49 protein-coding genes and 1 other RNA gene (2 of these 50 cut by a window edge) are annotated in these 57671 nt (G+C 31.6%); 22 read left to right on the top strand and 28 right to left on the bottom strand.

What is annotated here, in order from left to right:
* Positions 1-666, top strand: partial view of a type IX secretion system protein PorQ gene (gene porQ, locus EV196_RS13700; protein WP_132218339.1) — the 3' portion only. 354 nt of this gene lie to the left of the window's left edge; only the last 666 of its 1020 coding nucleotides appear in the window; the start codon falls outside the window, past its left edge; the stop codon is at positions 664-666.
* Between the two features lie 120 nt (positions 667-786).
* Positions 787-1485: a (d)CMP kinase gene (gene cmk, locus EV196_RS13695; RefSeq protein WP_132218338.1), complete on the top strand. Its 699-nt coding sequence runs from the start codon at positions 787-789 to the stop codon at positions 1483-1485.
* 126 nt (positions 1486-1611) lie between these two features.
* On the opposite strand, the gene EV196_RS13690 is transcribed toward cmk, so the two are convergent.
* On the bottom strand, positions 1612-1992 hold the full coding sequence (locus EV196_RS13690) for a LysM peptidoglycan-binding domain-containing protein (protein ID WP_132218337.1): 381 nt from the start codon (positions 1990-1992) through the stop codon (positions 1612-1614).
* A 338-nt stretch (positions 1993-2330) separates the two neighbouring features.
* Between EV196_RS13690 and rpsA the strand changes: the two genes are divergently transcribed.
* The 5 genes from rpsA to EV196_RS13665 all read left to right on the top strand — a co-directional run bounded on the left by rpsA (position 2331) and on the right by EV196_RS13665 (position 7397).
* Positions 2331-4178: a 30S ribosomal protein S1 gene (rpsA, locus tag EV196_RS13685; RefSeq protein ID WP_132218336.1), complete on the top strand. Its 1848-nt coding sequence runs from the start codon at positions 2331-2333 to the stop codon at positions 4176-4178.
* A 287-nt stretch (positions 4179-4465) separates the two neighbouring features.
* Entirely contained in the window at positions 4466-5005 is a 540-nt protein-coding gene (gene pyrR / locus EV196_RS13680) for a bifunctional pyr operon transcriptional regulator/uracil phosphoribosyltransferase PyrR (RefSeq protein WP_132218335.1), read from the top strand.
* Positions 5006-5101: 96 nt separating this feature from the next.
* Complete coding sequence (locus EV196_RS13675) at positions 5102-6031, top strand: aspartate carbamoyltransferase catalytic subunit (RefSeq protein ID WP_132218334.1); 930 nt, start codon at positions 5102-5104, stop codon at positions 6029-6031.
* Positions 6032-6034: 3 nt separating this feature from the next.
* Positions 6035-6367, top strand: coding sequence for a ribonuclease Z (locus tag EV196_RS13670; protein WP_132218333.1), 333 nt, complete (start codon positions 6035-6037; stop codon positions 6365-6367).
* 124 nt (positions 6368-6491) lie between these two features.
* Positions 6492-7397: a ribonuclease Z gene (locus EV196_RS13665; RefSeq protein WP_132218332.1), complete on the top strand. Its 906-nt coding sequence runs from the start codon at positions 6492-6494 to the stop codon at positions 7395-7397.
* A gap of 4 nt (positions 7398-7401) precedes the next feature.
* Here the strand turns inward: EV196_RS13665 and EV196_RS13660 are convergent, their stop codons facing one another.
* Together EV196_RS13660 and EV196_RS13655 are read right to left on the bottom strand one after the other, a co-directional pair.
* Complete coding sequence (locus EV196_RS13660) at positions 7402-7803, bottom strand: hypothetical protein (RefSeq protein ID WP_132218331.1); 402 nt, start codon at positions 7801-7803, stop codon at positions 7402-7404.
* A gap of 142 nt (positions 7804-7945) precedes the next feature.
* Positions 7946-8362: a hypothetical protein gene (locus EV196_RS13655; protein ID WP_132218330.1), complete on the bottom strand. Its 417-nt coding sequence runs from the start codon at positions 8360-8362 to the stop codon at positions 7946-7948.
* A gap of 87 nt (positions 8363-8449) precedes the next feature.
* Between EV196_RS13655 and pdxH the strand changes: the two genes are divergently transcribed.
* Together pdxH and EV196_RS13645 are read left to right on the top strand one after the other, a co-directional pair.
* Positions 8450-9097 (top strand): pyridoxamine 5'-phosphate oxidase, encoded by a 648-nt coding sequence (gene pdxH, locus EV196_RS13650; RefSeq protein ID WP_132218329.1) that lies wholly within the window; start codon positions 8450-8452, stop codon positions 9095-9097.
* Positions 9098-9248: 151 nt separating this feature from the next.
* Positions 9249-9743 (top strand): CAP domain-containing protein, encoded by a 495-nt coding sequence (locus EV196_RS13645; RefSeq protein ID WP_132218328.1) that lies wholly within the window; start codon positions 9249-9251, stop codon positions 9741-9743.
* Between the two features lie 180 nt (positions 9744-9923).
* On the opposite strand, the gene EV196_RS13640 is transcribed toward EV196_RS13645, so the two are convergent.
* From EV196_RS13640 to EV196_RS13620, 5 genes are all read right to left on the bottom strand, one after another.
* Positions 9924-11843 (bottom strand): OmpA family protein, encoded by a 1920-nt coding sequence (locus EV196_RS13640; RefSeq protein ID WP_132218327.1) that lies wholly within the window; start codon positions 11841-11843, stop codon positions 9924-9926.
* Between the two features lie 68 nt (positions 11844-11911).
* Positions 11912-13828 (bottom strand): OmpA family protein, encoded by a 1917-nt coding sequence (locus EV196_RS13635; RefSeq protein WP_243652242.1) that lies wholly within the window; start codon positions 13826-13828, stop codon positions 11912-11914.
* Positions 13829-13932: 104 nt separating this feature from the next.
* Positions 13933-14853, bottom strand: coding sequence for a PorP/SprF family type IX secretion system membrane protein (locus EV196_RS13630; RefSeq protein WP_132218326.1), 921 nt, complete (start codon positions 14851-14853; stop codon positions 13933-13935).
* Between the two features lie 10 nt (positions 14854-14863).
* Complete coding sequence (locus EV196_RS13625) at positions 14864-20128, bottom strand: gliding motility-associated C-terminal domain-containing protein (RefSeq protein WP_132218325.1); 5265 nt, start codon at positions 20126-20128, stop codon at positions 14864-14866.
* 36 nt (positions 20129-20164) lie between these two features.
* Positions 20165-20689, bottom strand: a complete 525-nt coding sequence (locus EV196_RS13620; protein ID WP_132218324.1) for a hypothetical protein — start codon at positions 20687-20689, stop codon at positions 20165-20167.
* A 469-nt stretch (positions 20690-21158) separates the two neighbouring features.
* On the opposite strand from EV196_RS13620, the gene EV196_RS13615 reads away from it, so the two are divergent.
* The 4 genes from EV196_RS13615 to EV196_RS13600 all read left to right on the top strand — a co-directional run bounded on the left by EV196_RS13615 (position 21159) and on the right by EV196_RS13600 (position 25457).
* Positions 21159-21644 (top strand): SixA phosphatase family protein, encoded by a 486-nt coding sequence (locus EV196_RS13615; RefSeq protein WP_132218323.1) that lies wholly within the window; start codon positions 21159-21161, stop codon positions 21642-21644.
* A gap of 141 nt (positions 21645-21785) precedes the next feature.
* Complete coding sequence (ppk1, locus tag EV196_RS13610; protein ID WP_132218322.1) at positions 21786-23849, top strand: polyphosphate kinase 1; 2064 nt, start codon at positions 21786-21788, stop codon at positions 23847-23849.
* Position 23850: 1 nt separating this feature from the next.
* Complete coding sequence (locus tag EV196_RS13605) at positions 23851-24756, top strand: Ppx/GppA phosphatase family protein (RefSeq protein WP_132218321.1); 906 nt, start codon at positions 23851-23853, stop codon at positions 24754-24756.
* 176 nt (positions 24757-24932) lie between these two features.
* Positions 24933-25457 carry a porin family protein gene (locus EV196_RS13600; protein ID WP_132218320.1) on the top strand — a complete coding sequence of 175 codons (525 nt, stop codon included), beginning with the start codon at positions 24933-24935 and terminating at the stop codon, positions 25455-25457.
* Here EV196_RS13600 and miaE read toward each other — a convergent pair.
* Genes miaE through dnaX form a run of 3 tightly spaced genes read right to left on the bottom strand, consistent with a single transcriptional unit; the run spans position 25454 to position 28342 of the window.
* Positions 25454-26035, bottom strand: coding sequence for a tRNA-(ms[2]io[6]A)-hydroxylase (miaE, locus tag EV196_RS13595; RefSeq protein WP_132218319.1), 582 nt, complete (start codon positions 26033-26035; stop codon positions 25454-25456). The genes EV196_RS13600 and miaE overlap by 4 nt on opposite strands.
* Before the next feature lie 5 nt (positions 26036-26040).
* Positions 26041-26607 (bottom strand): hypothetical protein, encoded by a 567-nt coding sequence (locus tag EV196_RS13590; protein WP_132218318.1) that lies wholly within the window; start codon positions 26605-26607, stop codon positions 26041-26043.
* Between the two features lie 10 nt (positions 26608-26617).
* Positions 26618-28342, bottom strand: a complete 1725-nt coding sequence (gene dnaX, locus EV196_RS13585) for a DNA polymerase III subunit gamma/tau (protein WP_132218317.1) — start codon at positions 28340-28342, stop codon at positions 26618-26620.
* Between the two features lie 264 nt (positions 28343-28606).
* Here dnaX and EV196_RS13580 point away from each other — a divergent pair, with 264 nt between their 5' ends.
* Together EV196_RS13580 and rnpB are read left to right on the top strand one after the other, a co-directional pair.
* A complete protein-coding gene (locus tag EV196_RS13580) occupies positions 28607-30268 on the top strand; it encodes a Shedu anti-phage system protein SduA domain-containing protein (protein WP_132218316.1) in 1662 nt (553 codons plus the stop codon).
* 462 nt (positions 30269-30730) lie between these two features.
* An RNA gene (gene rnpB / locus EV196_RS13575) (RNase P RNA component class A) lies at positions 30731-31041 on the top strand.
* Between the two features lie 36 nt (positions 31042-31077).
* Here rnpB and EV196_RS13570 read toward each other — a convergent pair.
* The 3 genes from EV196_RS13570 to EV196_RS13560 are packed head-to-tail and all read right to left on the bottom strand — an operon-like array spanning position 31078 to position 33165.
* Positions 31078-31623 carry an RsmD family RNA methyltransferase gene (locus EV196_RS13570; protein ID WP_132218315.1) on the bottom strand — a complete coding sequence of 182 codons (546 nt, stop codon included), beginning with the start codon at positions 31621-31623 and terminating at the stop codon, positions 31078-31080.
* Positions 31623-32444 carry a DUF3822 family protein gene (locus EV196_RS13565; RefSeq protein ID WP_132218314.1) on the bottom strand — a complete coding sequence of 274 codons (822 nt, stop codon included), beginning with the start codon at positions 32442-32444 and terminating at the stop codon, positions 31623-31625. The genes EV196_RS13570 and EV196_RS13565 overlap by 1 nt, the downstream gene beginning before the upstream one ends.
* Entirely contained in the window at positions 32428-33165 is a 738-nt protein-coding gene (locus EV196_RS13560) for a hypothetical protein (RefSeq protein ID WP_132218313.1), read from the bottom strand. The genes EV196_RS13565 and EV196_RS13560 overlap by 17 nt, the downstream gene beginning before the upstream one ends.
* Before the next feature lie 128 nt (positions 33166-33293).
* Between EV196_RS13560 and EV196_RS13555 the strand changes: the two genes are divergently transcribed.
* The 7 genes from EV196_RS13555 (at position 33294) to EV196_RS13525 (ending at position 38937) form a co-directional block, all read left to right on the top strand.
* Entirely contained in the window at positions 33294-34721 is a 1428-nt protein-coding gene (locus EV196_RS13555) for an ATP-dependent DNA helicase (protein ID WP_132218312.1), read from the top strand.
* Positions 34722-34804: 83 nt separating this feature from the next.
* A complete protein-coding gene (locus EV196_RS13550) occupies positions 34805-35380 on the top strand; it encodes a DUF4126 domain-containing protein (RefSeq protein ID WP_132218311.1) in 576 nt (191 codons plus the stop codon).
* 35 nt (positions 35381-35415) lie between these two features.
* A complete protein-coding gene (kdsB, locus tag EV196_RS13545; protein WP_132218310.1) occupies positions 35416-36144 on the top strand; it encodes a 3-deoxy-manno-octulosonate cytidylyltransferase in 729 nt (242 codons plus the stop codon).
* The gene (locus EV196_RS13540) at positions 36135-36839 is read left to right on the top strand and encodes an HAD family hydrolase (RefSeq protein ID WP_132218309.1); all 705 of its coding nucleotides are present in this window, start codon (positions 36135-36137) and stop codon (positions 36837-36839) included. The genes kdsB and EV196_RS13540 overlap by 10 nt, the downstream gene beginning before the upstream one ends.
* A 71-nt stretch (positions 36840-36910) precedes the next feature.
* Positions 36911-37993 carry an iron-containing alcohol dehydrogenase family protein gene (locus tag EV196_RS13535; protein WP_132218308.1) on the top strand — a complete coding sequence of 361 codons (1083 nt, stop codon included), beginning with the start codon at positions 36911-36913 and terminating at the stop codon, positions 37991-37993.
* Between the two features lies 1 nt (position 37994).
* Positions 37995-38543, top strand: coding sequence for a 1-acyl-sn-glycerol-3-phosphate acyltransferase (locus EV196_RS13530; protein WP_132218307.1), 549 nt, complete (start codon positions 37995-37997; stop codon positions 38541-38543).
* 190 nt (positions 38544-38733) lie between these two features.
* The gene (locus EV196_RS13525; RefSeq protein ID WP_132218306.1) at positions 38734-38937 is read left to right on the top strand and encodes a lipopolysaccharide assembly protein LapA domain-containing protein; all 204 of its coding nucleotides are present in this window, start codon (positions 38734-38736) and stop codon (positions 38935-38937) included.
* A gap of 35 nt (positions 38938-38972) precedes the next feature.
* On the opposite strand, the gene EV196_RS13520 is transcribed toward EV196_RS13525, so the two are convergent.
* From EV196_RS13520 to EV196_RS13455, 14 genes are all read right to left on the bottom strand, one after another.
* Positions 38973-41207 (bottom strand): APC family permease, encoded by a 2235-nt coding sequence (locus tag EV196_RS13520; RefSeq protein ID WP_132218305.1) that lies wholly within the window; start codon positions 41205-41207, stop codon positions 38973-38975.
* A gap of 252 nt (positions 41208-41459) precedes the next feature.
* Positions 41460-44048 (bottom strand): zinc-dependent metalloprotease, encoded by a 2589-nt coding sequence (locus EV196_RS13515; RefSeq protein ID WP_132218304.1) that lies wholly within the window; start codon positions 44046-44048, stop codon positions 41460-41462.
* A gap of 152 nt (positions 44049-44200) precedes the next feature.
* Entirely contained in the window at positions 44201-45184 is a 984-nt protein-coding gene (locus tag EV196_RS13510) for a Gfo/Idh/MocA family protein (RefSeq protein WP_132218303.1), read from the bottom strand.
* Positions 45185-45361: 177 nt separating this feature from the next.
* A complete protein-coding gene (locus EV196_RS13505) occupies positions 45362-46039 on the bottom strand; it encodes a hypothetical protein (RefSeq protein ID WP_132218302.1) in 678 nt (225 codons plus the stop codon).
* A gap of 90 nt (positions 46040-46129) precedes the next feature.
* Positions 46130-47278 (bottom strand): GNAT family N-acetyltransferase, encoded by a 1149-nt coding sequence (locus EV196_RS13500; RefSeq protein WP_207902864.1) that lies wholly within the window; start codon positions 47276-47278, stop codon positions 46130-46132.
* A 51-nt stretch (positions 47279-47329) separates the two neighbouring features.
* Positions 47330-48517, bottom strand: coding sequence for a GNAT family N-acetyltransferase (locus tag EV196_RS13495; protein ID WP_132218300.1), 1188 nt, complete (start codon positions 48515-48517; stop codon positions 47330-47332).
* Positions 48518-48519: 2 nt separating this feature from the next.
* Positions 48520-49689: a GNAT family N-acetyltransferase gene (locus EV196_RS13490; RefSeq protein ID WP_132218299.1), complete on the bottom strand. Its 1170-nt coding sequence runs from the start codon at positions 49687-49689 to the stop codon at positions 48520-48522.
* A 5-nt stretch (positions 49690-49694) separates the two neighbouring features.
* Complete coding sequence (locus EV196_RS13485; RefSeq protein ID WP_132218298.1) at positions 49695-50879, bottom strand: GNAT family N-acetyltransferase; 1185 nt, start codon at positions 50877-50879, stop codon at positions 49695-49697.
* A 1-nt stretch (position 50880) separates the two neighbouring features.
* Positions 50881-52050: a GNAT family N-acetyltransferase gene (locus EV196_RS13480; RefSeq protein WP_132218297.1), complete on the bottom strand. Its 1170-nt coding sequence runs from the start codon at positions 52048-52050 to the stop codon at positions 50881-50883.
* A gap of 219 nt (positions 52051-52269) precedes the next feature.
* On the bottom strand, positions 52270-53529 hold the full coding sequence (locus EV196_RS13475; protein WP_132218296.1) for a GNAT family N-acetyltransferase: 1260 nt from the start codon (positions 53527-53529) through the stop codon (positions 52270-52272).
* Positions 53526-55292 carry a NeuD/PglB/VioB family sugar acetyltransferase gene (locus EV196_RS13470; RefSeq protein ID WP_243652241.1) on the bottom strand — a complete coding sequence of 589 codons (1767 nt, stop codon included), beginning with the start codon at positions 55290-55292 and terminating at the stop codon, positions 53526-53528. The genes EV196_RS13475 and EV196_RS13470 overlap by 4 nt, the downstream gene beginning before the upstream one ends.
* A gap of 8 nt (positions 55293-55300) precedes the next feature.
* Positions 55301-55906, bottom strand: coding sequence for a sugar transferase (locus tag EV196_RS13465; protein WP_132218295.1), 606 nt, complete (start codon positions 55904-55906; stop codon positions 55301-55303).
* Positions 55907-55958: 52 nt separating this feature from the next.
* Positions 55959-57134 (bottom strand): glycosyltransferase family 4 protein, encoded by a 1176-nt coding sequence (locus EV196_RS13460; RefSeq protein ID WP_132218294.1) that lies wholly within the window; start codon positions 57132-57134, stop codon positions 55959-55961.
* A 226-nt stretch (positions 57135-57360) separates the two neighbouring features.
* Positions 57361-57671, bottom strand: the final stretch of a protein-coding gene (locus tag EV196_RS13455) for a hypothetical protein (RefSeq protein ID WP_132218293.1). Its footprint extends 439 nt past the window's final position; only the last 311 of its 750 coding nucleotides appear in the window; its start codon lies off the right edge, out of view; it ends in the stop codon at positions 57361-57363.

Genomic DNA, 57671 nt, shown 5'->3' with positions numbered 1-57671 from the left:
GGAAATTCAACAGGTACCTTTACAGGAAATGAAGCGTCTTTATCTTTTGGTTATGCAACTCAAATTGGATATTCCGATTTTTATCTGGGTGCAAATGCAAAATTAATTACTTCTAACTTAGAACAATATAATTCACTTGGTGCAGCTGTAGATATCGGTTTACTTTACATTAATGAATATTTAGATTTTCATGCAGCTTTAGCAATTCGAAATTTCGGAACTCAAATTACAACCTATGCAGGTTTAAATGAAAAATTGCCTTTTGAAGTCGATTTTGGTATGTCGCAAAGTTTAGAAAATGTACCCATTCGTTGGCATATTACTTTAGAAAATTTACAGGAATGGCCCATTGCACGACCAAATCCAGCGAGAACAACTAGCGATTTAAGTGGCAATCAAACAGATGAAAAAATTGGTTTTTTAGGTCAGGTAATGCGTCACAGTATTTTTGGTGCTGAGATTTTTCCTGAAGGCGGATTCAACATCCGACTAGGATATAATTTTAGAAGAGCCGAAGAATTAAGAATTGTAGACCAACGAAATTTTTCAGGCTTATCAGCTGGTTTTTCAATAAAAATGAATAAAATGCGATTTAGTTATACGCATGCTAAATATACAAGTGCCGCCAATTCAAACTTTTTTGGTTTGCAAATAGATTTGCAGTAAAAAAGTTTATGAGTTTATGAGTTTATCAGTTTATCAGTTCATCAGTTTATCAGTTTATCAGTTCATCAGTTTAAAAGTGCCAAATTAATATCGAATATAACATCATAACCCTACATCAAAATGAAAAACATCACTATCGCCATAGACGGGTTTTCTTCCACAGGAAAAAGTACAGTAGCCAAACAAATAGCAAAACATTTAGGCTATGTTTATGTAGATTCTGGGGCGATGTACAGAGCAGTTACTTACTATGCCATGCAAAATGGATTTATTGACGACAAACATTTTAACGTAGAAGGTTTAGTTGCTAAGTTAAACACCATCAATATTAGTTTCAAGTTTAATAATGCAATGGGTTTTGCAGAAGTATATTTGAATGGTGTTAATATTGAAAACGACGTTCGCACGTTAGAAGTATCAGGCTTTGTTAGTAAAGTGGCCGAAATATCTGAAGTTCGCCAAAAATTAGTAGAAAAACAACAGCAATTAGGAAAAGATGGGGGCGTGGTTATGGACGGTCGAGATATTGGAACCGTTGTGTTTACTGATGCTGAACTTAAATTATTTATGACTGCTTCTGCAGAAACCAGAGCACAAAGACGTTATTCAGAATTAATTGAAAGGGGTGATGATGTTACTTATGAAGCAGTTTTAAAAAACGTTCAAGAACGTGATTATATTGATACAAACCGAGAAGATTCACCTTTAAGAAAAGCCAAAGACGCTATTCAAATTGATAATTCAAATATGAGTTTGCAAGAGCAGTTTGATAAAATATTAAAGCTAGCAAAAACAACATTAGAAAGTTCAGTAAAATAATAAATTACATGAGCCACGAATACACCAATGTTTTTTGTTGAATCATCTAATCAATATTCGTCAATTCGTGGCAAAAAAAAAGACGAACCTTTCGATTCGTCTTTCTAAATAATTTTATTGTAATTCTTATATATTAGGAATCACTAATTCTTGCCCTGGGTGAATTAAATCTGGGTTTTTCAAAATACTAGTATTTGCTTCAAAAATAGCATTGTATTTTGAGGCGTTATCATAATATTGTTTTGCAATTTTTCCTAAAGTTTCACCACTTTTTACAGTGTGTTTTGCATAAATGCTTTCATCAGCAACTGTAATGTTCGCTTTAATATCGCTTGGGTTTTCACCACCTATTTCTTTTATTTTATCCCAAATTATGTTTTTTTCATAAGGTGTGTTTGCCGTTCCTTTTACTTTTAAAACGCCGTTTTCTTCTGTTACATCACCATTTTGAATGTTTAGTTTTTCTCCTAAATCTAAAACCGATTGGTATTTTGCTTTTACTGCCATAATTATAAATATTTTAATAGTTTATTCTGTTTAAATATACTGAATTATTCAGCCATATTTTATTAATTTAAAGTTAACTTTTGTGCTTTGATATTTAGACACTAAAAGGAAACAAAAGTCACATTAATTTCATTCACTCATTTTTAGGTAATTACCCTAATAATATGTATTTTTGCACTCCTTTTAGCAAATCGTCGGAAAGATAAAAGGAACGAGAAACAAAAAACAATAACACTTCTGTGTGTAAATTGCTTAAATCTTCCGAAGCATACAGAATACAAAACAAATGTAGCTAGGACCATAATAGAATGATTCCTAGCACATTTCAAATTATTTAAATGGCTGAAAAAGCAAATCAAGTTGAAGTTGAAGCAACTAACGCTCCAACAGTAGAGGCTCCAGTAGTATCTGAAGCTAAAGCAAATCCTGAAAAATTCTTAAAAGACTTTAACTGGCACAATTACCAAGAAGGTATTGATGAAGTTGATGAAAAACAATTACAAGAATTTGAAAAATTAGTAGCAGAAAATTTCGTTGACACATTAAACGATGAAGTTGTTGAAGGTACTGTAGTTCACATTTCTGATAGAGATGCGATTATTGATATCAATGCAAAATCTGAAGGTGTTATTTCTTTAAACGAATTTCGTTACAACCCAAGTTTAGCAGTTGGTGACAAAGTAGAAGTATTAATTGATGTTCGTGAAGATGCAACTGGACAATTAGTATTATCTCACAGAAAAGCTCGTGTAATCAAAGCATGGGATCGCGTTATTAAAGCTAATGAAACTGGCGAAATCGTTAATGGTTTTGTTAAATGTAGAACTAAAGGTGGTATGATTGTAGATGTATTCGGTATCGAAGCATTCTTACCAGGTTCTCAAATTGACGTTAAACCAATTAGAGATTACGATCAGTACGTAAATAAAACTATGGAATTTAAAGTTGTGAAAATCAACCACGAATTCAAAAACGTAGTAGTATCTCATAAAGCGCTTATTGAAGCTGATATTGAAGTACAGAAAAAAGAAATTATTGGTCAATTAGAAAAAGGTCAAGTATTAGAAGGTATTGTTAAAAATATTACTTCTTACGGTGTATTCATCGATCTTGGTGGTGTAGATGGTTTAATCCACATTACCGATTTATCTTGGTCTCGTATCAATCATCCAAACGAGATTGTAGAATTAGATCAAAAACTTAACGTGGTAATCCTTGATTTTGATGAAAACAAATCAAGAATCCAATTAGGTCTTAAACAATTATCTAAACACCCATGGGAAGCATTAGCTGATACGGTTGCTGTTGGAGATAAAGTTAAAGGTAAAGTAGTTGTTATTGCCGATTACGGTGCATTTATTGAAGTTGCAGATGGTGTTGAAGGTTTAATCCACGTTTCTGAAATGTCTTGGTCTACACACTTACGTTCGGCTCAAGATTTCGTAAATGTTGGTGATGAAGTTGAAGCAGTTATCTTAACTTTAGATAGAGAAGATCGCAAAATGTCTTTAGGTATTAAACAATTAACTTCAGATCCTTGGACAGATATTACAACTAAATACCCATTAGGTTCTAAACACACAGGTATCGTTCGTAACTTTACAAACTTTGGTGTTTTCGTTGAATTAGAAGAAGGTATCGATGGATTAATTTACATCTCAGATTTATCTTGGACTAAGAAAATCAAACACCCATCTGAATTCTGTGCAGCTGGAGATAAATTAGAAGTTATCGTATTAGAGTTAGATGTTGAAGGACGTAAATTATCTTTAGGTCACAAACAAACAACTGTAAATCCTTGGGATGCTTACGAAACTGATTTCGCTTTAGAAACTGTTCACTCAGGAACTATTTCAGAAATCGTTGATAAAGGAGCTACTGTAGAATTTAACGAAGATATCGTTGCATTCATTCCTACACGTCACCTTGAAAAAGAAGATGGTAAGAAATTAGCAAAAGGAGAAACTGCTGAATTCAAAATTATTGAATTTAATAAAGAGTTTAAACGTGTTGTAGCATCTCACACTGCTATTTTTAAAGCAGAAGAAATTGCAAACGTAAAAGCTGCTGCTAAGAAAATAGAAGCACAAGCTGCCGAAGCAAAACCAACTTTAGGTGATGCTAACGAAGCTTTACAAGCTCTTAAAGATAAAATGGATGGTAAAGCAGCAAAAAGCAAAAAATAATTTGCGGTTTTAAGCTAAAAATTCATTTATAAAATTAAAGCCTTCAAGAAATTGGAGGCTTTTTTTTATTTAAATATTTTGGGCGTGCCCCTAAAGGGTCGGGCTATCCGTTGCAATCTTTTTATTCGTGCCTCATAAAAAGGATTTTCACTGCTATCCCTCACGCACTATCCAAAGAACAGTCATTATTTATTAAGGTTATAAAACTTTCACAAGTATCAATTATTTATATTTCAATTTCTAATATTTTACATTACATTTGTAACCCGAATACGTTTGGATAGCATATGAGTCAAAAAGTTTTACTTAACGAAAAAGAGGTAAACATCATTCTTCACCGATTGGCTTGTCAACTTATTGAAAAACATAACGACTTCTCTAACACCGTTCTTATTGGTTTACAGCCACGTGGCGTGTTTTTAGCCGATAGAATAGCTAAAATATTACGAGAAGATTATAAAGTTAAAAACATTCAATTAGGACATTTAGATATCACTTTTTTTAGAGACGATTTTCGAAGAGGCGAAAAGCCACTAGAAGCCAACGCCACTCAAATTAATTTTTTAGTTGAAGATAAAAACGTTGTTTTTATTGATGATGTATTGTATACCGGAAGAAGTATTCGTGCTGCATTAACGGCCATTCAATCGTTTGGTAGACCCAATGAAATTGAACTTTTAACGCTTATTGATAGGCGTTTTAGCAGGCATTTACCCATTCAGCCAAATTACAGAGGCAGACAAGTAGATGTTATAAATAATGAAAAGGTAAAAGTAAACTGGAAAGAATATGATAATGAAGATTCCGTTTACTTAATAGAAAAATAGAAATCAATTGATAATGATAAGTTTCAGTTTAAAAAATGCACTTGCAACTTTATAAACTTATAAACTTTTAAACTTATAAACTTTTAAACTAAGAGAATGAGCGAATTAAGTGTCAATCACTTATTAGGAATCAAATATCTAAATAAACAAGATATTCAACTTATTTTTGAAACTGCCGATCATTTTAAAGAAGTGATTAACCGTCCCATTAAAAAAGTGCCTTCGCTTCGAGATATTACTATTGCCAATCTTTTTTTCGAAAATTCAACCAGAACAAAACTCTCTTTTGAGTTAGCTGAAAAACGATTATCTGCCGATGTACTTAATTTTTCATCCTCACAATCTTCAGTAAAAAAAGGAGAAACATTAATAGATACCGTGAATAACATTTTATCTATGAAAGTAGATATGGTTGTTATGAGGCACCCAAACCCAGGTGCAGGCGTATTCTTATCAAAACACGTAAAAGCAAGTATTATTAATGCTGGAGATGGCGCACATGAACACCCAACACAAGCTTTATTAGATTCCTATTCTATAAGAGAAAAACTGGGTGATGTTGCAGGCAAAAAGGTAGTTATAGTTGGTGATATTTTACACAGTAGGGTAGCACTTTCCAATATATTTGCACTACAATTACAAGGCGCTCAAGTCATGGTCTGTGGGCCAAAAACATTATTACCAAAATTCATAGATTCTCTTGGAGTTAAAGTTGAAACAGACTTACGCAAAGCATTAAATTGGTGTGATGTAGCAAATATGTTAAGGGTGCAAAATGAACGTATGGATATTAGTTATTTTCCATCAACAAGAGAATATACACAACAATTTGGAGTAAATAAAGAGTTACTAGATTCATTAAATAAAGAAATAACCATCATGCATCCGGGACCCATAAACAGAGGTGTTGAGATTACAAGTGATGTAGCAGATTCTAAGCAATCCATCATATTGGATCAAGTACAAAATGGTGTTGCCATTAGGATGGCCGTTATTTATTTATTAGCTTCAAAAATAAAACAGTAAATCATGATTATAGATCAAGACGGAACTATTTCAATCATCACTCAGGAAAAAGCGACGATTGTTGAATTAGTAAAAAAAATACAGGCTTTATATCCTAAGTTCAAAAACAATAATATTATTGTAGCATTATCTTCCTTAAATAAATTGGGCTTACAAGATATTGTTGAATTTTTAGAGCTATCAAACACACATCGAGCTACAAAACATTCTTTTGTAATAGTTTCAGATAAAATAGATTTAAGCATCGTTCCAGATGAAATAGTCGTTGTACCAACCTCTCAAGAAGCGTACGATATTATAGAAATGGAAGAAATGGAACGCGATTTAGGCTTTTAAAAAAATGTTTATGAGTTTATATGTTTATGAGTTTATATGCTTAAGGTTTATGAGTTTATTTTTTAATTGACATATAACCTCATAATCTTATAACCTTTCTCATAAACCTATAAACTAATATTAAATGAAATTAACCATATTAGGTTGTTATAGTGCCACACCAAGAGCTTTAACAAATACCACATCGCAAGTATTAGAAATAAACAATCATATGTTTTTAATAGATTGTGGTGAAGGTACTCAGGTGGAACTACGCAAACATAAAATTAAGTTTAACCGCATCAAACATATTTTTATTTCACACTTACATGGTGATCATTTTTTTGGTTTAGTTGGCTTAATTTCAACATTCAGATTGCTTACACGCGAAACAGAATTACATGTTTATGGCCCCAAAGGCATTAAAGAAATAGTAACGCTTCAAATGAAATTGGCAGATTCTTGGACCAACTATCAGCTTATTTTTCATGAGTTAACTTCAAATGATTCTGAATTAATTTTTGAAGATGAAGAAGTCGAAGTTTACACCATTCCGTTAAACCATCGAATTTATACCAACGGCTATTTTTTTAAGGAAAAAGAAGGCAATCGCAAATTAGATATCAATTTGGTTGAAGAAGCCAATATTAACGTTGCTTATTATAGAAAATTGGCTCAAGGTTTTGATGTTGAAAATGAAGATGGAGTTCTTATAAAAAACGAAACCGTAACATTACCAGGTGCTAAACCAAAAAGTTATGCTTTTTGTAGCGATACTATGTATAAGGAAGATATTGTTCCTGTTATAAAAAACGCCGATGTGCTATACCACGAATCTACTTTTTTGGAGAAGCATGCGCATTTAGCACTAAAAACAAAGCATTCTACGGCAAAAGAAGCTGCAAGTATTGCGAAACAAGCCAATGTGGGGACTTTATTGCTTGGGCATTATTCTATACGTTACGACAGCTTAAATCCCTTTAGAGAAGAAGCTCAAGAGATTTTTGAAAACGTAGAACTATGTGATGACGGTAAAACGTTTAATTTTTAATTTCTTAAGAATTTAGAATATATAGAACAGCTTCGTCTAAAGTTTCGCAAAGTTTAACACTGTTTTTTAAAAACATTTTTTCTAAAGTTGCACTCATAAAACCAGCGTCGTTGTACCAAACGATGGCTGCGGCTTCAATAAAATCGTACTCTTTACTAAATGTTACCCAAACATATGGATCTATAGAATACGAATTTACTTTATTGGAAATAAACCCAATTTTTTTTGAATAACCATATTGTTCAATAATCATGTTTGCAATTTTTTGAATTATTGACCAATCAACATGTATTTCATGGTTCAATTCGGCTACCACAAAATGGTCACAAATAAAAAACTTCCCAAACGAAAGTTGTATTTTTTTATGACTAAATTCTGAAAGGTTTATGTACTCTTCAAATCTCATTATCTAGTAATAATACAACTTTTTTTTAAAAGTGAAAAGACCTTTTAGGTTAAGTATATATTATTTAAGTAGTTTTTATGGTTAAAAACAGACTTTAAAGATGTATTTTGAAATCAAAAAAAAATTACTTAAAAAGCTTAATTTATTCATTTTTAGATTCTTTCAAATCTAAAATACAATCTATAGCTTCTGCTAAAGTAAAGCATCGTTTTATTTTGGTTTTCGCTATTCTTTTCTCTAGAGTAGCATTCAAATAAATCATTTTATTATAAGTAACAATGGCCCCAGCTATAATAATATTATACTTTTTTTGAACTTTGTTCCATGCTTGGGGATTTGTAGAATAAGAATTCACTCGGTTAGAAATATAGCCTAATTTAGCATCGGTACCATAAAACTCTACAACATGTACCATGACTTCCTGAATCATTTCCCAATCGAAGTGTATTCCTTCGTTTATTTCAGAAATAATGAAGGTTTTAAAAAAATAAAAATTGCCAAATGGCATTTCTAATTTGTTGTGTTTCAGTTTAAAAAACTCAGAATTTTCAAACTTCATATATGTTAGTTAGGTATATACTAATTTATAAAGTTTATCGATACAATTATTCAAAATAGAAAAATAAATTTTTGTTATTTTGTAACTATGGAACAAGATTTAAGTAATTATAGAAAATCATACGAAAAAAGTGAACTTCTATTAGAGAATGCACCAGAAAACCCAATTGAATTATTTCAAAAATGGTTTTATGAGGTTGATAAGTTTTTTAGTGATGATGAAACTAATGCCATGACTGTTAGCACGATTGGTTTAGATGGATTTCCTAAAAGTAGGGTCGTTCTCTTAAAACGTTTTACATACGAAGGCTTTATTTTTTACACCAATTATGATAGTGAAAAAGGAAAAGCTATAGCACAAAATCCAAATGTATGTTTATCTTTTTTTTGGCATGGTGCCGAACGTCAAATAATTATAAAAGGTAAAGCTGAAAAAATTGCTGAAAATTTAAGCGATGGTTATTTTGAATCGAGACCTCGTGGTAGCCAATTAGGAGCTTTAGTTTCACACCAAAGTGAAGTTGTACCTGATAGAGCTTTTTTGGAACAAAAGTTATCAGATTTAGAGAAAGAATTTGAAGGAAAAGAAATACCAAGACCCGATTATTGGGGAGGCTATATTGTGATACCTTTAGAGATGGAATTTTGGCAAGGGCGACCTAATAGGTTACATGATAGAATACATTATAAATTACAAGCAGATTACAATTGGTCAATAAATAGATTGTCTCCTTAATGCATTAGGTTTATTTTTACAAAAAAATACAGTTCAACGATTAAACACATTATATATCGACAAACGACTTGTTTTTAAACGATTTTAACATTTTATTAACGTTTTTTTGAGCATATGAAGGGTAATTTTATAAAACCTAAATTACCTACTTATGAATTTTTTAACAAAATTGCCATTAGTGGCCATAGTTGCTTTTTTTTGCTTTTCCTGTACAACAGAAAGCAATGATTATGAAGTTAACGACATCGAATTAAGCCTTACCACTCCTGAAACCAAAACCATTGAAGTAGAAATACTTGATCTTATTAATAACCATCGTTTAGATATGGGTTTAAATGCCCTTTCTGATATGACTTTGGTAAAATCGGTTGCATTTACTCATACCGATTATATGGTGGATAACAATGTAGTGTCTCATGCTAATTTTTATAAAAGAAGCGATTACTTAAAAGCCAATGCAGGTGCCACTAAAGTAACTGAAAATGTGGCTTATGGTTACAGTTCTGCAGAATCGGTTGTAAAAGCTTGGTTAAAAAGTGATGCACACCGTGCGAACATGGAAGGAGACTTTACTAACTTTGATTTGGCTGCAGAGCAAAATGCCGAAGGTAAATGGTATTACACCAATATTTTTATAAAAAAATAAGGTTTATTATATTCTTTAAAAGTAATACTATAAGATAGCCATATTGATGATTGTATATTAACAATCGATAATTAGTTTGCTTTTAGTACTTTGATGTTATTACAACAATTTATTTCATTAAAAAACCACCAAAAGGAATTTCCTATTGGTGGTTTTTTTAATATTATGAATAAAGATTAATTATTCCATTCTAATAACAATAAACTGTGTACGTCTATTTAACTGGTGTTGTGCTTCTGTGCAAGGTATGGTACCATCGCATTGGTTTGTTAATTTTTGTTCACCAAAACCTTTATATTCACTTATTCTAGAAGCATCTATGCCTTTATTTATTAAATAGTCATAAGTTGCTTTTGCTCTTTCTTCTGATAAAATATCGTTGTATTTTTTAGTACCTCTAGAATCGGTATGCGATTCAATTTTAATAACCATATCTGGATGCGTGGTATTCATTAAGTTTACAATACGATCTAATTCAAGTGTGCTATCTTTTCTAATAGCGTATCTATCAAAGTCGAAATAAATAGTTTGAAGTTCTGCAATAATAGGTGTTTTACTTCTATCAGGATTTAATGCGATGTTTGCATTAATACTTGTTACGCTTCTATTAATACCTTTTGAGGTTATCGCTATAGTGTTGTCTAAATACGCATCGTTTTTAACTTGAATGTAGTAATCGGTATCTCTATCTATATTAATGTCAAAATATCCATTTTCATCTGTTTTTAATGTTGCAATAGGGTTACTGTTACTGTCCAGCAACGTTACAGTAGCATTTGCGATAGGAGTATTTGTTTCAGCATCAGTAACTGTGCCTTCAATTTTTAATGGAGGTACTCTATCGAAAGCATAAATATCATCACTGCCAACACCGCCATCCCTATTTGAAGCAAAGTATCCTGACAAGCCATCTTCACTCATAAAGAACGAGAAATCGTCTTTGCTGGAATTTACGGGTGTTCCCAGATTGATAACGCTAATAATGTTATTATTTTCATCTGAAACTGTTCCAAAAACATCAAGTAATCCTAATCCAGGATGTCCATCGGAAGCTAAAAACAAATTGCCTTCATTGTTTATAAAAGGAAAACTTTCATTTTTATTGGTATTTACTGTACTTCCTAAATTTTTTGGTGTGCCATATCCATTACTGTCTATATCTACATAATAAATATCTGTACCACCAATACCTCCAGGCATGTCGGATGTGAAATATAGTTTCGTTTCATCACTATTTAAGGCTGGGTGCGCAATAGAGTAGGTGTTGCTATTAAAAGGTAATTCTTCAATGTTTGTCCATTTACCATCAACCAAAACAGCTTTGTAAATTTTAAGATTTGTAATGCCTTCATCTGTTTTTCCTAAAACCTGTTTATTGAAATTGTTTCTAGAAAAATACATGGTTTTACCATCTTTTGACATGGTTAAAGGCCCTTCGTGGTACATTGTATTTACAGCACCTTGTAATTTAAATTTGTTATTTACAATACTGTCTTTACTAGATGTAGCTTTTACATAGACATCTAAAAAAGGCTCTTCATTCCAACCATATATATGTTTTGATGATACGCCTTCATCTCTTGAAGAAGCAAAATAAAGACTTCCATCTTTTTCATAAGCACCAAAATCGCTATACTTAGAATTGAAATTAACATCTTTTAGAAAATACTGTGGTTTTGCATTAAAGATACTATTTATAAAATCACTATCTTTTAGGAAGTTAGCTTCATTAATTTCTCCACCTTCATCTTTATAACGCTTTAACCAAACCCGAGATTCTTTATAATCTTTAACACCACGTAATGCTTGAGCATAATTATAGTAATATTGATTTGGTACATTAGGTTGTTCTATGACTTTTTTATAGTAAACCACCGCACTATCTGGATTGCGCATATAGGCATAACAATCTGATAATTGTCTGGTAGCGTAATCGGTATTGTAGTTTTTTGAGATAAGTTCTTTATACACATGGGCTGCATCAACAAATGAAAACTTATTGAATAAATTATCTGCTTTTTTTTGCAAACCAGATTGTGAAAAAACAGCCATGTTTATCACCAAGACCATACTGGTTATTATGTGGTTTTTTAATCTCATGGTTCATATTTTTAATTAAAAAATCTGATAAAAGAATTTCTATTTATTAAAGCATATTGGGCAATACGTTATTCCATTTTAATAACTATAAATTGTGTACGTCTGTTTAATTGATGATCTGCTTCTTCACATTTTGCACCATCTTCGCAACCATTGGTTAATCTGCGTTCACCATACCCTTTATGTTCTGTAATCCTTGAAGGATCAATGCCTTTAGAAATTAAATAATCGTAGGTTGAATTGGCTCTGTCTATAGACAATTTATCGTTGTATGAAAGAGCTCCTCTAGAATCGGTATGCGACTCAATGCGAATGACCATTTCTGGGTAATCGTTGGTCATTAAATTAACTATTTTGTCTAACTCTAAAGCGGCATCTTTACGAATGTTGTGCTTGTCATAATCAAAATAAATGGTATTTAATTCAGCAAGTTTTATAACATCTGGCTTTGGATTTAATAGTAAATTTGCATTAACAGCAGTAAGTTCTGTTTGAATATGTTTAGATGAAAAATTTCTGTAATCATCAATATACTTGTCCTGACTTGCTACAATTTTATAATCTTTATCTCTATCGATATTTATTTGATAAAAACCATTTTCATCAGTTTCCATATAAGCTATTTGATTTCCCTTATCATCATATAGCGTAATTTTTGCTCCAGGTATAGGCTTTGTATTAATAGCATCGGTTACAACACCTTCAACTTGTAATGTTGGCACTCTATGGAAGGCATATATATCATCACTACCGCGACCTCCATTTCTGTTAGAAGCAAAGTATCCTGTTATCCCATCTTGGTTCATGGTGAATGAAAAATCATCATTATTGGAATTCACAGGAACCCCTAAGTTTATAACATCAACAATCTCTTCATTTTCATTTTTAATAGTTCCGAAAATATCTAATAAGCCTAAACCGGTATGCCCATCGGAAGAAAAGAAGAGCGTGCCTTCATTATTTATAAAAGGAAAGCCTTCTGCACTTTCGGTATTTACAACATCACCCATATTTTGAAGGTTTGAAAGGCTGCCATCAGGACTGATGTCAACCACCCAAATATCAGAACCACCACGACCCCCAGGTCTATCAGAAGAAAAATATAATTTAGTGTCATCGCTATTTAAAGCAGCATGTTGTGTTGAAAATTCATCTGAGTTTATGCTTAGGTCTTCAACATTTGTCCATATACTATCTGTTAAAGTTGCCCTGTAAATTTTCATGTTGGTAAGTCCTTTTTTGTCCTTTACCTCAATTTGATCTTTGAAGTTATTTCTTGAGAAATACATGGTTTGACCATTTTTTGTTATAATCACGGGGCCATCATGATAAATAGAATTTATATCGCCTTTAATTTTGGAAGAATGATCTACATTTCTTTTCGTTTTAGCATCGGTAACATAGACATCTAAAAAAGGTTGTTCATTCCATCCATATAATCGTTTTATGGCAACACCTTCATCTCTAGACGATGTAAAATATACTTTTCCATTTTGTTCAAAAGCGCCAAAATCGCTAAATTTAGTATTGAAATAGACCTTGTCTAAAAAGTATTGTTGTTTTGCACCAAAAACACTTGTAATAAAGTTGATGTCTTTTGAAAAATCGTTGGCATTTACAACACCTCCCGAATCTTTATAGCGTTGTAACCACTCTTGGGAATCGTCATATTTTTTTATACCTCTAAGCGATTGTGCATATTTATAGTAATATTCTATAGGTACATTTTCTTGTTTAACAACGCTTTTATAATACCTAGATGCATTGTTTGGATCTCTTAATAAGGCATAACAATCTGCAAGTTGCCTTGTTGCATAATCTCTATTGTAATTATTTGCTATAAGTTCTCTGTAAACTTCGGCAGCTTTAACAAATGAGAATTTATTAAATAAGGTGTCTGCACGCTTTTGTTTACCTTGTTGAGAAAACATGGTTATGCTTAACATTAATGCGATACAAACTAATATGTAGTTTTTAATTTTCATATGAAAAAATATTTGTTCTAGAGGTCATTCGGTATCGCTTTAATCTTCATAGATGTTTATTTGGAAAAAACATTTTGTTAATAGCGATTTCATAAAAAATAGTATTAGAAATATCTAGGTGATTTTAATTTAGAACTTAAGAATTTAAACTCATACATCAACAATATCTCATGAGTACCCGTTGTGTAACGGTTAATTTCTGAAATAGGTTTTTCATAAGCATATCCAACACGTAGTTGTCTGGATACTTGAAAATCTACCAGTCCACCTATGGCAGCTGTTTGTTCATTTATTCTATAAGAGCCACCTAGCCATAATTTTTCATTGTAGAGAAAGTTAGCCGTTAGGTCATAAGAAAGAGGAGCTCCATTAGTAGCTTTCACTAAAAACGCTGGTTTAAATTTGAAGCTTTTACTTAAATCTACAACTACACCTCCCGTAAAATAATAACTCAATCTGTCCAAAGCTTCGAAGCCTTCTTCTGTATTTTTATCTGTGTTTAAAACTCTAGGAGTAGACAAACCTAAATAAACCCTATCTGTGCTCCAATATAGACCAAGGCCAACGTTAGGAGTCCATCGGTCTTCAATACCATAAATTGATGGGTCCAAACTTTCATCTTCACGAAAATCGGGGTCTAAGCTATATTGAGTAAACCCAGCTTTAATACCAAATGCCAGTTTTCCTGTTCTTCCTGTTGGAATACTGTATGAAAAATCTCCATATAAATATGTGAAGTTTTCAGGACCTAAATCATCTTCAATAAAAGATAAACCCAAACCAATACGATCGTTTCTTAAAGGAGTATGTATAGACAGCGTTTGTGTTATGGGACCACCTTTAAAACCAACCCATTGGCTTCGGTGCAATCCAACAATGCTTAAAGCTTCTCTACTACCTGCATATGCGGGGTTTATAGAAATGGTATTGTACATATACTGTGTGAATTGCGGTAATTGTTGTGCAACTCCAACCGTACAACTTAACAGTGCAATAGCGATTATGTTATGTTTTATAAATTTCATAGGTTGCGTTTTATTTGGTTCCTAAGTAAACAGGTCCTGTAAATGGTGCCAATCCACTATCTTTTAAAGTTACTATATAATAATAAGTTCCATTAGGTACTTTTCCAGCAGCACCCACAGAGTTTTTACTTGCGTTACCCGTCCAAGCATAGGCTGGTGGTGTTGATCTCGTTTCTAATTCAGTAACTGAAGGGTAGCTGTCTGACTCAAAAATTAAAGCTCCCCATCTATTAAATATTTTCACTTCTGCAACAAAACCACATAAGTCAATTCCCGTTATATAAAAGAAATCATTAATGAAGTCGCCATTAGGTGTTACGGCTTTAGATATTATAACATCGTTTTCACCACAAGGTAGTACCTTACAATCTGCATTTATATTCATGGTTAAATTTACAATTTTAATACAACCATTATCTGTGGTAGTATATTTGAACATATAATCTATACCGCCATCATCTGGAAGGAAATCTTCGCTAAGTTCTAATAGTGTGGGGTTAAAAATACCACCAGAAAGTGTTGCTACTGGGTTACCTTCTATTAGCTCCCAAGTGCCGTTTGTATTAATATCTGAAATTAGTATGATGAGTTCATCATCTAAATTAATAATGCCATCATCGAAACATCTTTTTGGAGCATTTACAGATGTAATAAGTTCATCTAAAGCTACATTAATAGTTTGCTTGTATTCAGCTTCATTGCCGCATTCATCTCTAACGGTCCATGTTCTAACTACTTCATAATCATTATATACATTATCTTGGAATGTACTTGTTTCATTGAAAACAACTATGATGTTTGATGCTGATGAACAGTTATCTGTAAATGTTAAAGCGGGGGCTTCTGGAATATCAGTACAACTTACATTTACTATCTCTTCAAATGTTGTAGCTGGAATTGGTGCTTTGTTATCTTGAAGGGTGATTATTTGTGTATAGGGTGTTTTTAAACCACAAGCATCAGTTGCTGTCCAAGTACGAGCAATAACATAGTTATTTGGGCAACTTCCATTGGTTTTAACGTCTTGTACTGATACCGTTGCATCTCCACAATTATCGGTAGCAGTTAAGGTTTCAGCAGTTGGTATAGCATCGCATTCAGCAGTTAAAGCAATAGGCGGTAGCGTTCCAACAAAAGCAGGAGGTGTTGTATCTTGCACTATGATAGTTTGGGTATAGTTAGTGCTTGTGTTTCCACAGGCATCAACAAAGTTCCAAACCCGTACTCTTACATAGGCATTCAAACAAACAGGATCTGTAGTTGTTACGTCACTGATCACTATTAAATTTGGAATAGAACAATCATCGGTAGCGGAAGGAGCAAGTGCTAAAGCTTCGCTTAAACCATCAGTATCGCTACATTCAAGAGTTCTGTCCAATTCACCCAATGTATTAGTAATAATAGGAACAACGTTATCTTTTATTAAGTAAGTAGCTGTTATAGTGCTTTTATTGTCGCAGGCATCAGTAGCAGTGAAAACAACGGTAACAGCGCCATCATCACATTTTACAGAGGTGTCTGAACCATAATTGTTACTCCAAGTAACCGTGCTACAATTATCGGTAGCAGTTGCTCCAGCATTAGAGCTTAACCATGTATTTAATGTTGTTTCAGTATCTCCAACACCACATTCAATTACTATGTTAGAAAGGTTTGTGTTGTTTATGGTAGGAGCAGTTTGATCGTTACCTGTATGTGTAATGGTTTGATTTTCCAATTTGTTTCCACAAGTATCTACCACTTCATAGGTATATACTAAAGACCAAGAACAGTCATCACCAGTTAAAGCGGTGTTTGTTAAATTAACAGTAACAATACCACTGCAATTATCAGTATAGTTAGCAGCAACGGTTGTTTCATCAAAAGGATATGCCGTTAAAGCATTAGCACTACAATTATCTGCATTTGTAACACCTGTTGGAGCCGTACCTGTTGGAGCTGATTGATCGCTACCGCTATGCGTAATGGTTTGGTTTTCTAATTTATTACCACAAGCATCAACTACTTCAAAAGTGTATACTAAGGACCAAGAACAGTCATCGCCAGTTAACGTAGTGTTTGTAAGATTAACAGTTACTGTGGCATCACAAATATCAGTATAGTTAGTAGCAACGGTTGTTTCGTCAAAAGGATATGCTGTTGAAGCACTAGCACTACAAACATCTGCATTGGCAACACCTAATGGAGCAGTTCCAGTTGGAGCTGATTGATCGCTACCACTGTGTGTAATGGTTTGGTTTTCTAATTTATTGCCACAAGTATCTACTACTTCATAGGTGTATACTAAAGACCATGAACAGTCATCACCAGTTAAATTAGTGTCTATAAGATTAACAGTTACTGCAGAACAACTATCAGTATAATTAGTAGCAACGGTTGTTGCATCAAATGGATATGCCGTTAGTGCATTAGCACTACACTCATCTGCATTGGTTACTCCTGTTGGAGCAGTTCCTGTTGGAGCTGATTGATCGCTACCGCTATGCGTAATAGTTTGATTTTCTAATTTATTACCACAAATATCTAGCACTTCGTAGGTATATACTAAAGACCAAGAACAATCATCGCCAGTTTGTGTTGTATTGGTTAGGTTTACGGATATGGTGCCACCACAATTATCAGAGTAATTTGAAGCAATTGTTGTTGCATCAAAAGGATATGCTGTTTGTGCATTAGCACTACAAACATCTGCATTGGTTACACCTGTAGGAGCTGTTCCAGTAGGAGCTGTATTGTCGTTAATATTAATAATTTGTTCAACACTAGCAGTAATGCCACAATCATTGGTAATTGTAAAAGTTCTAGTTACAATAATTGGGCAACTTGAATCTGGAGTTATTGCATCAATATAGGTTATGCTTGCAATAGTTTCATTTCCTATAGCTGTATAATCAGTAGCTACAAAAGTATCTTTTATATCAGCAGATTGAGTAGAACTATAAGGATACCTAGCAGTTAAGGCAGTAATATTATTTTCATCGCAACCTTCTATATTAATAGTGGCTGGTGCTGTTATTTCTGGTGTACCTCCAAAAACAGTTACTTTTATAGGAACACGTGTTTGACTAATACAAGAATTCGAATATCCTTCAGCTACATAATAGGTGGTCTCTCCAGCTACACTTGTGGAGGGCACAATAGATGTTTGTGCAGGCGTAGATGGATCGTTATCCACATAGTAATATAATGTATAAGCTGATGGAGATATAGGAGCATCACTAGGAGTTGCAGTTAAAGCACTAGCAGTTTCATTTAAACAATAACTCACATCTTGAACAGTTGGTACAGAATCAATATTTGTTACTTCAATGTTAAATTCATAATAACACAAAGTGGTTCCTGGAGGAATACCATAATATAAAGTGGTTCCTAAAGTGGCAGGAAATGGATTAGAAGCATTATATTCTATGGATGTATTGTTTTTTGGGTATTCATTATAAAACCTAGTACCTTCTGGAAACGCTGCACTTATTTGAGATGTTTGAATGGGTGTAGAACCAATATTACAGAAGTAAAAATCTCTAACATGTATGTAACTACCACAATTTGCGGCAATATAAGCTTCGGCATCTATGTTAACTATGCTAGGGGTAGGTATAGGCTCTCCTATACAAAAGCCAGATGTTTGATACCCTACAATTAATGATTGGTTAAATGTGGTGCTAGATGTAGAACCTATACCAGCAATTTTACCATCTAGAGAAATGCTAGGAGTACAACTTGGGTTAACTAAAAGCGAACAATCTGTAGTAGCTGTAAGTGTAAAACTTAAGTCTGCTAATATATCCTCTGGATTATCAGGAACCGGTAAGGTGCCTAAATTCCAAATTATAGATCCAGTTGCGCCCGCATTTGGGTCGTAATAAGGAACCGCTGTTGTGGCAAATGGAGGATAAATATTATACTTAATACTTAATTCTTCATATGATGATGTGTAAGGCACAGGAAGCGTAATAATCGTATTATCTGTTGTTTCTGTTCCTTTGTTTTTTATCTCTATTTTATAATCGGCAGTTTCTCCTGGGAATAATACTCCTGGAGTTGAACCATTAGTGTTAACAGAAGTCGTTGTTAAAATAGCTTCTGGTTCAGGGATGTATGCATCAACCGAAAAAGTAATATTGAATATAACATAGGTGTCATCTCCAGAACCATATTGAAAAGAAGTTGAAGTTTGATTATTGGCTATGTATTTATTGTTTGCATTATCTACATCGAACATAATTATATCCAATCCCGTATTGTTATTATGGTTTGGGTTTCTACTATTTCCCCCTGTTGTTATCGTTGAATTAAAGAAATTATTAGACGTATTACTTTCATTAGGACTTGTATAACTTAAAGTTTCATAAACTCCCGTATCTTGTCTTAGCATTTGAAAAGTGTCACCTTTCCACTGGATATCACCTTCACCAGCCATAACACCTAATTTTAAGTTTACATCTCCGTTTTGCGTAGCATTAAATCCAGATATGTTTATAGGCCAAAGTTCAGCGTTATTGTTTACATAGGCATGTCCATCAAACACGGTTATGTCTCTCCATTTCATTTTAGAATTTTCATAAACAACGACCATGCCCCAACCACCGTAATAACCGGTAGCATCAACAGAACCTTCTCTTATAGCAATATCGGCAACAAAATATTCTCCAATACCATTTTCACGTACATATTCTGTTACATCTGCATACGCTGAATACATATTTCTGTCTTCACCATTGGGTGGAAATGATATGCCAGTAGCTTCAAATTCAGTATAAGACGATTGAGAAGGTCCTTTTAAAGAAACCTTACGTTTGTCAAAGGTTTTTGTTACGGTAGCCCCTCCAGAAACGGTTTTTGTTACTTGAAAAGTATTGCCCGGATCAACTTCTACTTCGCCAAAAGCTCTACCGGTCCAGTACAACCCTGCATAAATAATTTTAGAACAGTCTGGGATTGCACCATTTTCAGTAGAAAAGGTTAAATTGGCTGAAGATGAATTCCATGTATTGGCATCATTATCAATATCAACATAACGCATATCATTTGCATTGGATTGACTTGAAGGATACGTATAACCAGCCAACTGTAAATTGGTGTTACCAATCATCATAAAATCACCTTTAATGGTGTAATTTTTTTGCGTGGGTGTAAATATGGATGCCCTTGGTGCAAAAGGCACTCTTACTTGACTGTAACCAATAGTAGTGCATAAAAACAAAAAAACAAAAAGAGATACCAATTTAATTGGCATTGCTTTTTTATATGGTTTTGTAAAGTATAGTTGTTTCATTTCTTAATCTTTTAAATGGATCTTGTGCTTATGTTTTTATGAGGGGATCTCGATTTTATAAAAAACTCTAATATTTGGGTCAAATTCTATAAACTGTTTAATTTGCAGCTCTGTACATTCGAAATTGCATTTTACATAAATGTATTTCAAATTACTGAATCCACTTAAACTGCTTAGGTTCAGTTTGTTTTTAAAATCACCAACTGTTTTTAAAGTTATCGTTATCAGCTCAACATCATCAAATTTAGGATTGTATTGATTTAATAGATCAAAAGAATTCAAATCATTAAATGTCAACTTCGTAACTTTTATGTTGTTTGTGTTATTCTCCATTATGTTTTTATTTTCAACATAAAATGTAGGATGGAGTTTATATGTCAAATTATAAAAACCGTCTCGATCAGTTCCTTTTAAGGTTTTGGAAGTTTGTTTTGAAGACGTGTTACTTTCCTTAAGTTCAAATACACCATTTTCTTGAGCTGATAATTCGTTGAAGGAAAACAAAAAAAGATATAATGAAAACAAAATAAAATATAGAGCAAAATTCGATTTATTTCTCATGGCAAAAAAGATTGTTTTTTTAATTAAAATATAATCATACAGACACTAATTTAACATATAGGTCACAAAGTAGTTTCCAAGTGACAGAATGGATAATAAAAAATAGTTTTCGAGGGAAAAAAAATGTAATGGATAAAATTATTTACCAATGCTATTGCAACATTTGATTGAGAGATTATAATTTGGGACATAACTTGCAATTTTATAGGTACAACAAATTAAAGGATATGCTTATAATTAGTCAAAATAATATGACAAATCACACATATATTCGTTTAAAAGCTTTAAAAAGTACTTAAACGAAATAATAAGCTACTTGTCTGTTTGAGTTATTATTTTATATAGTGTTTTAAGGCCAATTTAATTTAGTATTTATAGCTTTGTGTAATAATTTAACAGACTAGTTAAATGTATTTTATCGAACAAAAATGCTATCTAATCTATAATTTTTACACTTAATCGAATTTTTATGAAAAAACTACTATTAGTGAGACACGCTAAATCCTCTTGGGAACATAATGTGATAGACCATGAAAGACCTTTGAATGATAGAGGTGTTTCAGATGCTCAAACGGTATCAAACCGATTAAAAAACGATCATTTAAAAATAGATCTTATATTATGCAGCGATTCCGTTAGAACAACATCAACTGCTAAAACATTTATTTCAAATCTCGATTTAGATAAAAACATTTTGGTATTTAATCATGATTTATATGATTTTTCTGGAAGTAATCTCATTCAAGTTATTAAAGCATGTAATAATAAGGTAAATAACCTGATGGTTTTTGGGCATAACCACGCCATTACAGCTTTTGTAAATACTTTTGGCGATTCCCACATTGAAAATGTGCCTACTTGCGGCGTAGTTCAAATTGAATTTAATATTAATAGTTGGGAAGATTTAAATAAAGGAAAAACCGTAAGTACTTTATTTCCAAGAGATTTAAGGTGAAAATTATTTTTTTTATCAATTCAAGTATCTAAAATAGATATGATTATCAAGTAAAAGTATGCTTTAACATAATGTATTAAGCTATATTATTTAGTCTAAATAGAATATATTTGTGAAAGTATCAAAACTTCATTAATTAGTATGACAAAAGCTGAAATCCATTCAAATAGCTATATAAATAGAGAGATAAGTTGGTTACAATTTAACGCAAGAGTATTGCAAGAGGCTTCAGATGAAAGAGTTCCATTAATAGAAAGATTACGTTTTTTAGGAATATTTTCTAATAATTTAGATGAATTTTTTAAAGTTAGGTATGCTACCGTAAAACGTATTGTTGATGCAGGAAAAGGCGGAAAAAGTGAATTAGGAGGTATTAAAGCCAACGAACTACTCGAAATTATCACCCAAATAGTAATTAAGCAACAAAGTGAAAGTCTAGAGGTTTTAGACGCCATACACAAACGTTTAGAAGATGAAAATATTTTTGTAATAGATGAAAACCAAATAGATAGTTCTCAGCATGATTTTATAAAAAAATATTTCATTCAAAAGGTTAGTCCAGCATTGGTAACTATTATTTTGAATGATTTGGTAGTACTTCCAAACTTAAAAGATAGTGCTGCTTATTTGGCAGTTAGAATGGTAATGGAGGACAATAAAAAGCAATTTGCTCTTATTGAAATACCAAAAACCATCAACCGTTTTGTTGAATTACCCAAGCAAGGCGATAAAAGTTTTATAATAATGATTGACGATTTGTTGCGTCATTGTTTAGGCTATATTTTCAATATTTTCGATTTTAAAACAGTTTCTGCCCACATGATCAAAATTACCCGAGATGGGGAGCTTGATTTTGAAAGTGATTTAAGCAAAAGTTTTATTGAAAAAATATCCGATAGTGTAAAACACAGGCAAATAGGCGATCCCGTACGTTTTGTTTACGATAAAACTATTGATAAAGAAACTTTGCAGTTTTTAATGTCCAAAATGGGCATTGATGATACCGATAGTATTATACCAGGTGGGCGTTATCATAATAGACGCGATTATATGGGTTTTCCTAGCTTAGGAAGAACAGATTTGCTATACAAAAAAATTGAGGCTTTGCCAATTAAAGGTCTTAGTTTAGAAACCAGTATTTTTAAAGCCATAGATAAAAAAGACTACTTGTTGCATGCGCCTTACCAAACATTCTCATACATTGTTAAGTTTTTAAGAGAAGCCGCATTAGATCCTCAAGTTAAAACATTAAAAATCACAATTTACCGTTTAGCCCAAATTTCACACATTGCAAGTTCGCTTATTAATGCCGCCATAAATGGAAAATCGGTAACGGTATCTATAGAACTTCAGGCAAGGTTTGATGAACAGGCAAATATAGATTATGCGCAACAAATGCAACAGGAAGGTGTTACTTTGGTATTTGGTGTAAAAGGTTTGAAAGTACACAGCAAAATGTGTGTTATTGAACGAGAAGAAGGGAAAAAACTAAAACGTTATGGTTTTGTAAGTACAGGAAACTTTAATGAGTCTACTGCTAAAATATATACAGATTACACACTTTTCACGGCAGATCAACGTATTTTGAAGGATGTTAATAAAATATTTAGTTTTTTTGAAACCAACTATAAAATTTTCAGATATAAGCATTTAATTACATCACCTCATTACACAAAAAAAGCTATCTTTAAATTAATTGATGCTGAAATTCAAAATGTAAAAAATGGAGGTGAAGGTCTTATTCGATTGAAAATGAATAGTATATCAAGCTATAATATGGTTGATAAATTATATGAAGCTAGCAATGCAGGCGTTAAAATTCAAATGATTATTAGAGGGCTTTGCTGCCTAATTCCTGGTGTGCAAAATATGAGTGAAAATATAGAAGTGATTAGCATTGTCGATAAATTTTTAGAACACACGAGGGTTTATATTTTTGGTAATAATGGCAGTCCAAAAGTTTATATTTCATCGGCAGATTGGATGACAAGAAACATTGAAAATAGAGTAGAAGTAAGTTGCCCAATATATGATGATGATATTAAACAAGAAATTATAGACACTTTCAATATCTGTTGGAGCGATAATGTAAAAGCACGTTTATTAAATGTATCACAACAAAACGAGTATAAAATAGATAACAATGAACCCGTTAGATCTCAATTTGCTACGTACGATTATTATTTAAAAAAATTAGAAAACTAGTATGCTATCAATTAAAAAATATGCAGCCATCGATATCGGTTCCAATGCCGTTAGGTTGCTCATTTCAAACATTATAGAACAAAAAGGAAAACCAGTTCAATTCAAAAAAAACTCGTTAGTTCGTGTACCTATTCGTTTGGGAGCAGATGTTTTTGTTAACAACAAAATTTCCAAGGAAAACACCCAACGTTTATTAGATACCATGTTGGCCTTTAAATTGTTAATGAAATCGCATAAAGTAGTAAAATATAAAGCGTGCGCTACTTCTGCCATGCGGGAATCCAATAACGGAAAACAGGTTGTTGATTTAATTTTAAAAAATTCTGAAATTAGTATCGATGTTATTGGTGGTGAAGAAGAAGCCGCCATAATTGCAGCAACCGATTTAAATTCTTATATCGATAAAAGCAAAACTTATTTATATGTAGATGTAGGTGGTGGTAGTACCGAATTCACCATTATACATGAGGGTGTTTCAGAGGCATCGCGATCATTCAAAATAGGAACCGTTCGTTTATTAAACGATATGGTTTCCAAAGAAGCGTGGCAAGAATTGGAACAATGGATAAAAGAAAACACTAAGGAATACGATAAAATTTCTGTTTTAGGTTCTGGAGGGAATATTAATAAAATTTTCAAAATTTCAGGAAAAGCCTTGGGTAAACCTTTAACATACTTTTATTTAACATCGTACTACAATTTACTTCAAAGTTATTCGTATGAAGAGCGTATTACCGAGTTAGATTTAAATCAAGATAGGGCAGACGTTATTATTCCTGCGATGCGAATTTACCTGTCTTCCATGAAGTGGAGTGGAGCCAAAAATATATACGTTCCTAAAATAGGATTGGCAGATGGTATTATAAAAAGTATCTACTACCAAACCGTTACAAGCAATACACAGTAAAATTCTGCACTTCACCTTTTTAAATTGTAGTATTATTACTTTATAATATATATTCGTAATAATATTTAACCCAAAACTATTGCCTTATAACATGTGCTTCACTAAAATTTATTTTTTAAGTTGATTTTTAAAAAGCAAATGGCATAAGACCTATTACAAACAATAAATATTTACTTATGAAAAAAATATTACTAGCAATGCTCCTTGGTTTATCGTTTTATGGCTTCTCTCAAGATGTTAAGTATGGTGTAAGGGGCGGTTTAAATATTTCGAATTTAGACTTTGAGGACACCCCTATAATGGCAAACAAACATAGAAACAGCTTTTACATTGGTTTTTTTGGAGACATTAGCTTTACTAAAACAGTTTCTCTAGTGCCTGAGCTACAATTTTCAGCAGAAGGAGCTAAACTTGAAGTTTTTCAACTAGATTATATTCAAGCTCCCATTTTATTAAAATTCAGGTTAAGTGAAAAATTCCGTTTTGCTGTGGGCCCACAAGTAGGGTTAAAAGTAGATAAGGTAGATGACGGCGCTAGAAATATGGCATATTCAGGTGTGGCAGGATTGGATTATAAGTTAACACACACCCTGTTTGCCGATATTAGATACACCTATGGTTTTGTAGATGTTTTTGAGGAGAATTCAGGTATTTCAGCTAAAAATTCTAATATACAATTAGGTATAGGCTATAAATTTTAACCGTGTACCGTTTCCTTTTTACCTAAATTAGACATTATTTTACTTTCATATTCAAGAAGTTCTTGCCATTTGGCATCAACTTCTTTTTTTTCACCATATTGTCTCGCAAAGCCTAAAAACATGGTATAATGGTTGGCTTCACTTACCATAAGGTTTCTGTAAAAAGTGGCCAATTCTTTGTCTTGTAATTCTTCTGAAAGTAATCTAAAACGTTCGCAGCTTCTGGCTTCAATTAAAGCAGCGTAAAGCAACCTATGTACTAATTGGGTTGTTCTGCTACCGCCCTTTGGGAAAAACTTAAGTAATTCAATCACATAATCATCGCGTCTATCACGCCCTAAAACCCAGCCACGTTCTAAAATTTTATCGTGCACCATTTTAAAATGGCTTATTTCTTCTTTTACCAAAGCCACCATTTCTTGTACAAGCTCTGTATACTCAGGAAAGCTTACAATAAGTGAAATGGCTGTACTTGTTGCTTTTTGTTCACAAAAAGCATGATCTGTTAAAATTTCTTCTATGTTTTTTTCAACAATATTTACCCATCGAGGGTCTGTTGGTAATTTAAGTCCTAGCATAATAATTAGTATTCGTCCTTTATTTTTTCTAAACTACAAGTACCTTTGCTATCAATTTTAATATTGTAGTATATTATTTCTTCAGATTCTGGCAATATAAATCCGCCAAGTAAATAAACATAATTTTTGTCAACGGGGTAGTCTTCATTAATCAAAACTCTGCTATTTATGGCTTTTGGAAGACTATCAGCAATCATTTTATCATAAGCTAAAAAGAAATTAGCATCTAATGTTTTATCAAAGATAACCACATCATTCTTTTTAATGGTCACTTCAGAAATCCAATCTCTAAATTTATCAATATGCGTAAGTGTTTCATCTATTTTATATTGACAAGTAACAAAGCGATTCATATCTGTGTACGTTTTGATACGTATTGAAAAGCCATTGCTTAAGATGGTGTCTGTTTTTACTTCGGAATATTCTTCTGGAATAAATGCTTCAATTTCAAGAACGCCAATGGAATCTTTAAACTTCTCAACAGATGTTTTTAAAGTGTCCTTTTTGGTTTTTCCACCATTACAGCTCATTAAGCCAAAAATGATGACGCAAAAAAGAATTAAATTTTTCATATACAATGTGTTATATATCTAAATCAAACGTTTTTCTTAATATATCTATATTTGGATTTTTCTCTTTTAATTTTTCGAATTTTTCGTGCGTTGTGTAAGCATATTGCTTCTCCAATTCTTCGTTAACAGTAATAGAAAGACTAATATCAAAATTGCTTAACGTTTTTCTAATATACATCATCAGGTCGTATTGATTACGCTCTAATTCAATTTTGTTAGTGGCATTAGGATATTCTAAATGAATAACAGTTCCTTTTACTTTTGGCGTATCAATAGATAAGATGGAGGCTAAATTATGCTTCCCATCTTTTTGAAGTATTTCTATGAAATCGTTCCAGGTTTGTATCAATTCAGCTTCGGTAAAGGGTTCTTTAGGTAAATTTTCCTCATCAACCACCACATCCATTTGTCTAATTTGATGCTCTTTTTTGGCTCTAATACTGCTTAAAGAGAGCCCAGAAGTACGTTTGGTATCTTGTTTTAAATCAATTTTCACAGGTTGATCCACCTGAAATTTATTTTGAGTAGTTTCCTCTTTTTGAGTTACAGCAGTTTTCTGTTCAACAGGAGCAACCGTGTTGGTTTTTTTATCTGGAAAGGTTACCGGTACCGGTTTAATACCTTTTTTTTGAAAAAATGACGCCGGAATTATGAAGTGCCTAGAATTTTTTTTTTCTCCATCAAAAGTGATAGAGGCAAGTTGCATAAGGCATAATTCGACGAGCAAGCGTTGGTTTTTGCTGTTTTTGTATTTAAGGTCACAATCGTTAGCCAGATTTATACCTTGAAGTAAAAATTCCTGTGAAGCTTTGTGCGATTGTTCTAAGTATTTCTTTTGGGTTTCTTCACCTACTTCCAATAACTCGATAGTTTCGGGTGTTTTGCTAACCAATAAATCTCTAAAATGCGATGCTAAACCAGCAATATAATGCTGCCCATCAAAGCCTTTTGAAATAGTATTATTAAATTGAAGTAGTAATTCTGGTATTTTGTTTTCTAAAATAAGATCGGTACTGTCAAAATAAGTTTCATAATCAAGAACATTTAAGTTTTCGGTTACGGCTTGTCTGGTTAAATTTTTTCCAGAGAAACTAACAACCCTATCAAAAATAGACAACGCATCACGCATGGCGCCATCTGCTTTTTGAGCGATAATATGCAGTGCATCATCATCGGCAGTAACCCCTTGTTCCTCGGCAATAAATTTTAAATACTCCTTTGCATCACGAACAGTAATTCGCTTAAAGTCAAAAATTTGACAACGCGATAATATGGTTGGTATAATTTTATGTTTTTCGGTAGTGGCAAGAATAAAAATACAGTGCTTTGGTGGTTCTTCTAAGGTTTTAAGAAACGCATTAAAAGCCGCTTGCGATAGCATGTGCACCTCATCTATAATATACACTTTGTATTTACCAACTTGTGGCGGTATACGAACTTGGTCGGTTAAACTTCTAATATCATCAACCGAGTTATTTGATGCCGCATCCAACTCAAAAATGTTGAACGCAAAATCTTCATCGCCCGTTTCGGTACCATCGCTATTAATCATTTTAGACAAAATACGGGCACAAGTTGTTTTACCAACACCACGAGGCCCTGTAAATAAGAGAGCTTGGGCTAAATGATTATTTTCAATAGCATTAAGTAGGGTATTTGTAATAGCCTGCTGGCCCACAACGTCTTTAAACGTTTGCGGACGGTATTTTCTAGCCGATACTACAAAGTGTTCCAATTTTTTGCTGAATTTAATTGTATTGAACTTGTTCAATATACAGCACCTTTTTGATGCCAATTGAACAAGTAACAAAGTTAAAAATTCAATTTTAAATTATGAATTATGAATAGCGAATTTAGAATTAGTTATTAACAAAAATGAAGTTGATAATGTGATATGTTTTTTATTGGACTTGTAGAAAAAATCGACTAAGTTTGTTTGACTATTGATATTGTTAATTAAAGTGGAACTTTATCTTTGAATTATCACTCATGAAAGAAAATGAAAAAACTTCGATTTAATAAACAAACTGAACAAAAATTTTCTGAGAAGCTTGATGAAAAAACGCTTCAATCTTATAGGTCTTGGTATGATCAATTATATAAATTTTCAGATTATTCTCCTTTAAGAACTTTAAAATTTGAAATTATTAGCGATTTTTTCGATTTCCTCTTAAATGAAAAAAAGTATAGCCCATCTTCTATGCGTATTGCAAATGCTGCATTAAGGTTTCTGTATCTTGAAGTTTTCAAAATTAAACATAGTTTTGATAAAATAAAACTTCCAAGAATTGAAAAAGTTATACCGGTTTCTATATCAAAAGTTGAAGTAAAAAAATTACTTGACTCTATTAAAAACATTAAACAGAGAACTATAATCACACTGATTTATGCGGCAGGTTTGGATACTAGTGAAGTAATAAATATAAGAGTAAAAGATATAGAAAACGAAAAATTATCAATAAGAAACAATAAAGGAAACATTGTTAGACAAACTTATTTAGGTGTTTACACGCTTGACTTATTAAGAGAATACTACATCTTGTATAAACCCAAAAATTATCTATTTGAAGGTTTAAAAAAGAATAGTCATTACTCAACAACTTCAATAAGAAACATTTTCATTAAGGCAAAAGAAAGTTGTGGAATTCCAAATGAAATAACTCCTCGTCATTTAAAGTATTCTTATGTAAAGCACCTTCAAGATGAAGGTTATAAAACCGCAGATATTTTAAAGCATCTAAATCTATTTAATGGATATACGATAGAGTATTATTCACAAATAGATGATGAAGTAATGGAAATAGAATATTCCCCAATTGATTCATTATATGGAAAGAAAAAGCCTAAATCTATTAAAATTGAAGTAACAAACGAACAAGCTGAAAATATAGTTTTTACTGATGCTCAAACGAAATACTTGTTAGAAAAGAATCCAGATATTATTAAAGGTTTTCTTGAAAATAATCTTACTCATTCTGACATTGTTGCTCTGGGTTATAGAAAAAAACAATTAGTTGTATTTCAAAAACTTATTAATGAACAAGGGTTCTTCGAACTTTTTAAAAAAGAACGTGAGATTATTAAAAATGAACAAGTTTGGCAATTATTTTTTGAATCTAACCCATGGATTTTTGGACATGGTTTAAATTATATTTTTTCTAGTCCACTTGATGGAAAAAAACTTGAACAAGTAGTTGCAGGCTATGATTTTAATTCAAGTGGTAAAAGAGTTGATGGCCTCTTAAAAACCAAAGGATTGGTAAGCTCTCTTTGTTTTGTTGAGATAAAAACCCACAAAACGGATTTACTAAAAACAAACTATTATAGAAAGGAATCTTGGAGTGCGTCAGATGAACTTTCTGGGGCAATCTCTCAAATCCAAAGAACTGTAGATAAATCCTTGAAATCTATATCATCTAAAGTTGAGATGAAAGATAATAAGGGAAATCTGACTGGAGAACAAGTTTTTTTGTATCAACCCAAGTCTTACTTAATTATAGGTTCACTGTCAGAATTCTTAAATGAACATGGCGTAAATGAAGATAAATATTCATCATTTGAGATGCTTAGAAGGAATATATTTAATCCGGAAATTTTAACTTTTGATGAGCTTTATGAAAGAGCAAAATATTTAGTTGAAAATATAAAACAAGAGGTATAAAAGATAAATTTTAAAGACTTTAAGTGAGGTTTATGAATATAAACATATAAAGATTCGGAAAGTAAGTGTCTTTTTTAGAATATGTTTTATTTATAAGCTGCTAAACGAATCTCTCAAAAACACAATATTCCTCCCGCTACCGCTAAGCTCTGCTTAATGGCGGTGTTTATATATATCTTATAAAAACAACTTATATTTTAAAGAAAACAAATCAATATAGCTGCCACTAAACAGAGTTTAGCGGTAGCCATAAATTATACAAAAACAAGTAAATAAGATTCCTTACACAAAACATTTTTTCATATAATGCTAAAACCCAGTAAACAAGCTGCGTTAGGGATTGAGGCATTGTTGGAGCTCCTCGCAGAGAGCGACTGCCAAAAGCCCGACCTTTAGGTAACGCCCAAAATTTAATTATTTTTATTTGTTGCAAATTGCTCGTTAAGTGTTGTACTTTTGCGGCGAGTAAATCGCCTTATCGCTCGGGTTTTATATCTGGGAGGAAAGTCCGAACACCATAGTGCAATATAGTGGTTAATGGCCACCAGCCGAAAGGCTAGGACAAGTGCAACAGAAAGAATGTACAGGTAATGCTGTAGTGAAACCAGGTAAACTCTATGTGGTGCAATGCTATGTAAACCAGTGCTTGAAGGCGGCACGCTTGATGCTGGAGGGTAAGCAGCTAAAGTGTATTGGTAACAATGCACTCAGATAAATGATAAGGGCTTTTTTTAGGAAAAGTACAGAATTCGGCTTATAGATTTACTTTTTAAAACAGGCTCTTTGTATTTGCAAAGGGCTTTGTTTTTTTATTCTGTTGGGTATTCAAAAAAACTAAATACGTTACCACCATAGCTTTTTGAGTAACTAAAATTATTTAGTTTTGATAAATCGGTATGTTTAGAATGCTCTATAATAAGCAACCCTTCTTCAAGCAGTAAATTATTTTTAAATACGAGTTCGGGAATTTTAGCAAAAGCATCATCTGGAAAACTGTAAGGCGGATCTGCAAAAATGATATTAGATTGCAATGCTGTTTTTTCTAAAAAGGAAAACACATCGCTTTTAATGGTTTGTATGGGCATTTTATATTCAGAAGCCGTTTTATTAATAAACTTGATGCAACCAAAATCTTGATCTACGCAAGTGATTTGTTCGGTACCTCTAGAAGCAAACTCGTAACTGATGTTACCTGTTCCGGCAAATAAATCTAACACGATTATTTCATCAAAATAAAAGTTGTTGTTTATAATATTGAACAAGGATTCCTTGGCCATATCGGTGGTGGGGCGCACCGGTAAATTTTTTGGTGCTACAATTTTTCTGCTTTTGTAAATTCCTGAAATAATGCGCATTACAAACTTTTTATTAAAGTGAAATTGGAATGGTTGGTTTTTGGCTTTTCTATGTAACTGAAAGTCTCATTTCTGTTTCCAAAACTTATATTCCTAATGTATTTATACGCTATGGTGTATAGTGCGTCTTCTTTTGAAACGTCTCCAATAAAAACTAAACTAAACGTTTCTGGGTTTAGGTTTAATTGCTCGGTAGCAAACAGTACGTAATAAATAAAATCTTCGGGTGTGTTATACTCGAAGGTATTGTATAAAATGAGTTTAGCATTATCAACGATAATAATCTCAAAATGGCTTTTACTAATATTTACATAGACTTTTGGAGTACTAGCATTTTTTTCAAGCTGTAAAATTTCTTCAATTAAAACGGTAGAAACATGCTTGAAGGTAAAGGCACCAAATTGGTCGTAAATAAAGTTGTTTATGTTTATATAAGGTACATAAACATTTACGCTATCGTTTACAAGAACTTCATCGTGTGCTATAAAATCGGATACTAAAATCTTAGAATTAAACTTTAGGTAATCGGCAATACATTCTTCATTAAATAGAGGTTTAGGCACTAGTGTAGAAAGTTCGTTATCGTGTATAATGGTTATGCTATTATACGTGTGTTGTGTAACGTTTTCGGTATTAAAAAGATGTTTCAAATAATCTAAAACTTCTAAAGGATTCAGTTTTTTTTGAAAACTAACTTCTTTTAAATTGATAATAGTATGGGTATCTCTTTGTAGGATACAAAAAGAAAGTCCACTCAAACTTATTTGAATGGACAATTCTAGATTATTTAGTTTGTTAAACGTTTTATTCGTTAGAGCCATAAGTTTTTGGCCAGTTTCCAATAGTTTTAACTTCACTCATTGAGCCTACTCTTAAAGCATCTCCATTTACACCATCAACCGAAATCACTTGGTTTTCTTGAGTAACCATGTCTTTATCTTGGTCGTATAAAATAATATCTTTTTTAACAGAAGCTTCAAACACAGGTATGTTTATATCATTCTGTCTTATAAATCCAGCTTCTAATTTAAATTTTTCATCTGGTTTTCCAACAGGAACATTCATCATGGTTTTGTATCGTGTTGAATTTTTAAATAATGAATCTTTTACAGGAACAAAGCCTAAAGTATCAACAATCACAATATCTTTATAAGTATCAACTCCAAAACGTTTTGTTAATTCAGTATCAATGATACTAGCATCTTTACGCTGTATGATGGTGTATTGACCATTTTCAATAAATTTCACTAATTCATCATAATTATCTGTAAACTTACCATTTACTTGTTTGTAAGCTAATTGAGAATCTCTAATGTCAATTAAATTTTTAATTACTTCAGCATAACGTTTGTCTTTTTCTTGGTTGAATAAAATAGGTGTGTAAATAGACATATATGTTTGGTAACCCAAAAAAGCAATTAATAACCAAAGCGCAATATTTAATACTGGCTTAAATTTAGAAGGTATAAATTTATCAACTAGCTTAACCAAGACAATTGTTAGTACTATAGCTCCAACAGCAATAAGAATAAAATTCAACATAATCGTTTTATAATTTAAAAAGTTTATTAAAGGTGTTTCGCAAATCTACAATTTTTTTTTAATCGTTAAAATCAATTCACACTAAAAATCATTACTATCTTTGAATAATTTTTAATTTACAAATATTAATGACCCCATCTGAATTCTATTCCCTTATAAAACAGCAGTTTCCGTTTCAACCTACCATCAAACAAAATATTGTTTTACAACAGCTTTCAGAATTTATTTTTAATAAGGCCCCAAATACGCTTTATCTGCTAAAAGGCTATGCTGGTACTGGAAAAACCACTATTGTAGGCACTATTGTTAACAATTTATGGAAAGCGAAAAAAAGTTCGGTTTTAATGGCTCCAACAGGTAGAGCAGCTAAAGTAATCGCTAATTATTCGGGAAAAGAGGCATTTACCATTCATAAAAAAATATATTTTCCTAAAAAAGAGAAGGGTGGAGGCGTATCGTTCGTGCTGCAACCCAATAAACATAAAAACACCATTTTTATTGTTGATGAGGCGTCCATGATACCAGATACCCCTGGCGATTCTAAATTGTTTGAAAATGGTTCGTTGTTGGACGATTTAATGCAATATGTTTATTCTGGGCACCAATGCAAACTACTTTTAATAGGTGATACGGCACAATTACCACCTGTAAAGTTAGATTTAAGTCCTGCTTTGGATGAAAACACGCTGGCTTTAAATTATAATAAAGAAGTTACTAGAATGGAATTAGATGAAGTAGTAAGGCAAGAACAAGATTCTGGAATTCTTGTAAATGCTACGGTACTACGTGAAGCTTTGTCTAATGGCTTTAATGATGCGTTTAAGTTCGATCTGGCACATTTTAAAGATATTGTTAGGCTTATTGATGGTTATGAAATTATGGATGCTATTAATGATGCTTATGGCAATTTAGGAAATGAAGAAACTGCCATTATAGTTCGAAGTAACAAACGCGCCAATTTATACAACCAACAAATTAGAAGTAGAATTTTATTTAATGAAAGTGAATTGTCTGCGGGCGATTACCTAATGGTCGTAAAAAATAATTATTTTTGGATAAAACCAATCACCGAAGCAGGTTTTATAGCCAATGGGGATATTATTGAAGTGCTAGAAATTTTCAGCATTACAGAATTATATGGTTTTCGCTTTGCGGAAGTTAAAATACGCATGGTCGATTACCCTAAAATGGCTCCTTTTGAAACCGTTTTGTTGTTAGACACTATTGAATCTGAAACACCTTCGTTATCCTATGAAGATTCCAACAGATTGTATCAAGAGGTGATGAAAGATTTTGAAAGTGAAACCAGTAAATATAAAAAGTTTTTAAAAGTAAAAGCGAGTAAACATTTTAATGCGTTGCAGGTTAAGTTTTCGTATGCCATAACCTGCCACAAATCGCAAGGTGGACAATGGAATACCGTTTTTGTGGAGCAACCTTATTTACCAAATGGTATTGATAAGGACTATTTACGCTGGTTATACACCGCTGTAACCAGAGCCAAAGAAAAACTGTACCTTATAGGTTTTACAGATGATTTTTTTGAGGAAAATTAAGAACAGTTTACAGTGGTGGTCACAGTTTTTAGAAACAAATCTTTATATTTATAGTATAATTTAAAATGTTCTTTTAGGAATTTATGAGCTTAGAAACCATCATTAGTATTTGCCTAGGTATCGGACTTTCAGCATCGGTGGGTTTTCGAGTGTTTTTGCCTTTGTTTGCTTTAAGTTTAGCTACTTTTTTTGATGTTTGGCAACTTAACGACTCCTGGCAATGGATTGGGAGTACTACGGCATTGATAACACTGGGTGTTGCCACAGTTGTTGAAATTTTCGCCTATTTTATTCCGTATGTAGATAATTTACTTGATAGTATATCCGTACCACTAGCGGCACTTGCAGGAACGGCGGTGATGCTTTCAACCGTGTCCGATTTAAGTCCCGTAGTTACTTGGGCATTAGCTATTATTGCAGGTGGCGGAACCGCAGCAGCTATTTCAGGAACTTCGAGTGCAACACGACTAACTTCAACTGCTACAACAGGTGGTATGGCAAACCCCATAGTTTCAACGGTAGAAACAGGAACATCCATAATAATGTCTATTGTTTCTATATTTCTACCTTTTCTAGCAATAATATTGGTTTTTCTATTATTTTTTGTAATTTTTAAGTTCTATAAAAAGTTTACATCGCCTAAAATAAAAAACCACTAATTTTTATTCTATTTTTGAAAAAGAATTTTTAATATATGAAGATTATTTCAATGATTCCTGCACGTTATAGTGCATCACGCTTTCCAGGAAAACTTATGCAAGACCTTGGTGGGAAATCGGTGATTGTTCGTACTTACGAAGCAACCGTTAACACCAACTTGTTTGATGATGTGATAGTAGTTACCGATAGCGATATCATTTATAATGAAATTATAAACCATGGTGGAAAAGCCATGATGAGTAAAAAAGAACATGAATGTGGTAGCGACAGAATAGCCGAAGCTATTGAGTTTTTAAATATTGATATAGTTATTAATGTACAAGGCGACGAACCGTTTACAGATAAAGAATCTCTGGAAAAATTAATAGCCGTATTTAAGAATGACCACGATAAACATATCGATTTAGCGTCCTTAATGGTTCATATTTCTAATGAGGATGAAATTAACAACCCCAATACCGTTAAAGTTGTCATTGATAAATTTGACTTCGCGCTTTATTTTTCAAGAAGTCCCATTCCGTATCCAAGAGATAAAAATGTTCCTGTTAAGTATTTTAAACACAAAGGGGTTTATGCCTTTAGAAAACAAGCTTTATTGGATTTTTATAAGTTCCCGATGTTAACTTTGGAAGCTTCCGAAAAACTGGAACAGTTACGTTATTTGGAATATGGGAAGCGTATTAAAATGGTAGAAACATCCACCGAAGGTGTAGAAATTGATACCCCAGAAGATTTAGAACGCGCTAAAAAAGCATGGAAATAGATTATAAAAACATAAAAGTAATTGGGTTTGATGCCGATGATACGCTGTGGGTAAACGAAACGTATTTTCGTGATGCCGAAGTGGAATTCGGTAAGTTATTATCAGAATACGAAACCTTGAATACAATCGATCAAGAGCTATTTAAAAAAGAAATTGATAATTTACCAATGTATGGTTATGGTGTTAAAGCCTTTGTGTTATCGATGGTTGAAAGTGCCTTAGAGCAGTCTAACTATAATATTTCAACAAAAAGTATTGAAGCTATTTTAAATATAGGTAAAGACATGCTAAACAAGCCTGTTGAGTTGCTTGATGGGGTAGAAGATGTTTTAAAAGTAGTATCAAAAAAATATAGAATTATTTTAGCGACTAAAGGCGATTTATTAGACCAAGAACGTAAACTTGAAAAATCGGGTTTAACAAAATATTTTCATCATATTGAAGTATTAAGCGATAAGCAAGAAGCTAATTATTCAAAATTATTAAACCATCTCGATATTAAACCATCTGAGTTTTTAATGATTGGAAATTCTCTTAAATCGGACGTGTTGCCTTTAGTTAATATAAAAGCACATGCCATTCATGTGCCTTTTCATACCACTTGGGTACACGAACAGGTTACAGAAAAAGAGACTAATGGAAAGAACTACAAAACAATAAGTAGTTTAAAGGATCTTTTAAAATTATTAAGTTAAAAGTGTAAGTAATTAAACAAGAAAAATTAAAATATTAGTATTTTTACATCTTGAAAAAGAAAATAAATTAAATGAGTTATAAAAACTTTCCCATGGTGTCAAAAGTAGTTTTTGGCAGAGGTAGTTTCAACCAGTTAAGTGAAATTTTAGCCCCAAAACGCTTAAGTATGAACGCCCCATTTATTTATTTAATAGATGATGTGTTTAGAAATAATTCATGGTTAACTTCACGAATTCCATTAGCCTACAATGATAAAATACTGTTTATATCAACTAAAGAAGAACCAAAAACATCGCAAGTTGATGCCATCGTTGAAGATATTATATTAACTACAAAAGAATTGCCATCGGGCATCATAGGTATTGGTGGTGGCTCTGTTTTAGATTTAGCCAAAGCGGTATCTATTATGCTTACCAATGAAGGGGAAGCTAAAGATTATCAAGGTTGGGATTTAGTGAAAAATGCGGCCATATATCATGTTGGTATTCCAACTATATCGGGGACGGGTGCCGAAGTTTCCAGAACAACGGTTCTAATTGGCCCTGAAAAAAAGTTAGGGATTAATTCAGATTTTACACCTTTCGATCAAGTTATTTTAGATTCTGAACTTACTAAAGATGTTCCAAAAGAACAGTGGTTTTATACTGGAATGGATTGCTATATTCATTGCATAGAATCGTTGGAAGGCACCTATTTAAACACTTTTAGTGAAACCTACGGTACCTTGGCTTTAGAGCTGTGTAAAGAAATATTTTTAGATAATAATTTATCTACCGAAGCATCTGAAGAAAAACTCATGATGGCTTCATGGCATGGTGGTATGAGTATTGCTTACTCCCAAGTAGGTGTTGCGCATGCCATGAGTTACGCTTTGGCTTACGTATTAGGTGTAAAACACGGTATTGGAAACTGTATCGTTTTTGATCATTTGGAAGAATTTTATCCAGAAGGTGTAAAGGTTTTTAAAGCAATGAAAGAAAAGCATCATATAACATTGCCACAAGGTATTTGTGCGGACTTAAGCGATGCGGATTTTGATAAAATGATAAGCATTACATTAAATTTAGCTCCACTTTGGGAAAATGCCTTAGGCAAAAATTGGAAACAAATTATAACGCCTAAAAAGTTAAAGGAGCTTTATCAAAAAATGTAATATGAAGTGGTTAGCCAACCTTATATATTTTAAGGTTTTAGGATGGAAAGTTGTTGGCAATACCAATATGTCTAAAAACACTATTAAAAAAGCTATTATAATAGCTGTGCCTCACACCAGTTGGCACGACTTTTACATAGGTGTTTTATTGCGTGCCGTTGTACAGATCAAAACCAATTTTGTTGGCAAAAAAGAACTTTTTATATTTCCTTTTGGATGGTTTTTTAAAGCGCTTGGAGGTATGCCTATTAATAGAAGTACTAATGAAAACAAAGTGGATGCCATTGCTAAACTATTTCATGAGAAAGAAGAATTTAGAATGACTATGGCTCCAGAAGGAACCAGAAAAACAGTAGAGGCGTGGCGAACCGGTTTTTACTACATCGCTAAAAAAGCAAATGTACCTATCATCATGTTTACGCTCGATTTTGAAAGGAAACAAAATTATATTTCAGAACCTTTTTACCCAACCGATGATATAAAAGCAGATTTTGAATTTATGCATCAATTCTATAAAGGTGTAAAAGGTAAAGAACCTAAATACTCCTAAATAATAATAAATTCTTCTAGATATTTACTTGTATGCTAGTAGCTAATAAATGTTTGAATCTTCAATAAAAAGTTAGAAGTTATATCTGTTTTTGGAAATTCAGAGATTATTGTTAAGGATTTATGTGATAAATCGTAAATTATAAAGAAATAACAATTAATTTTATAACAACATTAAAACATTATAAACAATGAATTTTAGAACTGTTTTAGGACTTTTATTTGTATTAGTTATTGTGATTTTTTCTATACAAAATGTTGAAGTTACCGATGTGAAATTCTTTTTTTGGAAATTATCTATGTCTAGAGTATTAATAATTTTAGGCAGTTTTGGTATTGGTGTTTTAGTAGGTTATTTGTTATCATTAAGGAAAAAAATAATTAAAAAAAAATAGATTTAATTTAATCTCTTATATTAAAAATGATACTATTACTTAATAAATTTAGACGTTAATGTATTTATAAATAGTACATTACCTATTTTGTTGTATTCATCAAAGAAGGCTGTGCCATTGTCTACTTTCATCATACTTTCATGAAAACCAATAAGGGTTAAATCGGCATCCATAGAATATTCATTAATAATATCAATTCGTTTTTTATCTTGATCTAGCGGTAAAACACGAATATTATTTGCAGATATTGGTAACCTACCAGAACTTGTAAGTTCTATTAAGTTTTCTTGTTCTTGTTTTAAATTTTCTTTTGGGAATGTTGCAAATAGTTTTATTTCGCCTTTATGCCAATCAGAATGCCCTAAAATAATATAAGATAGTAAAATCATTAAATTAGCATTTTCATAATCTTCTTTGCGTATCCAAACGTGTATGTCTTTTTTATTGCCAAAACCTTTGTCAGAACTCGCCAGTATGCACAAATCGTATTGTGCTGTTTTCAATACACTATAATTATCAATAATATCGGTTAGCCATTCCTTTTCGCCTTTTTTATATTCAAAAAGCATCATATTATTTGGCTGTCCAGAAATTCCTGGTTGTTGTATCGCTTGTATTATGGCAGCCGTATTTGAAGGGGAAATAAGTGTTTCTAAAAATACATTCGATTTATTTAAAGACGCCATTTTAATTAACTTGTCTAGCTTTTCCGCAGCTATTTTTTTAGATTCAGATGAAAAATAACCTTTTTCAAAGTGAATATAGGTGCCAAAACCATATCTATGGGAAATCCATTTCATCATTTCTAAAGCGCCATAGCGTTCAAAACTGTCTTTTGATAAACACAGTACGGCAGGTCTCCAGTTTTCTTCAGTATTATCCTTATCTGCTTTTTGTAAAAAAACTTGCATTCTTCTACTAAATTGATAAATAACACCTTGAAATATATTTGCCATTCCTTTTTTAGTGTCACTTTTTGTCGAAATATAAAAATATAACAAAACCATTAATGCTATGGCGGCAATGGCATAAGGTGTATTTATTTTGAACATTAAATAAATACACATAATGGCTCCTAAAAGCGATAAGTACCATTTCGATTTGAATGAAGGACGGTAGGATGGGTCTGCTGCAAAATGTTGCATAAATGAAATAAGACATAATGACCCATAAGTAACCATGAAAAACATGGATATCACTTCTGCAACAGCATTAACGTCTCCCATTAAAACAAATACAATAGCAATAAGACTCGTTAGGATGGTAGCATTTCTAGGTTCGTTATTTTTTGAAGTTCCTTTAGAAACCCAAAAATTAACGAGGCGATTAGGAAACACTTTATCACCACCTATGGCTTGTAAAGTTCTAGGTGCTACCATAAAAGACCCTAATGCGGAAGAAATAGTAGCAGCAGCCAAACCAATTGGAATAATAGGACCCCATAAGGCAATTTTACTCATTATAAGTTGGTCGTTTATCAAATCGGATGCACTAGCAGATATGGTTAATTTATAAGCTATAAAAACATAAATTACCATGCCAATAAATGTTGCTGCCAGCGTACCCATCGGGATAGATTTTTTAGGATCTTTTAAATCTCCAGATAAACCTACACCTGCTGTAATACCAGTAAAAGCAGGAAAAATAATGGCAAAAACATAAAAAAAGCCTTTGTTTGACTCTACGTTTTTAAACATTAAAGAACTATCAAAAACTTGCGAAAACTCTGTAGTTCCCATAAAAAACAACACTAGTGATACTGCTAAAATAGCTACAACAACATATAATGCTTTCATGCCTAAATCGGCGCCTTTAGTAACCATAAGCCATATTAATAGTAACAAAGCAGGAATGGTAAATAATCGGTTATCATATATTTCATAACCAAATTCTGTAATAACCCATGGTTTAATAGCTTCAAAAGCTTCACCAAAAGCAATAACATAAAACGCCACACTAATGGCTTGCGATAAATACAAGGCTATACCAATGGCAGCACCAATATTAACACCAAAAGATCTAGAAATTATAAAATATTCGCCTCCACCTTCAACTTTCTGGTTTGTTGCAATTTCGGCTAAGGCCATGGCTGTAGGGATGGTAACTAAATGCCCAATAATTATGATAAGTAAAGTGCCCATAAATCCAACCGAACCAACGGCAAAGCCAAAGCGCAAAAACATGACAGCACCAAGTATGGTAGAAATAGCAGTTAAAAATACGGGTAAAGTGCCGAAATTGGCTTTTGCTGATGATAGCGTTTTATTCATAAAAAGCAATTATTCATTTTAATAATTTGTATGACTGTGATATTCTGTAAAAGTCACTTATAAAAGTAATCTGATTTTATTTATTAATATTATAATTTCGGCATAAAAATTGAATTATATTTGCTGTGTTAGAAAATGAAACATAAAGTAAACAATATTTTTGTTCCTAAAAAGAAACATGACTAGCTCACAAAAACAAAAGCTACCTCTATTATTTAGAAGTAGCTTTGTTTATTTTAAAGCATAAATAACTTATTTAACTTCCTCTAAAGCGTTGTCTATAAGCGTTCTTAAATGTTGTTTATGGGCTACAGAGGCAATATCTCCTGTGGCACTTGCCATGGTTCTAATATTCTTTAAATTATATAAAACCATCGATTTAGCATTATTTGTGTAATTGCTACTTTGCTTACCTGTTAGTATGCCTATAAGCATGTTTGTGTATTCTAACTGCAAATTTTGTCTAAATGAATTCACATTTCCATTAATGTCAGCTTTAAAAATAGCATTGTTTAAGTCAGTCATGACAGAAGATAATTTATAATCATTGCCATATAATTCGGAATCTGAAATTCTTTGCAGTGTATTATAATGCAAAAGATGGTTTAATACATTTTTTTGATAGGTGAGTACTTGGTTATGAATTTTAGGATCTTCAGGCGTTCTAAAATCAAAACCTCGGCGTTGCATGGCTAAATAATTGAACAAATCGTTAGGTGCATCAAAAGCATTGGGAGCAAAAACGTATTTGCTTAAAGCATCCATCGCACGTTTTTGATCTTTTAAACTTACAGGTGTATAAGGTTGCATTTCTCCTACTTGTCCCGCCATGGCTCTATCCACATACACACCGCCAATAAACCTAGAAATGGTATTGGCTGCAGATGCTTTTTGACCGCTTAATATATAATAAACGCGTCTTAATTCTTGATATGATTCACCAGATTTCGTGAATTTTGTTTTCACAGTTTTCATCAAGTCGTTTGATAGTTCAATACGATCGATAGACCATGTAATTTGATCGTTCGATTGGTCGGATACATTCACTCTTGGGTCTATGGCTTTTCCTGGCGAACGCATATCATCAGAATCATTACCAAAAATATGTTCTGGTTTTGTTGATTCATTAAGTAAAGCTTGGTGTTCCATTTCTAAAGCAAATGGTTTATACCCCAATTGAATAGCCCAAACATCGTACGGTCCCACAGCAACATCATCATATTGTCCTTGTTTGGTTCTGTCCCTTGTAACATTTAGGGCTGCATAATCCATTACAGAAGCCGTTAAACATTTACCTTCTATAAAAGCGGCATCATTTAATTGTTCTGGTGAAAATAACTGACTTGCTTTCATATTATGATTTAAGCCTAACGTATGTCCAACTTCGTGCATAATCAACGCTGTCATCGATTCCTTTTTGATGCGTTCCATTTCATAATCGGAATTTGCAGAAGCCATAGCCGTTGTGTTAGCAAACATGACTTCTTCTTGTAATTGATGCCCAAGAGAACAGTAAGTGTGATCTGTTTCGTTGTTTTTTGATGCATCAAAAGGCGTATCTAATGTTGCTAAACTATAAATTTTATCATAAAATACACGATTGGTAAAATGGGCAAATTCCAACATAATATCGGCTCCTAAAATTTCACCGGTTTTAGGGTTTACAAAACTAGGTCCGTAGCCACCAAAAGGAGGTTCTGGAGAAGAGGTCCAACGTAACACATTATATTTTAAATCACCTGCATCCCAAGTGGCATCGTCTGGTTGTATTTTAACCACCATAGCATTTTTAAATCCAGCTTTTTCAAAAGCAATATTCCATTGTAAAACTGCGTTGGTAATCGTTTCTCGCCATTCTAGTGGTGTCGAGTTCTCTATCCACCACGTAATAGGTTCAACAGGTTCCGAAATGGCTGCATTAGGGTCTTTCTTTTTTAAATTCCATCGGTGAATAAGATCTCTGTATGGGATGCTTTTTGTCGTTGTTTTATCATCTACTTGGGTTGTGAAATAGCCAACTCTAGGGTCGTCGTACCTTACTTCGTAGTCATTATCTGGCATGGCCATTAAACTATGAAATACTTTAATGCTTACGTTTCTGCCATCTGCAACAGCATTAGAACCTCTATTAGAAATAGAAGGGGATGAGTACACATATTCCACTTCTAAATTTGTGTTTTCAGTGTAATTATTGATGGCGTTAATTTTTGTTTTATCCTTATTTAAACTACCAAGTTTGAATGCTGTTGGAGATTCCCCAGGACTGCTTGGTCTTTTAATTTGGGCTAATATTTCGCTTAAAAATAAATCGTCTGCTTTAATTAAATAGAGACCTTTATCCTTGTCGTGTGCAGAAATGGTAATACTGGCGATGTTTCCATTACTAATATTGGCGTCTTTAGATTTTGAAAGCGGATTTTCTGGATCGAAATAAAACGAGGTATTTTGGATAATAAATTCAATTTTATCAAAATATTTTTCAATTTTAAATACTTCTGAGCCCATATAAGAACCTCTAATAACTCTCCCAGCATCTAAAACTCCATTGGCAATTTGACTGAAATATATAAACTCCTTATCTATTTGATTTTTAGATATGATCATTTGTAAACTCCCTGTAATAGTATCTTGATAGATAGGGAATAATCCTTCAATTTTTTTACTGGATTTAACCAGTTCAGCAATGGATTTTTCTTTTTTTGCTGTTGGGGCAGGGGCTTCTGTTGTTTCGCCTTTCTTCGTTTTCTTTTTTTGTGCCTCTATATTTTGAAAAGATAAGAGTGTAAATAGTGCCAATACGACACAAGAGTACCGTGTTACGTGAAGTTTGCCTTGGTTCATAGTAAATTTAATAATGCTAACAAGAAGTTAACTTTTAATTATTTTTTTGAGTTAGTCGACTTAAAAATACTATAAAACAAATAATTAAGTACTATAATAAAGTTAAAAACAAGCTATAAATGTATAATATAATAGCTGAAGTACTTTAAGAATTATAAAATGCCGAGGATTTTATCCATCACCCAATTGGTGTGAAGTGCTGTTTTACCCGTAGAAGGATGTTCGATGTTTTTATTAATTAGCATATCTCTCATGGCTTCCACATGATAGATTTGTATATGCTTCGGATTATCAATAAAAAGTTCTTCGGTTTTATTTATACTTTCTAAAACGATGGCATTTTCATGAAATATTGAAAATTCAATGCGTCCTTCACTACCATAAATAGTTACTTTATCAATGGAGTCATGGCAATCAAAATTCCAAGTTCCAGACCCCGTTATGTTATTTTTATGCAACCAACATGCTGTAATTGCATCTTTAGCTGTGTAATTACCTTGCTGATTTAAACTAATACCATGGGCTTCTTTAATATTTCCTAAAAGAAAATTAAACAAATCTAATCCATGACTTGCTAAATCGTCAAAATAACCAGCAGGCGCAATGCTAGCATCGGTACGCCAATTGTATTCGCCCGATTTATCAAAATCGCTAGCTGGCCTACTGAAATGCCAATTAATATGTCTTACATTACCAATAGAATTGGTATTTAACCATTCTTTAATTTGTAAAAACCGGGGTAAGGAACGTCTGTAATAGGCAACAAACAATGGTAATTTTTTTTTGTTAAAAGCATCATATATATCTAAACTTTCGGTATAATTGGGTGTCATTGGTTTTTCAATACAACAAATTTTACCAGCTTCGGCTACTTTTAAAGCGTAGAGTTTGTGGGTGTCTGGTGGGGTTGCAATATAAATTGCGTCTACTTCATCATCATTAATTAAATCGTCGGCGTTGGTATAGTATTTTTTAATACCATGCCTTTTAGCATAATCTTTTAGTTTTTCTTCATCGCGTCTCATGACTGCAATAAGTTCAAAACCTTCGGTATTTTTATACGCAGGACCGCTTTTTACTTCTGTTACGTTACCACAACCAATAATGCCCCATTTAATCACTTTGCTATTTGTCATTTTTTTATTTGCATATGTTTAATTTTTTTAAAATTATAAGTTCTGATAAAAAATCTTCGTTGGATTTAATATTTTTTTAAATTTCAAAAAACTTACTTTTTAAGTACATCGATGTTTCCAAAAACATAAAATCAAACAATCAATTTTATATGATTTTGTAGTTTTATTTATCAAAATTTAACTGTTTTCATCAGGAAATAGCCATGGATTTTGTTTTTTTAATTTTTCTGGAATATGAGTGTAACTAACTTTTCTTGTAAAAAACCTCCATTTTGTTATTTGTAATTTGTAGGGCCTTGTTTCCAACTTTAACGCTGCTTTTAAAGAAGCTGCGTTATTAATATCTATACAAGCAACAACCCATCGATAACCTAAATCTAATGCTTTTTTACCAAGTATATAATTTACTGTGGGGTATAAATTCATGCCTCTATATTCTTTCACTGCATAAGCTCTTTCAAAAATACATTCATCAGCAGCCAATAAAGGGAAATTATCACCAAAAAAACCTTTTATTTTTTCATTTTGAGACGGTTCTATAAGCCATTGCCTAAAACAAGGTACATCTTCATTGGTAACCGCCACATAGCAGGTGGGTATGTTGGCGTTTAAAAGCATGTCATCGAGTATTAAATGGCTAAAATATTGATGATCGGAGCTTTTATAAGGACGCAGTTTTATATCTATTTTTGTTTTAGGAACTTCTCCAATTAAACCAAGATTTAAATCTCTTCTAACAAAATACCAATAGGTATTAGAGTAGGTTCTGTTTTTTATTATAATGAAGATTTGCTTGATATGACCACTTGTAACCATATTACAAAGTGTTTTAAACTTTTTTATAAATACTTGCATGGCAGAATAGGGTTTCTACAAGCCAATATAGTTTTTTTATGCTTATTTTCTTATGTTTTTTAGTTTAAAGTTAAAAAAAAAGCGATGATCTTATTTTAAATATAACTTTTGAATCATTCCTTTTCCTTGGAGTATATATTCCTTTTCTTTGATGAGTTCAAAAACCTTTAAATCGTCTAGGTGTTCCTTATGAGTATATAAAAAATCATTGATTGGTTTAATTATTTTGTTAAATGTATGGCTGTTTATCGTAATGTTTGTTGTTGCATTGCTATTTGATAGTTCTACAGTGTCAAATTCGTACAGTAAATCTTCTGTGTATGTGGCGTTCTTTTTAAGTCGTTTTTTAATGTTTTCAACCAAATCATCGATATTTTTCGATTTCAAATAATTTTTAAAATGTAATTTTTGAATTTCAATTTTAGCTAAAAATTTATTAATTGTGTTTTTATTAGGGTAGATTATATGGTGTTCGAAGTCGTAAATTAGGTTGCTCCATCTGCGTTTGTATTCTAAGTAACCTTGTGCCATATCCATAATTTGATATCTATTGTTCACACTCCATTCTAAAAGTTTATAAAGCGAAACATTTCCCAATGCAAATTTGGAATAATTAATATCGTACGAAGGCACCGATACGAATAGTATATTATTAAAATGGTGGTTCAAACAAATGTGTACAGGAGTGGTGTTGTTATAAATAACAAATAATGATGCTTTTTTTTCTTTTATTAAATCATTGGTCGAATCCAAATAGCTGTTCCAGTTAGCTAATACTTTATTGGAATCGTTACGTTGATGGAATCTTGCAGTAAGCATATTGTGTAAGGTATTCATTAAAAACAAATACTCTTCTTTCATTATATCTCCGTAAAATAGCTTGTAATTGGCGTTAAAACATGATTCGAATCTATTAACAAACCTTAAAATATTGGCTCTAAAATTTTTTTTGTATTCTACTTTAAAGAGGGTTTCTAAATCAGGATGGTTTTTTATTAACACCGCATAACCTATGATTTTTTTTTGAGGTATTTTAACCACATCGATAGCGTTGCTATTACTAAATTGAGGTTCTATGTATGATGGAAATAAAGAAACGTTAAGTACTGTATTATTGGCAATTAGATTTTCTTTTTTTAAATGGTATATATTGGTTTTGTTATGAGTAAAACACAGTTTTAGGTAACCATCTGGCACCTTGTGTTTTATAGCCATTGTTTCGTGAAAATTCTTATGCATTACCATGTTGCTTTATGTTATAAGTTAAGAATATGTTTAATTTATTTTGGCTTATTTATTTTTGTTAAAGTTTATTACCATGTTTTTTTTCGTTCCTAAAATTAAAAAAGAATGGGTTTTGTTTTTTATTTTATATATTTTAATGGCATCAAAATGGTCTTTAGTATTGTATATAAAATTGAATAAAGGTTTTTTAATGTCTTTAAAAAAAGGATTGGTTTTTAAATCAACGAGTTCTAAATTATTAGCTTTTGGAATTTCCGTCTCATTTAAATTTTCTATGGTGTATTCAGGAAACTTCAAGTTTTTTTTAGTTAGCATCTCTTGCTTTAATTTCTTATAAACGGCACTTTTAATAATTATTTTTATAAAATTTTTAATTTTTATAATATTCAACTCCTTATAGGCTATGATACTAGCTTTTAAACTATTTCTTTTATAAAAAATATGTGTTTCTAATAGATAACGGTAATTACACCATCTCTTCTTGTAATCTAATTCACCATTTCCCATATCTAAAAACTCATAGTTATTTTCAATACACCATTCTAATTGTTTGTATATGGCTGTGTTGCCTAAACCAAATTGTGCATAATCAATATCATAAGCAGGTATGTGGGCAAAGAATGTTTTTTTGAAATGAAAATTAATGGATATTTGAATGGGAGTATCTTTATTATATATTACAAATATGGATGCTTTTTTTTCATTTATTAAAGGAAAAAACAGTTCAAAATATGTGTTCCAATCATTTAAAATGTAATTGCTATTATTGCGCTGTTTAAACCTGTTTACTAACATTTCATGTACTTTATCCATAAGTTGTTTATACTCCTTTTTTTGAATAGACCCATAAAACACCTTATATTTTATATTGAAACAGCTTTCCAACCGCTTCATTTTTTTTATGATAGGAGCCCTAGAACTTTTGCTAAAATGAGCAGTTAAATATTGCTTGATATGGGTTGTATTTGGAGGAATAATAATGCTCAAACTGACATGGGTTTGCTGAGTTATTTTTATCGTCTTAAATCTACTATTGTTAAATGTTGGTTTAAGAAAACAGTTGAATGCGAAGCAAACTAGACATAAAGTATCTACATATATATTTTGTTCAGCAACATTATCTGCTTCAAAAAAGAGTTTGTCGTTAAATTCATAACGCAAGGTTTTATAAGTACTTGGTATGTTGTGTTTTTGCAACAATTCACTTAGAAAATGTATTTTTTTAAGACTCATAATTATAAGATGTTAATTTTAATTATGTTCTTTTTTGTTTTAAAAACAAAGCAGTTATCCTCTGTTATTAATATGTATGTTTTTATAGTATCTATGTGTAATTTATTGGAGTATAAATAATTATAAATAGGCTTTCTAATACTTTTATAGGCTTCATTTTTTATATTTATTTCCTTTAATTCTTTTTCATTGAGGCTCTCCTTAGCCGTTACAGTTTTTAGTTTATACTTTGGTTTAGGTTGGTATATTACTTTTTTAGGCTTTTTTAAAAAAGATTTCAAGTTTAGAAGATGCTCTTGTATTTTTAATCTTTTAATATGGTTTTTTAACTTAATTTTTGAGACTTCAAAAAAGGAGATTCCTTTTGTAATTAAAGACCCTTTTTTGCTGTAAATATGATATTCAAAGTCATAAAACACATTGCACCATTTCATTTTATAGTCTAATATACCAAAGCCTAAATCTAAAAAATGATATTTATTATCAAGGCACCAGCCTAATAGCAAATAATTATCTAAATGCCCCAAACTAAATTTCGCAAAATCGGTATCATATGCATTTATTTTTGCGAATAAAATGCTATTTTTTATGTGCATGTTCAATGAGATGCTTATGGGCTTTTCACTGTGATAAATAACAAATAAGGATGCTTTTTTATTATTTATCAAATTAAATAAATCTTTGGTATGCAATTCCCATTCTCTTAAAAACATATTCTCTATATTTTTTTCTTGAAATCGCTTTTCGAGCATACTACGTAACTCAAACAGCAAGTTATTATATTTTTCCTTAGTTATAGTTCCAAAATTGTATTCATAAGTAATATTAAAAGATTCTTCTAAACGGGTTATGGCTCGTTTTAAATTAACGCGAAGTTGCCTCTTAGTAAACTTTTGTAAATAGGAGTCTACGGTATAATCACCATCAATAAGAATACCAGCACCACTTTTTCCTTTATGGATTATTTTTTTTTGTGTGTAATCAGCATCATTTATTAGTGTGTACTTTAGGTAGGTGGGCACTAAACTTACATATATAACAGGTTCTGTGCTGTTACTCGTATTTTCATTTTTATAATTGGCGCTGTTAAAAAACACTTTTTCATAACAGCTGGGTATTAATTCTCGGTTTTGGAAATTCCAAATGAACTGTTCTCGTTTAACGTATTTCATTAAAATTAATTTATGAATTTTAATATGGACACCGCATTTTTTCCTTTGATAAGATACTCTTGTGGCTTATTTTCTAATTTGTAAACACATATATTATCTATATGCTCTATGTTTGAATATAAAAAATCATAGATTGGTTTGTTTAAAAAAGAATATAGATTTAAGTCTACTGTAATTTCTATTAATTTAGGATAGTTGGTTAACTCAGAAATGGGCAATACCTCTACACTATAAGTTTTAGTATTTATAGTATGAATATTATTACTATTATTCCAAAAGCGTTTAAGTTTTTTAATATAAACATCTACGCCAATCTTTTTTAAAAAGTTTTTAGTTTTAACTTTAATAAGTTCGGGTATGATTATGAGTTTGGAAATATTTGAATTTTTTTTGTAAAAAATCAGATATTGAAACTCATATATGCTATTGCACCATTTTTTTTTATAATCAGAAACCCCATTGCCTAAATCTAAATACACATATTGGTTATCAATACACCATTTTAATAAGATATAATTATCAATATGACCTAAACCAAATTTATTATAATCAATATTAAAAGCCCCGCATTCACTAAAAAGAATCTTACTTTTTATATGATAATTTAACGAAATGCTAATTGGTTTTTCATTATCATAAATAACAAATAAAGATGCCTTCTTGTTGTTTATTAAATGAAATAGGTTTTTTGTGTAGACTTCCCAATTTATAAGAAATACGCTTTCCATATTCTTTTCATCAAACCTTTTGGTAAGCATTTCGAATAAAGCAGCCATTAAAAAATGGTATTTAATATCACTTATCTCACCATAAATATATTCGTATTTAATGTTAAAGCTTGATTCTAAACGATTTTTATATTTCTTTAAATTTTTCCTGCTCTGTGTACTTAATGTTTTATTGATATAATTTTCTAGACTTTGATTAGGCTGTATATGAATACCTGCTCCAGATAAATTTGTATTGTTTATTTTTATAGTGGAATAAGATTCCTCATTTAAAAATTTGTATTCCAAAAAAGTTGGAAATAATGAAAGATTGATGACCAGCGGAAGGTTTTCAACCTGGTTAGAAGAATTGGTTGGATTATTAAAAATTGTACTGTTAAGTGACACATTTTTAAAAAAAGTTGGTATTTCATTACCTTTTAAAAAATTCCAAATAAATTGTTCTCGTTTAATGTATTTCATACTAACTTTTTGTGAATTTTAGCGTTGCTGCGCTTTTTTTTCCTTTAAAGACATATTGCTGTGGCTCATTATTGAATTTATAAACAGATACGTCATTAACATATTCTATGTTTAAATATAAAAAATCATTAAGTGGTTTTTTTAAAAAATTATATTCTTTATCATTATAGTTAATTTGCTGTAAATCATCTTCTTTAATTGTTTTTGAGTTTTCAATTTTTAAGAGGGTGAAGGATGCTGCGAACATTTGTTTGTTACTTTTCAAAGTATTTTTTAAATTTCTCACCAGTGTATTCACATTTTTAGACAGGAGGTAATTAATAAGTTTATACTTATTTTTTAATACCAAGGTATACAGATGTCCCATTCTATTTTTTGGATGGTATATAATATGATGATTAAAATTATAGGTCGTATTGCACCAATTTATTTTGTTTTCAAAGCCACCATAACCCATATCGAAAATTTTGAAACCATTATCGAGGCACCATTCTAAATTTTTATAAATAACCACGTTACCAAGCGTGAACTTATAATAATCTAAATTAAACGTTGGTATTGAGAAATAGAACGTGTCCTTAGCATGAAAGTTTAATGCAAAAGCAATAGGTTCATCATTATTATACATTACAAAAAGAGATGCTTTTTTTTGATTGATTTTATCAAATGCCGTTTCCAGATAATATGCCCAGTTTTCCAATATCAAATTCTTATCATTACGCTGGTTAAAACGCTTCATAAGCATCTTATGGAATGCCTCCATCAATACCGTATATTCATTATGGGAAATACTGCCATAGTAGGTTTTATAATGGCTACTTAGACAGGATTCAACACGTTTAACAGATCGTTTGATATTATTTCTAAAGCTACTTTTAAAATGTGTTTTGGTATAGTCTTCTATGGAATTACAATTTTTAAGATTTGCTAAATACCCTAGTTTTAAAAATACTTTATGGCATACAAAATGGTTTTGGGTAATTGTTTCTAAGTAATCAGGAACATAAGCAAAGGTGGTTATATTGGGCGTTATAATTTCTTCATCACCATATGTTTCTTCAATTATATTTGAATTGGTGTATGTGTTAATGACGCTTTTATAAAGTGTATGAATTTTATGCTTTTCAAATACATCTGAAAAAAAGTTGTGATTTGTAATGTTGAAATTCATCCGTATTAAAAGCTTAAACTATTACAGTATTAAAAACTTAAAAGTAGTTAATAAATTCAATAGAGTTTCTTTTTATAGACCAAATGCCATAATTTTTGATAAGAAAAATTGGTGTTCGCATTCGTTGTAGTTAGTTAATAATAATCTTTTAATGGGTATGTTTTTCGTTTCAACTGCGCTTAACTTAACACAAGTTGTATTACCTGAAGAAATTTAGGATTAAGAATTGATACTAGACAGTACAACTTGGTTGTTTTTACCTTTAATTAAGTAATGGGTATTGGTATTTATACCGTTAATTTTGAATAGTTTTAAATCATCCACATGCTCGCTTGTTAAAAACAGAAAATCATAGGCGTGTTTTTTTAAGAATGCGTAGTTAACATCTTCACCATTAATTTTAATTAACATGTTTTCTGTATAGCTTATTGTTTTTTCGTCTATAATAGCTAAGTCTATTTCCGATGTATTTGATTTTTCTTTTTTTAGAAGAAACGTGATTTGGTGCAGTTTTTTATTGGTTTCTTTATCTCTTAGGTATTGTTTTAACTTGAAAAAGGAGCTTATAAAATTCGCTGTGATTATTGATTTTAACGACTTTGCATCATAATATACATGGTATTCAAAGTCATATTTTAAATCACTCCAACTTTCTTTGTAATCAAAATATCCTTTTGAAAAATCGAATATGGTGTAATCACTTTTAAAACTCCATTCCAGCATTTTCATAATTGATACTTTACCTATATGGAATTTTGAATAATCGATATCAAAAACGGTGATGGCATCAAAAATAATAGTATCAGAAAAATACAAAAGTCTTATGCTTATAGGCGTTTCATTATTATAAAGTACGTGTAGTGCTGCTTTTTTTTCAAGAATCATGGGGAAAGCCACTTCCTTATAAAACGCCCATTCTTCTGGGTTTAAATTGTTGTTTGTAATTTGTTTGTCCTCAAAACGTTTCGTTAAAAGTACCTTGAAATGGTTAAACAAGCCATCATATTCAGCCTTTTCTATGTTACCAATCCACATCTTTTCTTTGATATTAAAACAGTTTTCCAAACGCCTTTTATACCGATTAAACTTTTGGACACTACTTTTGCTAAATGTTTTTTTCAGATAATCATTAAAATCGATATAGTTTTTTTGATTGATTAAAAATCCAGGATATTGCTTTATTTTTTTTACTCTTAGGTGTTTTGATGGGGTATTTGTTTGAATATCAAAATATTGAGGCACATCGTAAATTAGGAAGGCTTTATTTTTATAATCGTTTGCTGTTTGGTGTTGGTTTAAACTATATGAAACGCCTTTTGTTAAATTTCTACCAACATTGGTATAAAAGGGTAGAAGCGGATGCTTAAAAAACTTAAGCTCCTTTATAAAATTAAAGGTTTTCAATTGTTTTGGGGAGGTAAAATGTGTTTCCCAAACTTTTGAAAATGTAATTGATATAAAGGGGTTGTTATGAATCACATGTTAACATTTAAATCGTCTAAAGATCTATATAGTGGAAAAAAATCAGATTCTGTATCCATTCCTTTCTTTAAAATCAAATCGTTATATACTTTTTCATTTACTATAAATTTCCATAAATCAAATTCTTTGAAATCTTTTGAAAAGGATGATTTAAAATCAAATAAAGAATCATCATCTCTTCCTCCTAAACCACCTCCTAAATTAAAAAATTTATAACCTTTATGTGTTGCTATAATACGCATCTCGTCAATAAGTAATTTAGTTGGCGTTGCGTGTAAAAATTTCTTTTTAGAACCCGATAAATGATATTGAACAATTGAATTTGTAGAAATAAACATACTTCCCGCCATAATCTCATTTGTTTCGTTATCAATGGCCAACAGAATATCTGTTTTAAAATTATCACTGTTAGCAATTTGCTTAAAGTAAGCTTTATTAAAATAGTATGATTTTTTGGCATGCACTCTATCCATGTTCTCATGATATATACTAATATAGGCTTCTAAATCTTCTTTAGAGGAGGCTTTTCTTATGTAACATAACCTTCTGGCTTTGTTTACATGTGTTTTAAGCCTACTACTATAAATAGCTCTTTGCGCTTCTAAATCTAAATTTAAATCAATGTTTACTATTTTACCTTGCGAAACAATATTTCCTAAGTTTTTTAAAATTGTTTGCTGATAGGGAATGTAAGGGTTTAACCGCGAGAAAACAGCTATAACATTCATACTTTTTAAATACTTTTTAATCGCTTGTACAAACCTTTCATTCTTAAAATTATAGTCAATATTTTTAGATATAGGACCTGCATATCCATAAACAGAAGTAGCATCATTAAAACCAGTTTCAGCAATATCTCGAAGCAAGAGAGGTAGCGCAATCATTTTATTTTCAAATGTGTAATATAAAAGTATTGGTTTTTCTGTATTTGTTTTAGATAGAAAATGGTAATCATAGGTATGATAAAAATCATAGTTTCCAATTTGTGACAAGGTATCGTCCCATTCTTCTTTTTCTGTTATAATCTTAAAATTACCTTGTTTTTGATTAGAAAATTTATCTTTTACAAAATCGGAAGCTTGATACAGATATTTTTCACCCTTGCTAATTGTTTTTACAACTTTTGCAGGTATACCATATACCATTTTAAAATCTCCAACATTTTTAATTACTAAAGCTGCAGCCCCTACAATGGTGTGTTTTCCTATAGTAAGATCTTGTATTACACTAGCACTTAAACATATTGCAGAGCAAGTTCCAATTTTAACATTTCCTCCAATGGTGGTGTTTGGCGCTAAACTCGTATAATCATTTATGCTACTATCGTGCCCTAAAGAAGCCTTTGTGTTAACGATACAAAATTTCCCAATTTTAGCATCACTGTTAACAATAGCTCCCGCCATAATGGTAGAGCCTTTTCCTATTTTAACATTTTTACCGATGACGGCGTTGGGGTGAATAACGCTTATAAAATCAAACTCTGGGCAAATAGTATGTATTCTATTGTGCAGTGTTTTGCGTATCCAATTGTCACCAATGGCAATAATGCCTAAATTGAAGTCGTATTCCTTTGTTAAAGTTAATAAATCGGATTCTTTTCCTATTATTGTATAATTAAACATTTTGGTTCCCTTAGGCTTAAAAGAATCAATTAAGCCCACAATATGACAAGTATTTAATCTTTCAATTATATCTATTATGACTTTAGCGTGACCAGAAGCACCGATTATTACAATATTTGTTTTATTAGTTGCAATCATAATAGATGTTAGTTATTACCTGTGAACATAGGCATATTCAAATTCTCAGAGTTATTAACACCTTCTTTTTTAACAACTCGTTTTACTGTTAATAGTATAATTTTTATATCAAGAAAAAAAGACATATGGTTAACATACCAAGTATCTAATTCAAATTTTTTTTTCCACGATATGGTGTTTCTACCATTTACTTGAGCCCACCCCGTGATGCCTGGTTTTACATGATGACGTTTTTTTTGTTCTTCATTATATAATGGGAGGTATTCAATCAATAATGGTCTTGGTCCAACAAGACTCATGTCTCCTTTCAATACATTGATAAGTTGCGGGATTTCATCTAAGGAGTATTTTCTAATAAAAGCCCCTACTTTAGTAATTCGGTTTTCATAAGGCAATAACATACCATCTTTATCTTTTTTATCATTCATTGATTTAAACTTTATAATAGAAAAAATCTTTTCGTCTTTACCAGGGCGTTGTTGTAAAAAAAAGGGTTTGCCATTATTGCTGAAAAAAAGCCATATCATTACCATTAAAAAAATGGGTGATAAAATTAAAAAACCTAGCAGCGACAAACAAAAATCGATGAGACGTTTAAAAAAAAGTGTGTACATTAGTTTATCGGATTTTGTTAAAAATACAACACAAACATTTGGGTTTTAATTTTTAATTAGTATTATTTTTTTTCTGATTTAATAGTGATTGATATTCTTCCAACAACGCATTCCATACAAATTGTTGTTCAAATTTAGAAACAATCATTTTTCGCGATGTTTCTCCCATTTTATTATGCGATTTTTTAGTTAAAGCATACACCTGTTCCATAGCGATGTATAATGCTTGAGTGTCTTTTACCGGTATAATATAACCATTTTCTGGTTGGGATATTATTTCATTACAGCCATTAATGTTGGTTACTATGCATGGTAGTTTCATGGCACTTGCTTGCATAACTACATTAGGAAATCCTTCACGATAACTAGGGAAGGTTAATACGTTTGAGATGGCTAAATACGGTCTTACATCATCTACCCACCCCGTGAATATGATATTCGGATTTGACTTAATAACCTCCATAGTTTCAGGTAACAAAGGGTCTAAATGATTTTCGTATTGCCCAATTAATAATAATTTAATGTGCTTGAATTTTTTATCTAATTTATTAAAAGCATTTATTAACTCATTAATGCCCTTATCTTTTACTAGTCTGCCAACAAACGCAAAAACAAAGTCTTCATTTGTGATATTCAGATTTTTTCTAAGATTATTTTTATAGTTTTCATCAAAGTGTATGGTATCAAAATATGTTGTATCAATACCATTAGAGCTTCCATTTCCTAAGACTTTTAATTTGTTTTTGTTAGTAAACTTTTGCTCAAGTATAATATGGTATAAGCCAAATGAATTTGGATATATTTTTGTAGCGCATCTGTAGGTCAACTTTTCAACAGCATTTAAAACCATCCTTTTAATCCCTGTAGCTTCTAAAAGTGGTAAGCCGGCAATGGTGTGTAATCTGTTAGGGACCCCAGCTAATTTTGCAGCAACCATACCTAGCGTACCCGCTTTTGGGGTGTGGGTATGTACTATATCTGGTTTTTCTTTTTTGAAAATTTTATATAATTTGTAAACACCCAGTAAATCTCTTACTGGTGTTATTTTTCTTGTCATTTCAACGGTTATGGTCCTAACGCCTTCTTCTTTGCCTACTTCGTATAACAACCCACCTAAACTTGAGGAAATGCCTATCATTTCGAAGTAATTGGACATGAAACTTAATTGACCATTAAGTAACCCACGCAGTGATGCTGGTATGGTTGTAATACGAATTATTTTTTTCATAATGTTTTGCCATTTTCCAAAATAGCTTAACAAATATATAAAAGAATTCCATTGTTGGTTATAATGTCTGTTTAGTGTACGATTTTTGGGATTAAGGGGTTTATGGGTGTTGGGTGATAGGTTTTGGGTTTTGGGTGTTGGTTATTTTTTTGAATAAAAAATAGCTTGGAGGTTTTAGTTCCAAGCTATTTTTAGTGTTTGTTTTTTTTTTGTGTGAGATGGGGCACTATAAAATATCTAAAATATTAAGCACATTGTAGGCACCGTTATTTAAGGCGTATTGTATGCCATTAATTTCTTGATAGAAACTCATTTTAAACAAAAACAGAGTATTGCCGCTTCCAGTTGCTACTGTTGAAGAAGCAACGTGTATGGGGACTGCCGTATTGTTTATGGGAGTGTTGAGTTCTGAACTTATGGTTAATTCTTTTTCTCCTGTTTCAAAATTCAAGTTTAACACGGCGGCGGTTATCCCAAAGTGTGTGGCACCTCCTGGTAAGCTTAATTGTTGCAAAGGTATTAAATTGGCTATGCTTA

The organism is Mariniflexile fucanivorans, assembly GCF_004341235.1.
In the GTDB taxonomy this organism is placed as follows: Bacteria; Bacteroidota; Bacteroidia; order Flavobacteriales; family Flavobacteriaceae; genus Mariniflexile; species Mariniflexile fucanivorans.
The sequence above is the reverse complement of the archived record's forward strand: the minus strand, read 5'-3'. Positions and strand labels throughout refer to the sequence as shown.

Excerpts from the sequence above, each read along its gene's own strand:
- EV196_RS13625 (WP_132218325.1), bottom strand. The coding sequence starts at position 20,128 with ATGAAACAACTATACTTTACAAAACCATATAAAAAAGCAATGCCAATT.
- EV196_RS13620 (WP_132218324.1), bottom strand. The coding sequence starts at position 20,689 with ATGAGAAATAAATCGAATTTTGCTCTATATTTTATTTTGTTTTCATTA.
- EV196_RS13535 (WP_132218308.1), top strand. The coding sequence starts at position 36,911 with ATGAGTTATAAAAACTTTCCCATGGTGTCAAAAGTAGTTTTTGGCAGA.
- EV196_RS13465 (WP_132218295.1), bottom strand. The coding sequence starts at position 55,906 with ATGTACACACTTTTTTTTAAACGTCTCATCGATTTTTGTTTGTCGCTG.
- EV196_RS13570 (WP_132218315.1), bottom strand. The coding sequence starts at position 31,623 with ATGCGCATTATTTCAGGAATTTACAAAAGCAGAAAAATTGTAGCACCA.
- EV196_RS13660 (WP_132218331.1), bottom strand. The coding sequence starts at position 7,803 with ATGAGATTTGAAGAGTACATAAACCTTTCAGAATTTAGTCATAAAAAA.
- EV196_RS13670 (WP_132218333.1), top strand. The coding sequence starts at position 6,035 with ATGATTATAGATCAAGACGGAACTATTTCAATCATCACTCAGGAAAAA.
- pdxH (WP_132218329.1), top strand. The coding sequence starts at position 8,450 with ATGGAACAAGATTTAAGTAATTATAGAAAATCATACGAAAAAAGTGAA.
- EV196_RS13470 (WP_243652241.1), bottom strand. The coding sequence starts at position 55,292 with ATGATTGCAACTAATAAAACAAATATTGTAATAATCGGTGCTTCTGGT.
- EV196_RS13555 (WP_132218312.1), top strand. The coding sequence starts at position 33,294 with ATGACCCCATCTGAATTCTATTCCCTTATAAAACAGCAGTTTCCGTTT.
- EV196_RS13635 (WP_243652242.1), bottom strand. The coding sequence starts at position 13,828 with ATGAAAATTAAAAACTACATATTAGTTTGTATCGCATTAATGTTAAGC.
- EV196_RS13580 (WP_132218316.1), top strand. The coding sequence starts at position 28,607 with ATGAAAAAACTTCGATTTAATAAACAAACTGAACAAAAATTTTCTGAG.
- EV196_RS13460 (WP_132218294.1), bottom strand. The coding sequence starts at position 57,134 with ATGAAAAAAATAATTCGTATTACAACCATACCAGCATCACTGCGTGGG.
- rpsA (WP_132218336.1), top strand. The coding sequence starts at position 2,331 with ATGGCTGAAAAAGCAAATCAAGTTGAAGTTGAAGCAACTAACGCTCCA.
- EV196_RS13510 (WP_132218303.1), bottom strand. The coding sequence starts at position 45,184 with ATGACAAATAGCAAAGTGATTAAATGGGGCATTATTGGTTGTGGTAAC.
- EV196_RS13565 (WP_132218314.1), bottom strand. The coding sequence starts at position 32,444 with ATGGCTCTAACGAATAAAACGTTTAACAAACTAAATAATCTAGAATTG.
- EV196_RS13655 (WP_132218330.1), bottom strand. The coding sequence starts at position 8,362 with ATGAAGTTTGAAAATTCTGAGTTTTTTAAACTGAAACACAACAAATTA.
- EV196_RS13640 (WP_132218327.1), bottom strand. The coding sequence starts at position 11,843 with ATGAGATTAAAAAACCACATAATAACCAGTATGGTCTTGGTGATAAAC.
- pyrR (WP_132218335.1), top strand. The coding sequence starts at position 4,466 with ATGAGTCAAAAAGTTTTACTTAACGAAAAAGAGGTAAACATCATTCTT.
- EV196_RS13600 (WP_132218320.1), top strand. The coding sequence starts at position 24,933 with ATGAAAAAAATATTACTAGCAATGCTCCTTGGTTTATCGTTTTATGGC.
- EV196_RS13495 (WP_132218300.1), bottom strand. The coding sequence starts at position 48,517 with ATGAGTCTTAAAAAAATACATTTTCTAAGTGAATTGTTGCAAAAACAC.
- kdsB (WP_132218310.1), top strand. The coding sequence starts at position 35,416 with ATGAAGATTATTTCAATGATTCCTGCACGTTATAGTGCATCACGCTTT.
- EV196_RS13590 (WP_132218318.1), bottom strand. The coding sequence starts at position 26,607 with ATGAAAAATTTAATTCTTTTTTGCGTCATCATTTTTGGCTTAATGAGC.
- EV196_RS13525 (WP_132218306.1), top strand. The coding sequence starts at position 38,734 with ATGAATTTTAGAACTGTTTTAGGACTTTTATTTGTATTAGTTATTGTG.
- EV196_RS13530 (WP_132218307.1), top strand. The coding sequence starts at position 37,995 with ATGAAGTGGTTAGCCAACCTTATATATTTTAAGGTTTTAGGATGGAAA.
- EV196_RS13690 (WP_132218337.1), bottom strand. The coding sequence starts at position 1,992 with ATGGCAGTAAAAGCAAAATACCAATCGGTTTTAGATTTAGGAGAAAAA.
- EV196_RS13560 (WP_132218313.1), bottom strand. The coding sequence starts at position 33,165 with ATGTTGAATTTTATTCTTATTGCTGTTGGAGCTATAGTACTAACAATT.
- miaE (WP_132218319.1), bottom strand. The coding sequence starts at position 26,035 with ATGCTAGGACTTAAATTACCAACAGACCCTCGATGGGTAAATATTGTT.
- EV196_RS13665 (WP_132218332.1), top strand. The coding sequence starts at position 6,492 with ATGAAATTAACCATATTAGGTTGTTATAGTGCCACACCAAGAGCTTTA.
- EV196_RS13490 (WP_132218299.1), bottom strand. The coding sequence starts at position 49,689 with ATGAAATACGTTAAACGAGAACAGTTCATTTGGAATTTCCAAAACCGA.
- EV196_RS13615 (WP_132218323.1), top strand. The coding sequence starts at position 21,159 with ATGAAAAAACTACTATTAGTGAGACACGCTAAATCCTCTTGGGAACAT.
- EV196_RS13645 (WP_132218328.1), top strand. The coding sequence starts at position 9,249 with ATGAATTTTTTAACAAAATTGCCATTAGTGGCCATAGTTGCTTTTTTT.
- cmk (WP_132218338.1), top strand. The coding sequence starts at position 787 with ATGAAAAACATCACTATCGCCATAGACGGGTTTTCTTCCACAGGAAAA.
- EV196_RS13500 (WP_207902864.1), bottom strand. The coding sequence starts at position 47,278 with ATGCATAAGAATTTTCACGAAACAATGGCTATAAAACACAAGGTGCCA.
- EV196_RS13550 (WP_132218311.1), top strand. The coding sequence starts at position 34,805 with ATGAGCTTAGAAACCATCATTAGTATTTGCCTAGGTATCGGACTTTCA.
- EV196_RS13540 (WP_132218309.1), top strand. The coding sequence starts at position 36,135 with ATGGAAATAGATTATAAAAACATAAAAGTAATTGGGTTTGATGCCGAT.
- EV196_RS13515 (WP_132218304.1), bottom strand. The coding sequence starts at position 44,048 with ATGAACCAAGGCAAACTTCACGTAACACGGTACTCTTGTGTCGTATTG.
- EV196_RS13485 (WP_132218298.1), bottom strand. The coding sequence starts at position 50,879 with ATGAAATACATTAAACGAGAACAATTTATTTGGAATTTTTTAAAAGGT.
- EV196_RS13675 (WP_132218334.1), top strand. The coding sequence starts at position 5,102 with ATGAGCGAATTAAGTGTCAATCACTTATTAGGAATCAAATATCTAAAT.
- EV196_RS13480 (WP_132218297.1), bottom strand. The coding sequence starts at position 52,050 with ATGAATTTCAACATTACAAATCACAACTTTTTTTCAGATGTATTTGAA.
- EV196_RS13520 (WP_132218305.1), bottom strand. The coding sequence starts at position 41,207 with ATGAATAAAACGCTATCATCAGCAAAAGCCAATTTCGGCACTTTACCC.
- EV196_RS13505 (WP_132218302.1), bottom strand. The coding sequence starts at position 46,039 with ATGCAAGTATTTATAAAAAAGTTTAAAACACTTTGTAATATGGTTACA.
- ppk1 (WP_132218322.1), top strand. The coding sequence starts at position 21,786 with ATGACAAAAGCTGAAATCCATTCAAATAGCTATATAAATAGAGAGATA.
- EV196_RS13605 (WP_132218321.1), top strand. The coding sequence starts at position 23,851 with ATGCTATCAATTAAAAAATATGCAGCCATCGATATCGGTTCCAATGCC.
- EV196_RS13630 (WP_132218326.1), bottom strand. The coding sequence starts at position 14,853 with ATGAAATTTATAAAACATAACATAATCGCTATTGCACTGTTAAGTTGT.